44 protein-coding genes (2 of these 44 cut by a window edge) are annotated in these 57,671 nt (G+C 40.8%); 30 read left to right on the top strand and 14 right to left on the bottom strand.

Annotated elements, in window-relative coordinates:
- A protein-coding gene (locus FLL46_RS09535; RefSeq protein ID WP_142893282.1) for an FHA domain-containing protein crosses the window boundary here: on the bottom strand, positions 1 to 293 show its 5' portion. Its footprint begins 607 nt before the window's first position; only the first 293 of its 900 coding nucleotides appear in the window; the start codon lies at positions 291 to 293; its stop codon lies beyond the left edge, outside the window.
- Positions 294 to 651: 358 nt separating this feature from the next.
- Between FLL46_RS09535 and FLL46_RS09530 the strand changes: the two genes are divergently transcribed.
- Positions 652 to 1,806 (top strand): hypothetical protein, encoded by a 1,155-nt coding sequence (locus FLL46_RS09530; protein ID WP_142893281.1) that lies wholly within the window; start codon positions 652 to 654, stop codon positions 1,804 to 1,806.
- 121 nt (positions 1,807 to 1,927) lie between these two features.
- Here FLL46_RS09530 and FLL46_RS09525 read toward each other — a convergent pair whose 3' ends face one another.
- From FLL46_RS09525 to FLL46_RS09515, 3 genes are all read right to left on the bottom strand, one after another.
- Positions 1,928 to 4,450 (bottom strand): serine/threonine-protein kinase, encoded by a 2,523-nt coding sequence (locus FLL46_RS09525; RefSeq protein ID WP_142893280.1) that lies wholly within the window; start codon positions 4,448 to 4,450, stop codon positions 1,928 to 1,930.
- A 331-nt stretch (positions 4,451 to 4,781) separates the two neighbouring features.
- On the bottom strand, positions 4,782 to 5,510 hold the full coding sequence (locus FLL46_RS09520; RefSeq protein ID WP_142893279.1) for a hypothetical protein: 729 nt from the start codon (positions 5,508 to 5,510) through the stop codon (positions 4,782 to 4,784).
- Between the two features lie 16 nt (positions 5,511 to 5,526).
- Positions 5,527 to 6,615, bottom strand: a complete 1,089-nt coding sequence (locus tag FLL46_RS09515; RefSeq protein ID WP_142893278.1) for a beta/gamma crystallin family protein — start codon at positions 6,613 to 6,615, stop codon at positions 5,527 to 5,529.
- A 472-nt stretch (positions 6,616 to 7,087) separates the two neighbouring features.
- On the opposite strand from FLL46_RS09515, the gene FLL46_RS09510 reads away from it, so the two are divergent.
- A complete protein-coding gene (locus FLL46_RS09510; RefSeq protein WP_210418658.1) occupies positions 7,088 to 8,209 on the top strand; it encodes a c-type cytochrome in 1,122 nt (373 codons plus the stop codon).
- 20 nt (positions 8,210 to 8,229) lie between these two features.
- Here FLL46_RS09510 and FLL46_RS09505 read toward each other — a convergent pair whose 3' ends face one another.
- Entirely contained in the window at positions 8,230 to 9,591 is a 1,362-nt protein-coding gene (locus FLL46_RS09505) for a hypothetical protein (RefSeq protein WP_142893277.1), read from the bottom strand.
- Positions 9,592 to 9,841: 250 nt separating this feature from the next.
- Here FLL46_RS09505 and FLL46_RS09500 point away from each other — a divergent pair, with 250 nt between their 5' ends.
- The 4 genes from FLL46_RS09500 to FLL46_RS09485 all read left to right on the top strand — a co-directional run bounded on the left by FLL46_RS09500 (position 9,842) and on the right by FLL46_RS09485 (position 15,371).
- Positions 9,842 to 10,510, top strand: coding sequence for a GntR family transcriptional regulator (locus FLL46_RS09500; protein WP_142893276.1), 669 nt, complete (start codon positions 9,842 to 9,844; stop codon positions 10,508 to 10,510).
- A 60-nt stretch (positions 10,511 to 10,570) separates the two neighbouring features.
- Positions 10,571 to 13,162: a Fe/S-dependent 2-methylisocitrate dehydratase AcnD gene (gene acnD, locus FLL46_RS09495; RefSeq protein WP_142893275.1), complete on the top strand. Its 2,592-nt coding sequence runs from the start codon at positions 10,571 to 10,573 to the stop codon at positions 13,160 to 13,162.
- A gap of 101 nt (positions 13,163 to 13,263) precedes the next feature.
- Positions 13,264 to 14,442, top strand: coding sequence for a 2-methylaconitate cis-trans isomerase PrpF (gene prpF, locus FLL46_RS09490; protein WP_142893274.1), 1,179 nt, complete (start codon positions 13,264 to 13,266; stop codon positions 14,440 to 14,442).
- A gap of 176 nt (positions 14,443 to 14,618) precedes the next feature.
- Positions 14,619 to 15,371, top strand: a complete 753-nt coding sequence (locus FLL46_RS09485; protein ID WP_246119295.1) for a metallophosphoesterase — start codon at positions 14,619 to 14,621, stop codon at positions 15,369 to 15,371.
- Positions 15,372 to 15,374: 3 nt separating this feature from the next.
- Here the strand turns inward: FLL46_RS09485 and FLL46_RS09480 are convergent, their stop codons facing one another.
- Positions 15,375 to 16,124, bottom strand: coding sequence for a MipA/OmpV family protein (locus tag FLL46_RS09480; RefSeq protein ID WP_142893273.1), 750 nt, complete (start codon positions 16,122 to 16,124; stop codon positions 15,375 to 15,377).
- A 641-nt stretch (positions 16,125 to 16,765) separates the two neighbouring features.
- On the opposite strand from FLL46_RS09480, the gene FLL46_RS09475 reads away from it, so the two are divergent.
- Positions 16,766 to 17,764 carry a chromate resistance protein ChrB domain-containing protein gene (locus tag FLL46_RS09475; protein WP_168204109.1) on the top strand — a complete coding sequence of 333 codons (999 nt, stop codon included), beginning with the start codon at positions 16,766 to 16,768 and terminating at the stop codon, positions 17,762 to 17,764.
- A 130-nt stretch (positions 17,765 to 17,894) separates the two neighbouring features.
- On the top strand, positions 17,895 to 19,604 hold the full coding sequence (locus FLL46_RS09470) for a M28 family metallopeptidase (RefSeq protein WP_142893271.1): 1,710 nt from the start codon (positions 17,895 to 17,897) through the stop codon (positions 19,602 to 19,604).
- Between the two features lie 107 nt (positions 19,605 to 19,711).
- On the opposite strand, the gene FLL46_RS09465 is transcribed toward FLL46_RS09470, so the two are convergent.
- The 5 genes from FLL46_RS09465 to FLL46_RS09445 all read right to left on the bottom strand — a co-directional run bounded on the left by FLL46_RS09465 (position 19,712) and on the right by FLL46_RS09445 (position 25,469).
- A complete protein-coding gene (locus FLL46_RS09465; RefSeq protein WP_142893270.1) occupies positions 19,712 to 20,317 on the bottom strand; it encodes a hypothetical protein in 606 nt (201 codons plus the stop codon).
- 94 nt (positions 20,318 to 20,411) lie between these two features.
- On the bottom strand, positions 20,412 to 21,137 hold the full coding sequence (locus FLL46_RS09460) for a response regulator transcription factor (protein ID WP_142893269.1): 726 nt from the start codon (positions 21,135 to 21,137) through the stop codon (positions 20,412 to 20,414).
- On the bottom strand, positions 21,113 to 22,906 hold the full coding sequence (locus FLL46_RS09455) for a sensor histidine kinase (RefSeq protein WP_142893268.1): 1,794 nt from the start codon (positions 22,904 to 22,906) through the stop codon (positions 21,113 to 21,115). The genes FLL46_RS09460 and FLL46_RS09455 overlap by 25 nt, the downstream gene beginning before the upstream one ends.
- Positions 22,899 to 24,680 carry a vWA domain-containing protein gene (locus FLL46_RS09450; protein ID WP_142893267.1) on the bottom strand — a complete coding sequence of 594 codons (1,782 nt, stop codon included), beginning with the start codon at positions 24,678 to 24,680 and terminating at the stop codon, positions 22,899 to 22,901. The genes FLL46_RS09455 and FLL46_RS09450 overlap by 8 nt, the downstream gene beginning before the upstream one ends.
- Before the next feature lie 108 nt (positions 24,681 to 24,788).
- Positions 24,789 to 25,469: an NUDIX hydrolase gene (locus FLL46_RS09445; protein ID WP_142893266.1), complete on the bottom strand. Its 681-nt coding sequence runs from the start codon at positions 25,467 to 25,469 to the stop codon at positions 24,789 to 24,791.
- A gap of 165 nt (positions 25,470 to 25,634) precedes the next feature.
- Here FLL46_RS09445 and FLL46_RS09440 point away from each other — a divergent pair, with 165 nt between their 5' ends.
- The 13 genes from FLL46_RS09440 to FLL46_RS27330 all read left to right on the top strand — a co-directional run bounded on the left by FLL46_RS09440 (position 25,635) and on the right by FLL46_RS27330 (position 40,338).
- Positions 25,635 to 26,657 carry an SPFH domain-containing protein gene (locus FLL46_RS09440; protein ID WP_142893265.1) on the top strand — a complete coding sequence of 341 codons (1,023 nt, stop codon included), beginning with the start codon at positions 25,635 to 25,637 and terminating at the stop codon, positions 26,655 to 26,657.
- Positions 26,654 to 27,658 carry a diacylglycerol kinase catalytic domain-containing protein gene (locus tag FLL46_RS09435; protein ID WP_246119294.1) on the top strand — a complete coding sequence of 335 codons (1,005 nt, stop codon included), beginning with the start codon at positions 26,654 to 26,656 and terminating at the stop codon, positions 27,656 to 27,658. Before FLL46_RS09440 ends, FLL46_RS09435 begins: the two co-directional genes overlap by 4 nt.
- A 34-nt stretch (positions 27,659 to 27,692) precedes the next feature.
- Positions 27,693 to 28,595 carry an ADP-ribosylglycohydrolase family protein gene (locus FLL46_RS09430; RefSeq protein ID WP_210418657.1) on the top strand — a complete coding sequence of 301 codons (903 nt, stop codon included), beginning with the start codon at positions 27,693 to 27,695 and terminating at the stop codon, positions 28,593 to 28,595.
- A gap of 163 nt (positions 28,596 to 28,758) precedes the next feature.
- Positions 28,759 to 29,295, top strand: a complete 537-nt coding sequence (locus FLL46_RS09425) for an O-acetyl-ADP-ribose deacetylase (protein ID WP_142893263.1) — start codon at positions 28,759 to 28,761, stop codon at positions 29,293 to 29,295.
- 181 nt (positions 29,296 to 29,476) lie between these two features.
- Entirely contained in the window at positions 29,477 to 30,391 is a 915-nt protein-coding gene (locus FLL46_RS09420) for an aldo/keto reductase (RefSeq protein ID WP_142893262.1), read from the top strand.
- Positions 30,392 to 30,746: 355 nt separating this feature from the next.
- Positions 30,747 to 33,833, top strand: a complete 3,087-nt coding sequence (locus FLL46_RS09415; protein WP_142893261.1) for a WGR domain-containing protein — start codon at positions 30,747 to 30,749, stop codon at positions 33,831 to 33,833.
- A complete protein-coding gene (locus tag FLL46_RS09410; protein ID WP_142893260.1) occupies positions 33,823 to 35,472 on the top strand; it encodes an SWIM zinc finger family protein in 1,650 nt (549 codons plus the stop codon). Before FLL46_RS09415 ends, FLL46_RS09410 begins: the two co-directional genes overlap by 11 nt.
- A gap of 77 nt (positions 35,473 to 35,549) precedes the next feature.
- Positions 35,550 to 35,993, top strand: coding sequence for a hypothetical protein (locus FLL46_RS09405; RefSeq protein ID WP_142893259.1), 444 nt, complete (start codon positions 35,550 to 35,552; stop codon positions 35,991 to 35,993).
- Positions 35,993 to 37,717 (top strand): reverse transcriptase family protein, encoded by a 1,725-nt coding sequence (locus tag FLL46_RS09400; RefSeq protein WP_142893258.1) that lies wholly within the window; start codon positions 35,993 to 35,995, stop codon positions 37,715 to 37,717. Before FLL46_RS09405 ends, FLL46_RS09400 begins: the two co-directional genes overlap by 1 nt.
- Before the next feature lie 162 nt (positions 37,718 to 37,879).
- A complete protein-coding gene (locus tag FLL46_RS09395; RefSeq protein WP_142893257.1) occupies positions 37,880 to 38,119 on the top strand; it encodes a hypothetical protein in 240 nt (79 codons plus the stop codon).
- A gap of 375 nt (positions 38,120 to 38,494) precedes the next feature.
- Positions 38,495 to 39,715, top strand: a complete 1,221-nt coding sequence (locus tag FLL46_RS09390; protein ID WP_142893256.1) for an RNA ligase RtcB family protein — start codon at positions 38,495 to 38,497, stop codon at positions 39,713 to 39,715.
- Positions 39,715 to 40,008 carry a hypothetical protein gene (locus tag FLL46_RS27335; protein WP_210418656.1) on the top strand — a complete coding sequence of 98 codons (294 nt, stop codon included), beginning with the start codon at positions 39,715 to 39,717 and terminating at the stop codon, positions 40,006 to 40,008. The genes FLL46_RS09390 and FLL46_RS27335 overlap by 1 nt, the downstream gene beginning before the upstream one ends.
- Before the next feature lie 3 nt (positions 40,009 to 40,011).
- The gene (locus FLL46_RS27330; RefSeq protein ID WP_210418670.1) at positions 40,012 to 40,338 is read left to right on the top strand and encodes a peptide chain release factor-like protein; all 327 of its coding nucleotides are present in this window, start codon (positions 40,012 to 40,014) and stop codon (positions 40,336 to 40,338) included.
- Positions 40,339 to 40,346: 8 nt separating this feature from the next.
- Here the strand turns inward: FLL46_RS27330 and dbpA are convergent, their stop codons facing one another.
- The 3 genes from dbpA to FLL46_RS09370 form a co-directional block, all read right to left on the bottom strand.
- A complete protein-coding gene (dbpA, locus tag FLL46_RS09380; protein WP_142893255.1) occupies positions 40,347 to 41,729 on the bottom strand; it encodes an ATP-dependent RNA helicase DbpA in 1,383 nt (460 codons plus the stop codon).
- A 185-nt stretch (positions 41,730 to 41,914) separates the two neighbouring features.
- Positions 41,915 to 42,667, bottom strand: a complete 753-nt coding sequence (locus FLL46_RS09375) for a tRNA(His) guanylyltransferase Thg1 family protein (protein ID WP_142893254.1) — start codon at positions 42,665 to 42,667, stop codon at positions 41,915 to 41,917.
- Complete coding sequence (locus FLL46_RS09370) at positions 42,654 to 43,103, bottom strand: AAA family ATPase (RefSeq protein WP_142893253.1); 450 nt, start codon at positions 43,101 to 43,103, stop codon at positions 42,654 to 42,656. The genes FLL46_RS09375 and FLL46_RS09370 overlap by 14 nt, the downstream gene beginning before the upstream one ends.
- Before the next feature lie 358 nt (positions 43,104 to 43,461).
- Here FLL46_RS09370 and FLL46_RS09365 point away from each other — a divergent pair, with 358 nt between their 5' ends.
- From FLL46_RS09365 to FLL46_RS09330, 9 genes are all read left to right on the top strand, one after another.
- Complete coding sequence (locus tag FLL46_RS09365; RefSeq protein WP_142893252.1) at positions 43,462 to 43,782, top strand: hypothetical protein; 321 nt, start codon at positions 43,462 to 43,464, stop codon at positions 43,780 to 43,782.
- Entirely contained in the window at positions 43,782 to 44,114 is a 333-nt protein-coding gene (locus FLL46_RS09360; protein ID WP_142893251.1) for a low molecular weight protein tyrosine phosphatase family protein, read from the top strand. The genes FLL46_RS09365 and FLL46_RS09360 overlap by 1 nt, the downstream gene beginning before the upstream one ends.
- Before the next feature lie 5 nt (positions 44,115 to 44,119).
- Complete coding sequence (locus FLL46_RS09355) at positions 44,120 to 44,863, top strand: hypothetical protein (protein WP_210418655.1); 744 nt, start codon at positions 44,120 to 44,122, stop codon at positions 44,861 to 44,863.
- A gap of 507 nt (positions 44,864 to 45,370) precedes the next feature.
- Positions 45,371 to 46,828 (top strand): hypothetical protein, encoded by a 1,458-nt coding sequence (locus FLL46_RS09350; protein ID WP_142893250.1) that lies wholly within the window; start codon positions 45,371 to 45,373, stop codon positions 46,826 to 46,828.
- Positions 46,821 to 47,990 (top strand): ARPP-2 domain-containing protein, encoded by a 1,170-nt coding sequence (locus FLL46_RS09345; RefSeq protein WP_142893249.1) that lies wholly within the window; start codon positions 46,821 to 46,823, stop codon positions 47,988 to 47,990. Before FLL46_RS09350 ends, FLL46_RS09345 begins: the two co-directional genes overlap by 8 nt.
- A 35-nt stretch (positions 47,991 to 48,025) precedes the next feature.
- Positions 48,026 to 48,595, top strand: a complete 570-nt coding sequence (locus tag FLL46_RS09340) for a 3'-5' exonuclease (RefSeq protein ID WP_142893248.1) — start codon at positions 48,026 to 48,028, stop codon at positions 48,593 to 48,595.
- A 50-nt stretch (positions 48,596 to 48,645) separates the two neighbouring features.
- Positions 48,646 to 48,810, top strand: a complete 165-nt coding sequence (locus tag FLL46_RS26935; protein ID WP_168204108.1) for a hypothetical protein — start codon at positions 48,646 to 48,648, stop codon at positions 48,808 to 48,810.
- 354 nt (positions 48,811 to 49,164) lie between these two features.
- Positions 49,165 to 54,306: a hypothetical protein gene (locus FLL46_RS09335; protein ID WP_142893247.1), complete on the top strand. Its 5,142-nt coding sequence runs from the start codon at positions 49,165 to 49,167 to the stop codon at positions 54,304 to 54,306.
- Between the two features lie 1,012 nt (positions 54,307 to 55,318).
- On the top strand, positions 55,319 to 57,671 hold the 5' portion of the coding sequence (locus tag FLL46_RS09330) for a PKD domain-containing protein (protein WP_142893246.1). Its footprint extends 1,064 nt past the window's final position; only the first 2,353 of its 3,417 coding nucleotides appear in the window; it begins with the start codon at positions 55,319 to 55,321; its stop codon lies beyond the right edge, outside the window.

Genomic DNA, 57,671 nt, shown 5'->3' with positions numbered 1-57,671 from the left:
GACTCGTCTTCAAAAGTCCAGGCCGCCGAGTTGTTTTTGCAAGTCGAAAATACATCGCCTTTTGCTAAACACAGACTATGGCCTTTTTCGATTCTTTTACCGTTGATAAAGCAGCCATTTTTACTTTCATCGGTTACAAACCAGTGACCGGCTTGCCACCGTAAAACACAGTGCAGGCGGGAGCTTCCCTGATGAGAAATGACTGTATCGGCAGTATTCGAGTCTCGACCGAAAATATGGACTGGTTTTAAGTAAATAGAAGTTTTCGAATGTATTGAGTTAAAAATACCCATAAATTGACTGGCTTTAATATTTACCTGTGAGTTTGTAATGGGATGTTATTGACTTTTCTGCTTTTAATCAAATGGCAGTTTGAGTGAAGGGCATCGACGGGCTGCCGTTAACTTTGGAGTAATTGTAAATGAGATATTTTTTATCTCAGAAAAGAGATTTTTGAGTTTGGTAATAGGATGTAATTGTTTTATTTTCGCGCAATCCTATAATACGCCACCAGGTCAAATCGGCCAGGAACGAAACGATGTGAAACATCAAATATAATGGAGTAATATTATGGACAGCTTAATGACAAAAAAAACTCAATTAAATTTCGTAGCGAGATTAAGGGACCTTAATCAAGCTTTTTGGAGGCTTATGGTTCTTTCTTTGACTACCTGCTCATCAGTATTCGCTCAACCGCCCAAGCCAGACACGGTTGATAAAAAATGGCGTAGTGCAATGCTGATCTCTCATCCATATAGCAAAAATTTGGATCAAGCAATTAATGCTGTGAATTTATCTGTAGACAACAATCAAGCGGTTTTCGAAGTGTTGTCACGGGCGACAAAAGAAAATGTTCAGCCCGATCGCATATTATGGACAATGGAGGTCGAGCCAGAAACAAAGTTCTTTCGACTGAGAAACTTGAAGAACGATCTTTACCTGTCTCGTATTGACGGTTCTAACGAGGTGACACTGATGAATAAGCCACCTAAAGAGCATGTTCTTTCACAATGGTTTGTTCAGTCTCTGACAGTTGAAGGTGATTACGCGATTGTTAATCGAAGTGGTGATCAAGATTATGCTTTGAATCTAGGCGATAGTTTTTCAGCAGGGCAGGTAGGCAATACAACACCGGTCACTCTCGAACAAATTAATGACGAACAATCAACTGCATTGATGTACCGCATGGATAGTCGTTTTCTGAATGCCACTTTATATCCTCTCGATATTGAAAAAGGAACCTGCCTGGTATTTTTACCTACGGGGGTGCCCTTAGAGAGTTTTACCAATCCATCACCGTCACAGTATTTTCCAGGCTCTGTGACTCGTCGATATAAAATAAGTATTAAAGGGTCGGGATCTGATGTTTATCACTTTATCGATGGATTAGGCTTTGACCCACTGGGTAATGACTTAACGTCACAACAACAAACTTTATTGGTAAACCTGAAAAGTCGCACGGCGGATTTAAAAATCGTGGTTGAAAATAATCTCAATGTTGATGAGGTGTTTCAGTCTTTTAAGGAACAATTATCCAAGGCTTATAGAGATAGTCAACCGATTAGTATTCTTTATTTCCCGGATAGCTACTCAGCTATCGAAGCAGATAAAGCTGCAGGTAAGATTGAGAAAGAGCATACGATTATTGAAGAAAAAAGATTGGGCATGAGGGTGACAATCAATCAAAGTCTTAGTGCTTCATACAGCTATGGACTTCTTGCAATGAAAAGCGGCAAGAATGGTGTTGAGGAAGTTGTTATTGTTGACCCAACTGATACTACGAAGCCGACCAAACCAAGATTTTAAGTCGGGTTATTTAGTTGAAAAAAACAAGCCCTGTTCGCAGGGTTTGTTTTTAATGTGTCGCGATTCTTTAACCTGTTACTCTTGAAATATCCTGAATAATTATGATGTAGCTAATCAGAAGTTAAGTTGTTTTTGATGTGATGTTTTCCAGTTTGGCTCTCAACTCAAACAGCCAGGGAAAGTTATACCAGTGCAATCCCACGCCTGACTCAATTGCTTTTTTTCCATTGATTAACGCGGCATCCTGTTGACCGAGTAAAACGTATATTTGCGAAGATAGTAAGTAATAAGCACTACTATCAGATACTTTGTCACTTGAAGCTTTAGCGCTCATGTCCTGTAACGCTAGCAGCGAGTTGGAAGGTTGTCCTAAATGGGCGTACGCGAGAGCCAGATAAGCCATTTCCTTCCATTGAATATTATTGAGCTTTTTTATTTCCTGAATATAGGTTTGATATAATTGGTTTGATGCTTCGATATTTCCTGCGCCTTTTTGAGCTTCCGCAAGATTAATTAGAATTCTTTTATCGTTTGGGGTTGACTCTTTGAGCTTGGTGAATTCCTCAATACTTTTGTTGTAGTCTCCATTCAACAAATAGGCGACGCTGAGGTTGTACCTAATGGCATCGGTAATCTGGTCTTTTTGAAAGCTGTTGCCCAGTTTTGTTGCCTGCTCCATATTTCCCAGGTGAATATAAGCGATGAGCAGGTACTCTTTTGCGATGACGTTATTAGAGTCGATAATAAGCCACTGCTTAACGATGCTTAAAAGTTCTTTGTAATTACCCAATATTTCTAGCATATAGCTTTTCAGGTAAAAATAACTTCCAGTTTTCCTGATATTATCATGGTTGTTAAGATAATTTAGGGCTTTGTCATTTTCCCCCTGTTCGAATAATAACATGGTGTGTCTTAACACCAGGTAGGTATAGTCAATGTTCGGCAATTGCTGGAGTTTTTCTAAAACATTTAATGCATTTTCAAACTGATTTGCTTCCAGGTAATACCAAAATAAAAGCTCTTGTCCGCTGGCTGAATCACTTATCTGTTCTGCGACTTCTTTGGTTTTCTTTAGCCAGGTGTCGTCTTGAGTTCTATCAAACTGCTTCAGATAAACTTTGCCCAGTTGTAAGGTAATTCCTGAAAAGCCAGGGTTTTCCTTTCTTAGTTTTGTTAGTCCTTCAATAATTGTGTCAGCCGGAATTAACTCGATGTTTGCCCTGTAATAGGTATACTTTTGAAGTGACGCTTCATCAATATTTTGTGTGATATGCTCAGCCTTTTTTATACCTATTAATTTATTCGACAAGCTATGAACTAGTTCGGCGAATACCAGCAGATTATCTGCTGGTATAGACAACTCTTCCATTTTCTTTACTTTATTGTCTAGCTTGCTGTAAAGGGCTATTTTAATGTCACATAATTTAGCGCTACCACAATAAACTTCGCTAAATAGGATTTCATCGACTACCAGGTTCTCTGCTACTTTTGACCAGTTTCTATTGCCTTGCCACTCTCTGCGTGGTACGAGAATTCGTTTAGAAGCTGATAATACCGAATCAACTAGCTCATCGTTAATAATGACAGACAGCTTTTTGCTCTTTTCAAGTAATGTCAAATCAAATTGAGCATCGTCCGATAGGGAACCATCGGTCTGGTTCAGGACCAGAGATGGAATCACCAATGTTTTTATTGCCGGTTGTGGAAATAAAAAATAATAACTGGCGAGAAAAATGACAGAAAGTGAAAGTGCGGTTGCCAACAGCCAGGGGAATTTTTTTCGAGGTGTATCGATATCAATGGTTTCTGTAGACCAATCAGCGTTGGTTGAAGACGAGCGTTGTTGAATTTGAAATAAACTATCAATGACTTCATGGATTGAGGGTCTTTTGTTCGCCCTGAATTGCAGCATAGACTGGCAAAGTGATTGAAGAGGAATAAATTGATCATCAACCAATTGATAGTCATTAAAATTGATTGCTTTTCCTAAACGCTCTCTGGCTTCCGCCGGGTCATTGTTTGAAATAAAAGGATGATGGCCATAAATTGTCGAAAACAAAATAATACCCAATGCAAAAACATCGGTTTTATCAGTGATCTCATCCCCTTTAAGCTGCTCAGGCGATAAACACTCCCAGGTTCCTGAAGTTTTTGACGATGTTGTGCTCTCATTTTGTGCTTCATTATTGGGAGATAAATAATTGAGTTGGGCCAAACCAAAGTCGGTCAGCTTTACAACCCTTGACGGATCTATCAGCATATTGCTCAATTTTATATCGCCGTGAATAATGCCTTTTTCATGGATTGCCTGAATGCCTTTCGCAGTGGATATCAGAAAGTTAATAAAATCTTCATAGCTAAAGTGTTTTAAGGTATCAAAGGTGAGCGGTAATGCATTGTTCACATATTCCATCACGATAGCTTGCTGACTGTCCCATTCCAATATGTCATGGATAGTCACCACATTCGGAGAATTTACCTGTGCAAGAATGCGAGCTTCCTGCGTAATTTGTGCCTGATTTTTGTGGAATATTTTTATCGCAACTTCGCGCTCTAGTTGTTTGTCCCATGCCTTATAAACAACACCATATCCACCCCTGCCGAGTATGTTTTGTTGAATATATCGCGATTGTTCTGTTTGCATATACGCACAGTTTTTCCATTCACTAAATTCGCTATTGTATCGATATCATCTCGTTTATTCATCTTGACCTTGAGAAGTCGGATGAATTTAGTATGCTGGCTTCGCTTTTATCTACTTGTTGAGATTTTTTTGCGGAATAAGTTAGCTTTTGAGAAAGTTATGTAAAGTATTTAAGCCGGTAGAGGGAATTCTTTTTTGAGATTTTAAGATGGGGAGAAGTAAAAAGAGTGTGTAAAAAATAAAAATGCTGGTAGCCTTTTATCAAGCTACCAGCGATTAGGATGGTTCAGGTTATAACAAGTCTGAACTTCTACATCTGAGTTACTACAACTTAGTGCTCAAGGTGTTCGTCATGCTGGTGTTGGCTTTTATAATACTCTCGTAAACCTTGTTTCCTGATTTTTTCTCCTTCTTCAAGTGCGACCTCTGCAGCGCGGTTAATCTTGTCACGTCTGCTTTCACTAACTCTTGAGTTGAGTGTTTTTGAAGCGTTATTTGCTTTAAATTGCTTTATCCCTAAAATTGCTTCACTTTCACCAGATAGTGCAAGACCTAACATGGCGTATTTGCTGAAGTCGGCGTTTCTTTCACTTTCCGTTTTATGCAATCTGCCCAAGCCACGAACATCGCGTTTCACCCAGGAGTTCTCCTGCAAACTTTCCACAAGATAGTTTAGTGCTTTCTTGCTCTTGGTGTGATTGATGAAGTAACCCAGCCCGTAAATCGCTGCATTTTTTGCGCGTTCATGAGCGATACTATATTCTCCGGCTGGTTCGCTTTCGATAAAACTAATGATGTCATCCAGATCTTGTTTACTACCAATAATTTCTAACATCACTATGGTATTTGGCCAAAGTTCACTTTGTGAATAATCGTTCAATATGGCTTTTAATTGAGGGACATAAGTGGCGTCATATTGAATCGCTTGCTCATAAGGTAAGCCGTGAAAATAGGTTTTGCCAACAAATTCTTCTACGCTAACGAGTTCCTGTGCCATTGTCGAAATGGAAACCATTAATGCAGATAAAGTAATTAATATTTTCTTCATAGAAATTTTCATTGTCATGTCCTTTTGCTTAGTTGTTTAAAAACGAATTACATTCAGCTTGATTAATTCTTCGTTTCGATGTGCCGACATAATTATCCATTAGGTTGTTACTACCGCTTCGATGACTTAGCCCGGTATTGTGGCCATATTCGTGTGCCCAAAGCATACCCTCCTGGTTGGATGTGTAGCGGATAACAGCCATTTTTGTTCCAGGGGTGCTAGCGCAACCGACAATGTTTGGGGCGAGTTTACTGCAAAAATTGATTGCTTTGACCAGATTAATGCCGTTTTGTAATGCATTCATTTCCGCCTTGCTATCAATGGTCCCGTCACCTGTTGTAAATGTTGTGACAGAGCCTGAACGTTTCATTCGCGTTGGGCAGGCAATATCATCGCTGCCATCTTGCGTTGTTAATAATTCGGTTGCAGCAGCAAGAATTGTATCTGCCTGACTATTTGAGAAACTTGGTGCGTTGGAGTGTCGTTGAATGCTCAGGTATTTGTTTTTCATGGGAGCAATTTGTTTAATGATAACCGAAGATAATTGATCGTTTTTACTTCCCACATGAGAAACGTCGACAACATAGCTTTGCTTCCATCCGCCGAAATTGTCATGTTGATACGTATCAATCTGGAAGCCATCAGGGACTCTGATTGAAGTAATGTCATCATTTTTTATCCCTCTGGCACGCAACACATTCAACCGGTAGGAACCTTTCACCAACCTGACAGCATACCCACCATAACTACCATGTTGATAAAGTGTTGGTCCGTTAAGCGCTATTTGGCTGGCGCTAGAGCCGGTGATGGTATAGAGATGATTTCCGTTCCAATTTTTCCCTGGACTGTAAAAGACTTTTTTTAGCCATAAGTCGAGTCGTAAACTAACATTGCGAGCAGAGTCGTACAAATAGACCGACCAGGCATCTCGGCTGAATTCCTGGAAAACAAATTTATGAGAATCATCTGATCCTCTTTCATACCAGTTGTTGCCAATTTGATAAAAGCTTGAATGATTTGTTTGAACTTGCTTCACGTCATATCCGTTAACCGCATTGGCGGCGACTGAAGCAAAAATAAAGGGCAGCGATAAAACAAACGCCTTAAAAGTTTTCATTTAATTTCTCCTGGTTTAAATGTTTTATTAAAATTGTTTCCAACTAATTTCCGCTTTAGTTGTTAACAACCGGCAGTTAGATTAAGGCGTTTTTAATTTCGGTTCGATTACATTCTATTACAGTCAATCTCGGTAAGAGTTAATTGGGTTGGGCGTATTAATTGAGCTGAGCATCGTTTTATAGGGGATTCATAACGGGATTTTCATTCGATAAAGTAAAGTCGACGAGTGAAAATATGGAAAAGATAAAAGCTAGTTAAGGTGTGCTATGAATGAAAATCAACAATATTGAAAAATATTGAATTGCACAGTCTTTTTAAGAATATGAGGCTATTTTGTTGGTAAAATAACTCAGTTGATAGGGGAAATAAATTATTACGAAATGTTTATCGCTATTGATTCTGTATTTTGTCAGCAGTAAGCTGGCTTTTTATTAAGACTATTATTAAGACCAAAATGGGGTGGTTGTTAAATGGAGAGTATTTTAAAACGAGCGGGCTTATTCGTTATTTTTTCTGCCGTGGCGGCTTTGTCAATTATGGTTTCGCTGGTTTTAACTTCGCCATTTGTAGTAGCGCAAGAATATGAAAAAAGAAGCCCGCCAAGAAAGTTGACTACCGCACAGGCAAAAGTAGCCGAGGCAAATTATAAAAAGTATTGTGTGTTATGCCACGGTGAAGATCGACAAGGCCATGTTAACGATCACGCACCCTCTTTACGCAGTCAGAGTTTATTTGAGTCTGGCGTACCTCACGCGATATTAAGGCCGCTTTCATTCGGTAGAGAAGGGACACCTATGGGTGGGTACCTCGATGAAGTCGGTGGACCTATGACATTGGATGAGGTCTGGAATTTAACTTATTGGTTATTTGAAAAATCAGGCGCAGAGCGAGTTAGACTTTCAACTAAACCGGTTTATGGCGATATCAAACAAGGCGAAAAAATATACCAGAAAGAGTGCGCGGATTGCCACGGTAAAAGTGGAGAAGGTGTTACCGGACCTGCTTTAGGTAACCAATCAGCGCTGGCACACAATACCGATGAATTTATCCGATATGCTATCAGGCATGGCCGCCAAGACACACCAATGCCGGCTTTCGAAGATAAGTTATCATCCGCGGATATTGATAATGTCACCGCATTTTTGCGTAGTCGCGGTAAAAACTGGGAAATGAAAAAAAATATTCTCAAAGCGTTACCAACGCCTGAACAATACGTTATTAATCCTGATGGAAAAAGCCCCAACTTTGAATTATCTGATGGTTTATATGTTTCTTCTCACGATTTAAATAAAGCGCTAGTCGCAAAAAATAAAATGGTATTGCTTGATACTCGGGTCACATCGGTTTGGCAAACCGCACACATTGAAGGGGCAGTCCCATTACCTTACTATGCCGATTTAGAAGCGACCGTGAAGGACATACCTAAAGATGTACAAATTGTCGCTTATTGTTCGTGTCCTCGGGCTGCCGCAGATAGTGTGATTAAGCAATTGAGAGGATTAGGTTACAAAAAAACAGCGACTTTATATGAAGGAATTTTTGGTTGGATGAATATGGGATATCCAGTCATGCATGGTGATGTTCTAGATTAGTTTTTCGCCCGTCAACAAAGTCAGATATGCGCTTTTTTATAGTAGCGCCAGACCGGAACTATGGCGTAGCAGAGTATCAATAATCCTGAAAGAGCGTAGAACAGAAGAAACAGATAAACGAAAGCGGGTAAGCTAGTTTTTTTGGTGGTTGCGCTTTTCAATATCGGCTTTCTGGTCATATTGAAAAGCAAAGCTGATTCGCCAAGATAGGGGGCATCTGATAAATTGGAAAGTGCTCTAGGTATGAGTAAGCTGCCGGATAATAAAGGCCATGATGCCACAATGGCCTCAGCTGCAAGTGGGTAAGCATGCTCGAAACGATTGTTTACCCTGGCAGCGCCAATGCCGAAAGCGCTCGCGGCGACGCCATAACCTTTGATCACTGGTCCTGCATCAATTTCGAAAAACCAGTCACCATAAGAAATTCCTTTCGGGTATTCTCTGAAGCCAGAAAGCAAATTGTTTTGTTGCCAGAAATATTTTTCATAATTGGCGTACCAATCACTCGCTGTATTTGGCCACAGTTCTGGTGCCCAGATAAGCATATAGGAAATCCCAACACCACGGGCAGATCCTATTCCTTCCCCGGTTTTGGAATTAGCGACATACGCGGGTAAGTTTGTTGATGGGTCAACACGACTTTCTGAAAATGCTCTGACCGACTGAGCTAAAAAACTAGCGTGGTCTCGGTTTAGCAATTTACCTGCTCGCTGAATGACTGCGAGTGCAGGAAGAATATCGACAGGGTAGCATTCGCCTGGGTAATCATCCAATAAGCCGAACGGGGAAGCTTCCAGCTCTCTCGATAGCGAGTCAACTTGATTGATTAATAGCGACTCGAATTGTTCATTTCCCGTTAGCTTTTGGTAACTGGTTAGCCCTGCGATCAAAAGCATTCTGTAAAAAATATTTTCTTGATAAAGATAATCATCACCCCAGTGAGTTTTAACCCATGTCGCATTATCGGGATCGGTAATTAATTTGATTGCCGCATTAATGGCGGCTTTTGCGTAGATACTAGGTGCAGTGGATGTTGCATTAGGATTTTTTACCCAATCGTCCTGTAGCGCTTCGGTTGCCCACAGAAAATAAACCGCGCTGAACATGGGCCATTCAGTTCCTGATATATCGCGTGTATTTAATTTCGAAGCCTTTGATGATCTAACTCGCTCGTTCGCCCATGGGGGAATATCTTTTGCGAGTTTTTTATGCCAGTGGTAGGTAAATTTGGGAAGCTGGCCGTTTTTTAAACCTGGGTCTTGTAGGTTGAAAATAGCCACGCCAAAGGGGAGCAGAAAAAAGTAAATGGCGATAACGGCTAGAAAAAGTGAGCGCAGGAAAATAGGAATATTCTTTGTCTTTTTTAAAAATTTATTAATCATGGGTTTGGAGTTATTGATTAGATTGTTGATGTACATTTGGCCTATTTTTTCTAATGTTCATTGAGCATGCGATATTTCTAATCAATTAAACGTGGGGCCTAATAAATGGGGTTGAGAAATGAGATTAGTATGCTGGCCAATCAAAACAAGTACTACTTTTGTCGACAATCTGAGGCTTTATCATTGACGGAAACTCGAAAAATGACTATATTGTCGACAATTAAGCCTTGGCTCACTAACTTCGATTCCCATGACTTTGCTCACTGAACAGCCTGTCACATCTGCTGATAAAACCTTTATTCAATTGAGAAAAGATATTGTTAAAGGCGTTATTTCGGCTGGATCGAAATTAAGTGAGACGGAATTGTCGACAAAATACGCGGTGAGCCGCGCAGTGATTCGAGAGGCTATTAATCGATTGGAGTCATGTCATCTGGTTGAACGAAAAGCCAATGTTGGCGCGAGAGTGGTTGCGTTGACAGGTGAAGGTTTAATGGAGCTATACCAGGTGCGAGAGTCCCTTGAAGGGATGGCGGCGAGACTCGCAGCAATGAATATGAGTGACGAAGAAATTGCTGACTTGAATGACTTACTTAACACCCATTTTCAAACGGTAAAAACTGGGGAAACTTATTATCAGGAAGCCGGCGATGTTGATTTTCATTACCGAATTATTCTGGGTAGTAAAAATAGCCATCTGATTTCGATATTAGTGGATGGTATTTATCATTTAATACGAATGTACCGAGTTCAGTTGGGTATGGCCGGGCCAAGAGTAACCAGAGCTTTCGACGAGCATAAGCATATCGTTCAGGCGATTTCTAATCGAGACCCCGAATTAGCGGAAATACTGATGCGTCGTCATATCCAATATACAAAAAATAGCTTAGAAACCAAATTAGTCACCGACTCTCTTTGACCACAGAATTCAACATAAACCTTAAATAAAGATTTTAAAAACTTAGTTTTGGATGGGCACATGAACACACTAAACCGAAAACCTCTACCTGGAACTCAGCTAGATTACTTTGATACTCGCGCTGCTGTTAATGCGATTTCACCTGATGCTTACGATAAATTGCCCTATACCTCTCGCGTACTGGCCGAAAATCTGGTGCGTCGTTGTGACCCGGCAACACTTGATGATTGCCTTAAACAGATTATCGAGCGTAAACGTGAATTGGATTTTCCCTGGTTTCCGGCGCGAGTCGTTTGCCATGATATTTTGGGGCAAACGGCGTTGGTCGATTTAGCGGGTTTGCGCGACGCAATCGCTGATAAAGGCGGTGACCCGTCGCAAATTAACCCGGTAGTGCCAACACAATTGATTGTCGATCACTCGTTGGCTGTTGAGCATGCTGGATTTGAAAAAGATGCCTTTGAAAAAAACCGTGCGATAGAAGATCGCCGCAACGAAGATCGCTTTCACTTTATCAACTGGACCAAAACGGCGTTTAAAAATATCGATGTGATTCCGCCCGGAAATGGCATTATGCATCAGATTAACCTAGAGCGTATGTCGCCGGTTGTTCAAGCGCGAGACGGTGTCGCATTCCCTGATACACTGGTTGGCACTGACAGCCACACACCGATGGTCGATGCGTTGGGGGTTATCGCGGTTGGCGTTGGTGGACTTGAGGCTGAAAGCGTCATGTTGGGTCGCGCGTCTTATATGCGATTACCGGATATCATTGGCGTTGAGCTTACCGGCAAACCTCAGGCAGGAATCACAAGCACAGACATCGTTTTAGCGCTCACTGAATTTTTGCGAAACGAAAAAGTTGTGTCGAGTTATCTAGAATTTTTTGGTGACGGTGTACCTCATTTAAGTCTTGGCGATCGAGCTACGATATCTAACATGACACCAGAGTTTGGCGCAACGGCGGCAATGTTTTACATTGACCAGCAAACAATTGATTATTTAAAACTGACCGGTCGTGAAGACGAGCAAGTGCGGCTGGTAGAAAACTACGCGAAAGAAGCCGGCCTTTGGGCTGATAGTTTAGAAAACGCAGAATACGAGCGAGTACTTAAGTTTGACCTTTCAACAGTTGTTCGTAATATTGCCGGCCCTTCAAACCCTCATAATCGAGTTGCAACTACTGATTTAGCCGCACGTGGCATTTCCGGTAAAGTTGAAGATGTTCCCGGCCAAATGCCTGATGGTGCTTGTATTATCGCGGCGATTACCAGTTGCACTAACACCAGTAATCCGCGCAATATGATTGCTGCAGGACTGATAGCACGTAATGCTAATCAACTTGGTCTAACGCGAAAGCCATGGGTGAAGTCTTCACTTGCTCCGGGCTCTAAGGCAGTCAAACTTTATCTCGAAGAAGCTAATTTATTACCTGAACTTGAAAAACTGGGTTTTGGTGTTGTTGCGTTTGCTTGCACATCTTGTAATGGAATGAGTGGTGCGCTCGACCCGAAAATTAAGCAAGAAATTGTTGAGCGCGAACTTTACACCACTGCAGTACTTTCCGGTAATCGTAATTTTGATGGACGTATTCACCCTCATGCCGATCAAGCGTTTCTTGCGTCACCACCTTTGGTGGTTGCTTATGCGATTGCCGGGACAATTCGTTTTGATATTGAAAAAGATGTTTTGGGGACGGACAGTAACAGCAACCCGGTTACGCTCAAAGATATCTGGCCTTCAGATGAAGAAATTGATGCGGTTATTGCCGAAAGTGTTAAACCAGAACAGTTCCGCCAGGTTTATAACCCGATGTTTGATATTTCTGTGGATTACGGCGAACAAAACAATCCGCTTTATGACTGGCGACCACAAACGACATATATTCGTCGTCCGCCCTATTGGGAAGGTGCATTAGCCGGAGAAAGAACCATGAAAGGCATGCGTCCATTAGCGGTTTTAGGGGACAACATCACGACCGATCATTTGTCACCATCAAATGCAATTCAGGCATCAAGTGCTGCGGGAGAATACCTGGCTAAAATGGGATTGCCCGAAGAAGACTTTAATTCCTACGCAACTCATCGAGGTGATCACTTAACTGCGCAGCGAGCGACTTTTGCAAACCCTAAATTGCTCAACGAAATGGTGCAGGAGAATGGTCAGGTTAAGCAAGGTTCATTAGCTAGAATTGAGCCGGAAGGTAAAGTGACTCGCATGTGGGAGGCGATTGAAACTTACATGAATCGCAATCAGCCGTTGATTATTGTCGCCGGTGCTGATTATGGTCAGGGATCATCACGAGACTGGGCAGCAAAAGGCGTACGCTTAGCGGGAGTTGAGGTTATTGTTGCAGAAGGTTTTGAGCGCATTCATCGCACTAACTTGATCGGTATGGGCGTGTTACCGCTTGAGTTTAAAGCGGGGGAAACTCGTCAAACTTACCACATTGATGGAACTGAAACTTTTGATGTAATTGGTGAGCGTACACCGGGCGCCACACTGACATTAATCATTAACCGCGCTAATGGCGATAGTGTCGAGGTTCCAGTGACTTGTCGACTTGATACCGCTGAAGAAGTTTCCATCTATGAAGCGGGCGGGGTACTACAGCGATTTGCTCAAGATTTCCTTGAGTCTGCAGCCAGCTAGTTATTGCAGCTTGGTAAAATAACGATATAAAACGAGCATCGGAATTTTCTTCGATGCTCTTCAAATATTCTGGGTTAAATTCTACTGAAGGAAGAAATTCTATGACTCACGTTGCTCAAATCAAGATTCCGGCGACTTATATGCGAGGTGGTACCAGTAAAGGCGTATTTTTCAACTTAGAAGATTTGCCCGAAGTTGCCCAAGTGGCGGGGAATGCTCGTGATGCTTTGTTGTTGAGAGTCATTGGTAGTCCTGATCCTTATGGCAAACAAACTGACGGAATGGGAGGGGCAACTTCCAGCACGAGTAAAACGGTGATTGTTTCCAAAAGTAGTCAGCCGGATCATGACGTCGATTATTTATTTGGTCAGGTATCGATTGATAAACCCTTTGTTGATTGGAGTGGTAACTGCGGTAATTTAACCGCGGCAGTTGGCTCCTTTGCTATTAGTAGTGGTCTGGTTGATGCCGATCGTATTCCCGAAAGTGGCATCGCGACGGTGCGCATTTGGCAAGCTAACATTCGCAAAACTATTATTGCGCGTGTGCCGATTACCAACGGTCAGGTTCAGGAAACCGGCGACTTTGAGCTCGATGGCGTTACCTTTCCTGCTGCTGAAGTACAGGTTGAATTTATGAATCCGGCCGATGGCGAAGGCTCGATGTTTCCTACCGGTAACCTGGTCGATGACTTAGAAGTCCCCGGAGTTGGTACACTGAAAGCGACGATGATTAATGCCGGGATCCCAACGATTTTTCTAAACGCGGATGAAATTGGTTATGTTGGTACAGAATTACAAGGCGCAATTAATGGTGATGCAAAAGCCCTGAGTATGTTTGAGACAATTCGTGCACATGGTGCTTTGCGCATGGGATTAATTCAAAATATTGACGAGGCCGCACAACGGCAGCACACGCCAAAAGTTGCGTTTGTTGCTAAGTCTACAGGGTATGTTTCTTCGAGTGGAAAGCAAATTGCGGCTGATGATATCGATTTACTTGTTCGTGCATTGTCGATGGGATTGTTACATCATGCAATGATGGGGACTGCGGCCGTTGCAATTGCGACTGCAGCTGCTATTCCCGGCACTTTGGTTAATCTGGCGGCCGGCGGCGGTGAGCGTAATGCTGTTCGTTTTGGTCACCCATCAGGGACGCTGCGCGTTGGCGCTGAAGCGAGCCTGAATGATGGGGAGTGGTCTGTTAATAAAGCGATTATGAGTCGTAGTGCTCGAGTGTTGATGGAAGGCTCGGTGAGAGTGCCTGGTGATTGTTTTTAGGATTACCGTTTGAATAAAGTCAGATTGGGTAAAGACTAAATTAAATATGAATTGTGGAGGATGTTTGATTCCTCCTCAATGAATTTTCAAGGTTAGTTGGTTATATAACGAATTATTCGTTATTTTAATTTTCATCTAGATTAGACTTTCAGCGATGTATTTGTGAAAAAAGTTAAATGATGAAAATTCAGTTACTTAGCGATTTACACTTGGAGTTTAAATATTATCCTTATCCACTATCGAACGCCGACGTGGTTGTGTTAGCTGGTGATATTCATACAAAAGAACGCGGTATTAAATGGGCGCTTGAGGAAATAAAAAATAAACCTGTTATTTATGTCCTAGGAAATCATGAGTATTACAAAAAAGCTTACCCAAAACTTACTAAAGAACTAAAAGAATTATCGAAGGGTACGAATGTTCACGTGCTAGAGAATGATATTATCACCATTGATGGTGTTAATTTTTTCGGGTGTACTTTGTGGACTGATTATGAATTGTTTGGGAATGCAAAGTTAACCGGTTATGAATGTCAGCAAGTAATGTCTGATTTTAAAAAGATTCGTCGGCTCCCCAATTTTGCCAAGATTCGCTCTATTGATATTGCAATTATTCACAACCAGTCAAGAAAATGGCTAGAAGATGAGCTTGCTCGCAAATGTGGTGAAACAAATGTTGTGGTTACACATCATGCTCCATCTATCCAATCAATAGCGGAAGAGTATCATGATGATATTACAACTGCGGCTTATGCATCGAACCTTGAGCCATTAATTCGACAGTATCAACCTGCGCTATGGCTACATGGCCATGTGCATAAGTCGAGCGATTATCAGATTGAAAACTGTCGAATATTGTGCAACCCGAGAGGATATCCTGACGCGATTAATCCACAATATAATCCACAAATTATAATCGACGTAAATTGAGTATCAAAAACGATGAATATAAATCGATCCAAATGTCGTAGAACCAGACTTATCGACAATAGAACTATCTTTAATTTGATCAGAGTAAGACTCAGTTGTTAGATTAAGCATTAAGCTATTGTTCTTATCGAAAGAATAGATCGTTGAGATACCCGCGTTATAATTTACGCCGGAATCAGGCGAGTAAAAAGGGCGATTGGCTCTCGCGTCGACCAGACTCACACCATAATAGTAGTTTGAGACATCTTCACTAAACCAGTTTGCGCCGACACTTGGAATGACTTCCCAGTTACCAAGTTCTACGACATAACTATAAGATAAGCTTGCTGACGAACCATCATGATTATCGCTAATATCTTTCGATAGCGACAACTCTATTGCTCCCCAGTTTTGATGGTAGAACATTTTTATTGAACCGTTAATGACGTCATCGAGCTCTTGCATATCTGCTAGTTGATTGCTGTCGCCTCGATCAGTGTCTCCAAGAAAATCTCCATCAATTGCCGCGGCGATTCCCCAGTTGTCACCTCCGAAGATATGGGACCCTAAGGTTCCGCCCTCAATAAATAATGGCCCCCAAGAATATTCAATGTAAGGAAACGCCATCGTTTGTGTTTTTCCACCGATGTAGGGAGACTCAATCGAGAAAACACCAGGCCCTAGAATAAAACTTTCCTCTTTATTGTTCTCGCCACTGAAAGCAAAAGCACTAAAACTGTAAAGAGCAAATAACGAGATAAATAGAATTTTCATATTGTTACCCAATTTTAAATGATTGAGATCATACCCTTGTCAAAGTTACATCTCGGTTAACGTAAGTCACTAAATTATCTTACTAATGCATAACTCAAGTTTTGAAAGTTAATTTTTTGATTCGTGAAAAATAATGGTGTTTTAGCCCGCGTAAAAATTCGTGTTAAAAATATTGTTTTGCTAGTCAAAGTTATGTGATTAAGTGCTATTTTTTACAAGAATTTTGAGATGTTGAAAGAACAAATTATTCTATTAATCGTTAATCAAAAAAATTAGATCAATCCAGAGATATTTTTGTGTTGTATGTATTGCACCCAGAGTTTTTTTGCGCCTATTAAGAAAAACAAAGAGAGCATTATTGTGCAGAAAATTTTATTGGAGCAGAATTATTCATGAATCTTGACGAATCTTTGTATTGCCAAATAGTAATTTTTTTGAAGTTCGAATAACGTTACAGCAGTTGCATCTATTCTACTGTTAATCTCGAAAATTGTACTAATCCGCTAAAAATGGTTTTCTTTTTTTATCCCGATTGAATTACAAGCCTTTTATCTCATTGGTTAAATTTTGCTCGCAAATTAGCAGCGTGTATGTTACAGTTGTTACATTATTATAGTTATTGCTGTTACAGATGTAACTTTATGGGATCGAAAGAAAACGAAGAAATGCTCAGGTCTTGGTTGGTTTTGATACACCATTTTCCCCAAGAACCAGGGTCTTTACGCGTTAAGATTTGGCGACGTTTACAGAGTATTGGTGCGGTTGCGATTAAAAATTCAATGTATGTTTTACCGCTTAATGAAGAATGCCGGGAGGATTTCGAGTGGATTTTGAGAGAGCTCACCTCAAGTAATGCCGAGGGTGCAATACTCGAGTCCAGATTTGTGGATGGATTAAATGATCAGCAGATTATCGCAATTTTTGACGAAGCTCGTAACCAGGATTACAGCAAAATCTCAGAGGAAATGGCCGAATTCAAGAAGAGTTTACCAAGCGAGTTATTGGATGACGGAGCACAGTTAAAAGACGCCAAAAACCGACTGGCGCGCTTTCGCAAGCGCTTGATTGAAATTGAAAAGATAGATTTTTTTGGCGCGGACAAACGAGAACCGGTGAAAAAACTTTATCGGGAACTTACGAATTACGTCAATAAAGTGTCCGAGAAACCAGAGGCAGGAACCGAAATTATGCAAGCATTCAATATTGAAGATTACCAATCAAAGATTTGGGTGACGAGAACTAATGTTCATGTCGATCGAATTGCTAGCGCCTGGTTAATAAGACGTTGGATCGATGCTGATGCGACTTTCAAATTTACCAGCGACAAAAAATACTCGCCCAAAGCTCAAGAAATCCGTTTTGATATGTACGAAGCTGAGTTTACCCACGAAGGGGATAAATGTACTTTCGAGGTATTGATTGAGCGTCTTAAACTTCACGATTCTGCGCTTCAGCGTATCGGAGAAATCGTCCACGACATTGACTTAAAAGAAGATAAATACGGTCATGAAGAAACCACCGGAATCGCCTATTTGTTGTCGGGTATTGCCGCTGGCATTGACGACGACGAACTGCGGATAAAAAGAGGTGAAGCTATGTTTGATGATTTGTATCAGTTTTCACAAAAACAAGCTGAGTGACGAGGTCGTAATCCTTTAGTAAAAAAGAAAATAAAAACAACACTAGTCCAGTGGCAAAATCAATTGCAGTCGAGGTAGCAATGTGGCTGCTGGGATGAAGATGATTGGTTTAGGTAATAGGAGAAAATGAATGAAAAGTTTAATCCTGATGCTGTTGTTTTTATCAGTACTCCATTTTTCACTGTCTAAGAGTTTTAATGAAGACAAAATTAATCGAGCGGTGGCACATTCAGAAGCTGTTCTTTCGATTAAAAGCGAATCTGTTCGTACCCATATGGAAGTTCTAGCCGATAATGAAATGAAAGGCAGAGAAGCGGGCACATCCGAGTACAGATTAGCGGCGTCCTATATTGCTAAAGAGTTTGAAGCAATGGGATTAAAGAAGTTTGCAAACAAAAGAAATTACTTTCAAGACGTTAATTTTTTTGAAACTCGATTAATTCCAGATAGCGCTTCCTTAACATTTTTGCGCGGCAATAACGAAGTTAGTTTTACATACGGGAGCGATTACGCGGTCTCGGGAAGTTTTGGTCAAACTGAAGAAGTTGTTGTTGCGCCTTTGGTATTTGTAGGGCACGGAATAAAAGCGCCTGAGTATCAACACGATGACTTTTCTGGTGTTGACGTTAAGGGCAAAATATTGGTTGTATTATCGGGTGCTCCCCCGCACTTCGATACTGATCAGCGCGCTTACTATTCTTCAAGTACATTAAAAAAAGAAATTGCGAGTCACCTGGGGGCGGTGGGTATGTTGCATGTTCGTACGCCGGTTGATAATAAAAGAAGGCCCTGGGAGAAAATTCTGCCGCAATTTAAGAAGTCTGGAATGCGTTGGCTCGATAAAAATGGGTCAGCATTTCAAGGGTTTGCTGAGTTAAAAGGTAATGCGGTGCTTAGTCCTTCTGGCGCCAAAAAATTCTTTCAGTTTGCCGATCATAATTTGGAAAAAATTTTCGGTAAGCATGCGTCCGGAAAAACAGGCAGTTTTGACTTAGGCGTGTCGGCTAAAATAGAAAAACGCTCGGCACAAAAAAAAGTAAAGTCTGCTAATGTCATTGGATTGTTGGAAGGTAGTGATCCCAAACTAAAAGACGAGTACATTATTTACACCGCTCATTTAGATCATCTCGGTGTTCAAGTTGACGAAGAGAAAATTAAGATTTTTAATGGTGCTTACGACAATGCTGCCGGTGTTGCAACGGTACTAGAAGTCGCCTCCGCTATGTCATCAATGAAAGTCCCACCAAAGCGTTCCGTTATATTTGCGATGGTTACCGCCGAAGAGAAAGGGCTTCAGGGATCGAGTTATTTAGCGAAAAATTTTCCGGTTTCTTTACAGCAGTTAGTTGCAAATATAAATATCGATATGCCTTACCTGGGTTTTCCCGTAAATGACATTGAGCCATTCGGGGCAGAGCATTCTTCACTTCATGGCTCGGTTGCTAAAGCCTTGACCCGAATGAAGATGGAACTAACGCCCGACCCAATGCCAGAAAAAGTTCGTTTCATTCGCTCTGATCAATTTTCTTTTGTTAAAGAAGGGATCCCTGCGCTAGCATTCAAAGCTGGTGCGAAGTCTTCCAATCCTGAGATCTCAGGGACAAAGGAGCTAGCGACCTTTCTTAATCAACACTACCATAGCCCCAGTGATGACTTAACGCTTCCTTTCAGTCATGAAGGCGCAAAACGCTATGTTCAGGCGGCGTTACTGTTAGGGTTAATTATCTCTGAGGAAGAAGAGCGTCCACGCTGGAATAAGGGGGATTTTTTTGGTGATAAATTCGCCAGGAAAAATGATGAAAGTAAAGCAATCTCCGCTAGTCAGTTTACAGTTAATTAACCAGTTATTATTAGAATCATATTCTTGTTTTGCCTGATTTTTAGACCATTGCTTTTTTAGCATTACTCGCTAATTGAATACAATGATGTTAGATACTTCATCGGACTTTATTGAATGCTATCAAGCTGATTAAAATTGACACTTTCATAAGCCTTGCAGCTTGTCACTGATTTAGCACGCGTATTTTGACTAGTGGTAACCCAACACTCTTTATACAGAGAGCAATAACATATAGACACAGTCGTATCTTGATCTATCTTTCTTAACCGGGTTGCGACTTTTGCATCGCTATCCAGCTTTATTGCTAAAATAGTACTGTCAGCAGGCACAAGCATGCCCTTATTAATGGTTGACTCGGTAATACCTGGAACATTACGTTTTTCGCCTCTTAGATGCACCGCCCCGTCAGTCGCAATAGCAACCAGCTCTGACCAATTGTTTGCTCTTGTGCCTTTATAAGCTACTGAAAAACCTTCAACCACTGCCGGTCCAAGTCCCTCGTTTCTGATGCCAAAAGCGAATTCTCCAGTGGTGTCATTGATACTACTACGAGAATAAATTGATAATACCGGTTGAACCGAAAGGCGAGAGTGCTCTCGCTCAAGTTCTGCTTCTTCCCGCATTAACTGTGTTTGTATAATTGCAACAACGACTGCTGCTACCGCTGTAATCATCGCGGTTATTGATACCAATACTTCCAATTTTATTTTCATTTCTTTTTACTTTAATCTAGCTGCTTAGCTCTCAATGAGCTGGCTTGTTGGAATTCATTTTAGTCGAAACCAAAGATAATAATCCAGAACTTCGTTAAACTGAATTCATCAAACTATAACCAACGCCTCGAATCGTTTTTATCTGATACTCTTTTTCACTAGTGAGCTTTAATTGCTTTTTCAAATTAGATACGAAATTGTCAACAGTACGATTGTCTATATACACATTACTACCCCAAACGGCATTTAGTATCTGGTCGCGGCTGCTGGTTTGATTAAGGTTTTGATACAGAAAGGCGAGGATATCGAAGGCCGTTTTAGTCAGGTGGATTGGTTGATCATCTTTTCTAACTTCTCGTAGGCTCCAATTGACAATGAAGCCATTAATATCAGCCTGGTTAATTGTTAATGTTCGACTTTTTCTTTTTAGCAGAGCTTTGATACGTAAAAGCAACTCCGAGGCCCGATAAGGTTTGCTCACATAATCATCGGCGCCAGAAATGAAACCTTCAACGACATCTTTTTCCAGGTTGCGCGCGGTCAACATTAGGATCAATACGTCGGACTTCTGCCTCACCCATCGGCACAGCTCGAAACCGTCGCCATCAGGTAGCATGAGATCTAAAATAATCAAATCTACTTGATGGCTTGATAGGAATTGCCTGGCCTCTTCGAGTAGCGCATATGAAGAAACCTGGTAATCTTCCATTTCCAGGTTATCGTGTAATGTCGTTCTAAGATTATAATCATCTTCGACAATTAAAATTCTATTTTTCACCTGTTCTCCAGACTTGATTATGCCGGTATTGTTATTAGCCATTTAGTTCCAAGACTATTCGAGTGCAATATCGTAATCTCCCCTTTGTGAAGTTCAGCTATTTTACGGCAAACGGCGAGGCCTATGCCAGAACCTTTGATTGCACTTTGACCGGGCTCTCTAAAGAAATTATCAAATACTCTTTTCCAATTTTTTTTATTGATACCAGTACCATTATCGACAACTGTAATGCCATTAGAGTCAGGCGATAGACTGACTTCAAGTTGGGCTTGTTCTTTGTTGCAATATTTAATGGCGTTTGAAAATAAATTGACAAATATCAATTCGATAAGAACTGGATCGGCGACTATTTCAAATTCTTTTGGGATCTTATTGGATACGTTTAATGGTAAGGTGGTTTGTTCTTGGAACTGTTGAGAAAGTCGTTGAACAAAATCGCGTACCTTGATTGGTTCGAGATTAAGTTTGGCTTCCCCAGAGTTAATATGGTTTAACGACAACAGGTTTTCTACCATCAACCACAAACGATCGACATCTGACACTATTCTGCTCGGGTAGTCCTTTAACGGCATATTTTTTTGCGCACGTTTTTCTAGTGTTTCAGTCATCAAACGAATAGATGCTAAAGGTGTTTTTAATTCATGGCTCACCAGGTTTACGAAGTTCTCGCGTAGTTGGATAAATTCATTTCTTTTTTTATTTCGGTATAACAGATAGCTAACAGAAATTAATAATGAGATAACCAACAATAACAGTAACGATAACTTGACGACAAAGAATTGGAACTGAGTTTTACTTTGTTCCTGCCACAGTTTGCGGTTGATTTTCAATGAAATATCTTTCAGTGCGAACACTTTATTTTGAGGGGCAGGGGAGATTGCATCGACACTGTCACCATGGTTTAGAATTCCTAACTCAATCAATGAAACAACCACGCTGTTCAATTCATCTTCTATCGAAAATGGCAATAGCAGAGTGATATCTTGCGCCGCTTTCAGTGAAATGAAACGGTTATCAATTATGGCAAAGTCTTGCAGTGAATCTGGGCTGATTTTGGGCGGCTGTTGCCAAAAATGGGTCATTGACTGGTTTATCCAACTAGTGTCAAGGTTGGTTAATTCTGCAATGTTTTTGATTCGTTTGAAAATCAAATCCATGTCTCCCCTTGAAAAAACACTGTTTTCTTGAAAAGCGAGTTTGACGATGGGGGTTAATTGTTCACTACCCTTGAACAGGTAGAGTTTGGTTAATTGATAACTCCAACTCTTGTTCTTATCTATTTGCAAAAATGTTAGTCCACTAATGACTTCTTCCAGCGGTGAGAGTTGAAAGTTTTCAACTAACGAAAAGTAGTTATCAACCTTATCCTTAAGTTCTTTTGAACTATTTTTTGATAGCGCTACTTTCAACTCTCTCAGTGAATTTACTCTCGTAATACTAGCTGGCGAGGTTTCTGTTGAGTTGTTATCCAGATCATAGGCTTGCCACAGCGAAGACAAAGAATTCGAATCCGATCCGGTATACTTGAACGGAAAGATCCATCTGTTCTGATAACCGATTGTTATGTCAGGCGATAAAGACTGCCACTGTGATTCTATTTTTTCAACAGAGAGTATTCTGCCATTTAACCTCGAACTAATGTTGTTCGTTAATGTTTTAATCACCGTGTTTTGAGTCAGTTTTTTGTTTTCAGCCAGCACTCGTTGGTTTTGGTGATATTCAAGAAGCAGCATAAACCCAAGGCTGATCCCGCCGATAATAATCACAAGGAATATCAGCAGGTTAACAGGGCTTTTAATTAATTTAGTCAAGTAAAGGTACCCTATCGAAATCGATGGTCGACTTTGGGTAGCGAGCTTCAAATGGATCGTCGCGATGGTCGAGTCTGCTTGCTACCTGGATGAGTTCTTTCAGTTTTTTGACCTGGTTACTTCTGCGGTAAGAAGGCGGTAAATTCGCTATTAATCGTTCGACATCATAGTATGAATAAAGTCTCGCCCAATAAGATTGGCGCAGTTTCTCCGCAAAGGCCGCAACGCCGAATGATAATCGACTGTCAGCAGACGCACTACCAACTGAAGATGAAATGATGGAGCCTGGGAGTGGCTTAGTTATGTAATGGACTTTTTGGCCTTGTGGTTTTTTGTAAGCGATCGAAAGTTGCCCCAGCGTCTGATTAACTGGTGTGTTGGCACTCGACTCGTCATTGATTTTTATTTCGTATAAAGCTGTTACTTTATGACCAGCACCAATCTCACCACCATCCTTATTCGGATCGGTAAAATCTTGTTCGTTCAGGTGGCGGTTTTCGTAGCCGAGTAGTCGGTAACTGGAAACCTGGGCAGGGTCAAATTTGACCTGTATCTTGGCATCCTTAGCGACTGTTTGAAGTTGGCTATTCAACTGGTCTACAAAAGCGTCTTGAATATCACTTTGATTGGCGACATAAAGATAATTTCCATTGCCTTTATTAGCAAGTTGTTCCAGCAAATGATCATTATATATACCGACACCTACACCGAGTGTCGTCAGAAAAATTCCTTTGTTCTTATACTCACTAATTTTATTGAGAATCGCTTCCGGGGACGTGGAGCCGACGTTAGCCATTCCGTCGGATGTGAGAATGACTCGGTTATTAAACCCGGGGGCAAACATCTCGTTGGCTAATTGATAACCTTTTAACAACCCTTTCTCGGCATTGGTACTACCACCAGCTTTAAGTTTGTTGATAGCCCTGAAAATTTTCCGCTTATTGGACGCTCGTGTCGGGCTTAGAACCAATTGTGCATCATCGTTATAAGTAACTAATGCGATTTTATCATCTCGATTGAGTTGCGAGACTAAAGTTGTCATTGAATCTTTAAGTAACGTTAGCTTGTTATCTGAATTCATCGAACCGGAAATGTCTGCAACTATCACCAGGTTGCTCGGATTTCGTTCACTGTCGCTTAGCGCTTTTGTCTGTAACCCCAGATGTAAAATATGATAGCCATTTCGAAAAGGTGAGGGCATTGCTTCGGCGCTCACTGCGAATAAATCTTCGCTCGGTTGGTATTGATAATCCATAGCGTTAACGAATTCTTCAATTCTGATCCCATCGGCATTCGGTAGCTGGCCAATACTCAACATGGTTTTTGCCAGTTTGAATGACCCATTATCAACGTCCATTGAAAATGTTGAGGTCGGTTTATTGATTGTATTGATTGTTGGGTTAACGCGATAGCGCTTAAATATCTGGTGTGAAGCTCTTGGATCGACATCAATAACCCGATAAAAATCTTGTCTTTCCTTGTAAGTTAATTGCGTTTTTTCTCGATAGATACTGAGTATGTCTTGATTGTCTGATAGGACTACTCCTTTACCATGGCGGTCTAATCGTTCGATAAAGTTTTCTACAATCTGTGCTGCTTCTGAATCACTTCTTTTGATTCGTGAACCGGTGATTATAATGGTTTGTTCTTCGGCTGCTATTTCTGGAGCGGGAACCGTTTCAACGACACTTGACTGTTGGGATGCACAGTTAGCTAACGCCAACACCACTGCGGCGGTAACAATTGATTTTATTAGATTGGTTAATTTGTTCATCTTCTAATTTTCCTTAGCTTAGTACATGTAAGGATTGTAAATTGTTTAAGTTTGTCGATTGTCATGGTTTTATCATGATTTAAAATGATTGAATTAATTTCAGCCAGCTTATCCAATCATTCTTGGAAAAAAGTGGACGCCGACTCCTGGCTTGATTTGATAAAGTGACGCTTTTCTCCGGCCTGTTTTTGAGAGTTCGCCTGTATCCTCAACTATTTCCGCATCGAGTAGCCGACGTCTGAACGATTTTTTTTCTAACCCAGACAAGGTGGTAATTTCAAAAAACTGTTGAGCTTCGCTCAAACTAAATTTATTCGGTAAAAGAAAAAGTGGAATTGATGTATAGCGCGACTTGGCGATGAGACGTTCTTTGACTTTTTCGAGTAACACCGCATGGTCAAAGCAAAGCTCATTTGATTGAATAGAATCGAGTTTATGCCATTGGCATCCGCTTCCTAAACTTTCTTCATTGTCGCGTTTGGATTGGCTGACCAGGGCCATAAATAGTACCGTGGCAGTCCAGCCTCTTGGGTCACGGGTGTTCGAGGCAACGGTTTCAACCTGTTCGATATAGTCAGGCTCAAGTTGAGTTTTTTCAGCAATAACCCGTCTTGCGGTGTCTCGAAGATCTGTGTCTTGGTCACAATGGACGTAACCTCCAGGAAGCGCGAGCTGCCCTTTAAAAGGCTCGTTTTGCCGCCTGATGGTTAAGATTTCGAGTTGAGCATTGTGGATTGATAGATAAGCGACGTCGACGGTAAGTATCGGTTTTTCAAAAGATTTTATCATAGGATTAAATTTTTCCTAATCAATATTTGACTTATAAGTGGCATTGTGCCACTATCTATTCAAATTAACAAGTGGCATAAGGCCACTTATTGTTGTTCAAGCAGATGTCGCAGTATTCGTTCGAGTAAAGCGAAGCGATAGAGAAAATTAAAAAGGAGAAATCCAATGACAATGTTTCGATACTTTAAGTCACAACCAACTGATTACGTATTTCATTTCAAAGGCAGCAGGGTCAAAAAGCAAGGCCCTGGTTTGAGCTTTTTATATTACGTGCCTACGAGTAATATCGTCAGTGTTCCGCTAAGTAATCAGGACCAACCCTTTATTTTCCGGGAAGTCACCTCGGACTTTCAGGAAGTGACGGTACAAGGCAATCTGACTTACCGAATTACCGATCCCGTTGCGATTTCCAAAGCTTTGAACTTCTCATTGAATGAGGCGGCGAAAGCCTATGCGTCAGATGATCCAGAAAAGCTGGCAACGCGAACCATTAATCGTTTACAGGTCATTATGCGTTCTTATACCCAATCGCTTTCGTTGACAGAAGTTCTGGAATTAGATGCTGACACCTTGGCGACCATTCATGTACGCCTGGCGGAATCTGATTACCTGAGTAATTTAGGTATCGAAGTTTTGGATCTTAGTATTACTGCGATAAAGCCGACACCAGAGACAGCGGAGGCGCTGCAAACTCGTGAAAGAGAACGGTTACTGCAAGAGGCCGATGATGCAATTTACATTCGCCGCAACGCCGCGGTAGAAGCGGAAAGAAAAATTCGTGAAAACGAACTGGAAACTGAGCAGGCGGTAGAAGAGAAAAAGCGTGAAATTCAAGAAGTGAAACTGGAAGGTAAAAAAGCCGAGCAAAAGAAGCGTCAGGAAATGGCAACTGCACAAATGAATGCAAATATTGAATTGGAAAAACAGCGGGATGAATTGGTTAAGTTGAATGCTGAGAACGAAAAAGTTGAAGCTGAGTCTGCTTCCTATAAATTAGCGAAGCAACTAGAACCCATTAATCAGTTGAGTCCTGAGGTTGTTCAAGCGCTGTCTGCAATGAGAATGGAACCTTCCCAGTTAATTGCACGTTCTTTTGTTGATTTTGCCGCCAATGCTGAAAAGATTGGTTCTCTGAATATTTCTCAAGATGTGATTAGCGAATTGCTAAATCGAGAGCAAGTATCATGAGTACTCAACTTGGCAGTATTGAGTCTAAGGGCTCCAACATTGTGCCTAATATGAGAACAAAAGAAATCAAACGCAACAGTTTGGAGCCAAAGGTCATCATCGTTCATCGTGAAACACGACTTGATGAACTTAAGCGCCGATACAACACGGTAGAGCAAGCTCGTTTTTACGTGGAGCATTTAGGTGCCGATTTTAACGACTATGTCGCTGACGATAAGCAATACAAATCTGCGCTTGGAAATGTGAGGCAGACTTATCAGAAAATTGCGAAAGTACAATTGGTCGACAGAAGTTTCCTCAGCAATTTCATTTTCGCAGGTGATGAGACCGTTGTGGTTGTCGGTCAGGATGGCTTGGTGGCCAATACTTTGAAATACGTTAAAGATATACCATTAGTTGGGGTTAATCCTGAACCTGAACGATACGATGGCGTGCTGTTACCGTTTAATGCTGATGAGATCGGTAAGCTTGCCCCGGAGACAATAAAAGGAAAACGTCAGCAAAAAGCGGTGACTTTAGCGAAAGCTGAGCTATCAAACGGCCAATCGATTGTCGGCGTGAATGATATTTTTATCGGCCCGAAGCAACATAGTTCAGCGCGTTACGAATTAAATTGGAAAAACTCGACTGAACTACAATCTAGCTCAGGGATTGTTATCAGCACTGGTCTCGGCTCAACAGGCTGGTTCCAGAGTTTGCTCGCAGGAGCAAGGCAGATAGCCGGGGCTGTCAATCACGATAGGAAAGGACTACAAAAGGGGTTTCCATGGAATTCAAATCATCTTTACTTTTGTGTTAGAGAGCCATTCCCCAGTCAGATTACCGGCACTGATTTAGTCTTTGGCAAAGTCACACAAAATCAGCCGTTGAGAATTAGTTCTCACATGCCTGAAAATGGGGTCATTTTTAGCGACGGCATTCTTGATGACACCATTGATTTTCATTCTGGGTTGACCGCGACGGTGGGAATGGCTGATTGGAAAGGTCGGCTGGTTGTATAGCGTGAAATGTTAAAAATAAAAAGGAGAAATGAATTTGAAAACAAACCGTATCACAGGAGCGGTTCTTGGATTAGCACTTGGAGACGCTTTTGGTGCGCCTCATGAAGGCGGAACTTTGGAGCGAGCATTTTGGAGTCTTATTGGAAATAGCTTTGGAAAACATCGTTGGACCGATGACACGCAAATGAGCATAGACGTTTTGGAGTCGCTGATAGAACGGAGATCTATCGATCAAGGTGATTTGGCTCGAAGGTTTGCCTCATCTTACCGATGGTATCGAGGGTATGGAGCCGGTGCGACAAAGCTGCTTAAACGAATTGGTGCCGGTCAAACTTGGCAGCAGGCAAATCGATCGGTATTTCCTGATGGTTCATTTGGTAACGGTGGTGCGATGCGCTCTCCCGTTGTTGGCCTGTATTACGCTGAAGAAACTCATGAAAAAGTGGTTGGTGCTGCACGGCTTTGTGCCGAAATTACTCATGCGCATCCGCTTGGTATTGAAGGAGCGATATTGGTGGCTCTGACCACGGCGCTAGTTTATAAAGATCTTGATACGAGTGAAATTATTCGACATCTTTTACTGACAGCTGAGACATCTCCGTTTCGAAAGAAATTAGAAAAAATTGAAGCCTGGCTGCTACACGATAGTGTTAAATCCCCCGAGACTGTGGCTTTGGAATTGGGTAATGGTGTTGCGGCACTCGACTCTTGTGTTTCGGCGATCTATATTGTGTTAACTCATCGAGAGAAATCGTTTGATGAGTTGCTCCAGTATACAATTAAGGTGGGCGGAGATGTGGACACAATCGCAGCTATGGTTGGTGCTATCTGGGGGGCTGGTCGAGGCGTTGATGCTTTACCGGAACAGAAGTTAAATAAACTTGAGCAGTGTGATCGATTAAAGAAGCTGGCGATTTCATTGGCTAGCTCAAACTAAAAATGTCGTTGTAGGTGGAGTGTAACGATAACGCTAAGATTTATTGGCTATAGCGAAGGGATAGCTAACTCGAAGGTGGCCTATTGCCGGTTTCTTGCTGTTGTCAGCGAGAGTGTATTCCTTGTTATATTTTTTGAACTTTAAAGTTGTGAAGAGCACCACGATGGAAAACATATCATTAATGCAGGCGGATATTACAACACTTAAAGTCGATGCCATTGTGAACGCGGCTAACGCCAGTTTGTGTGGTGGTGGCGGTGTTGATGGCGCAATTCATCGCGCGGCAGGCAAAGAGTTGTTGGCGGAATGTCGAACGCTCAATGGATGTAATACCGGGTTTGCGAAAATTACTGCAGGTTATAATTTACCTGCGCGACATATTATACATACGGTGGGACCGGTCTGGTACGGTGGTCACAGAAATGAGCCTCAATTGCTGGCTTCCTGTTACCGAGAGTGTCTTAAGATTGCCGTCGCTAATCAAATATCTTCAATCGCTTTTCCTGCAATCAGTTGTGGTGCTTATCGATTTCCTGTTGATAAGGCTTGTGATATTGCGGTTGGTGAGGTAAGTCGTTTTCTTAGTCAAAATAGTACTGATTTGGATGTTATTTTCGTCGCGTTTGGTGAACATTTACAACAGGTATTAAGTCGAGCTTTCTCAACCTATGGAATAAGTGCAGAAAATAAGTCAACCTGATAGATAAATGGGTCGAAAGCAGAGGTCGTTTAAAACTAGATGTCGTTTAAAACTAGATGTCGTTTAAAATTAAAGTTCTTAAGATGAAAGCTAGATATCGAACTCTATTTCCATTTTAGTTTGTTGGTGCTTATCAGGTTACAATCACCAGCAATTTATATTTTACTGATAGGTCGTTTAGATGAGTTTAGTTCCCAAAATTCCAATGTGTCCTGAGGGGCCGCATTTTTCGAAGTTAGCTCAGGGCTATTGGCGAATGGAAGAATGGAACATGAGTCCACAACAGCGATTATCGTTCATTCAACAACATTTGGAACTGGGAATTACGACTGTAGACCACGCCCATGTTTATGGTGAAACACCCTGTGAGCAATTATTTGGTGAAGCCTTGAAATTGGAACCAGCTTTGCGAAGTCAGATTGAAATTGTTTCTAAATTTGGTATTCAACTAAATAGATCGAGTGATACCAATGGAAAAGTTTCATACTATGATTGCAGCAAGGAGAGTATCGTTAAATCCGTTGAAACGTCACTCTCTCGTCTTAATACCGATTATCTGGATGTGTTGTTAATTCATCGCTTTGATTATTTGATGGATGCTGATGAAATTGCGGAAGCTTTTTATCAAATTAAAAAAAGCGGCAAGGTTAAATATTTAGGCGTTTCTAATTTTACCGCACAGCAATTCTCGTTACTACAATCACGCCTTGACTGCCCGCTGGTGACTAATCAGGTGGAATTAAACCCACTTAACTTTGAAGTGGTTGAAGATGGAGTTCTTGACCAATTGCAACAAGTGAATACGCACCCTATGGCATGGTCATGTTTAGCTGGAGGTCAAATTTTTAACGAGCAATCGGAACAAGCTAATCGATTGCGCAATACTTTAATGGCGTTGAAAGAGGAATTGAATGCACAATCGATTGATCAGGTGATTTATGCCTGGGTAATGCGGGTGCCGTCGGCGCCAGTGGCGATATTGGGCAGTGGCAATATTAACAGGATCAATACTGCTGTTGAAGCGCTTAAACTTTGTATGAGTCGTGAGCAATGGTATCGCATCTGGGTGGCATCAAAAGGACATCCGGTACCATAACACTGGTAGAGAATAAATTAACCTAGCAAATAGTTTTAGCCTGTCGAACATTACCAAATAACATCTTCCGACAGGCAACTCAATAGCAGAGTTTGTTGGTTAAAATAGGATGTATTTCTGTTAATTGCAGTACGAGGAAATTTTAGTTACTATGGATTTGAAAGAATAATTAAATTTGTGAGATAAAAACACGCCAAAAAGCAAAAGAGCTTAAAATAAGAAACATAAGCGAATTAAAGGACATCGAATTAAAGGGCGTCGAATTAAAGGGCATAAAGGATGTGAACGACAAAAGTAAAATAACTGACATGGACAAAATCATCATTAACTTTTCTTTATTAAAATTAAATACTCAATGAAACTTATTCGACAAGCGCGTCTGCGATTTACCGAAGGAAAATCGGATAAAGTATATGAAGTGGACTTGTGTGAAACACGAGCTTCTGGCGATGAAAGATACGTCGTTAATTTTCGCTATGGTCGCTTCGGTAGTAACCTTCGAGAAGGCAGCAAAACCACCGATCCGGTTTCCTTAGACAAAGCACAAAAGATATATGACAGTCTAGTAGTGTCTAAAACGAATAAAGGCTATCGAGAAGCTGGCGCACCGGTGGAATCCGCTGAAGAGTTGCATAGTTTGAATAACAATAGTGCAAATAACGATAGCGCATCTGACGAAAGTATAACAAAGACTATTTTGAAGTATTTAGATACTCCTCCTGAACACTGGCCGCTCTCGCGAATTATCTGGCGGGCTGGCGAATTAAAAATGAGCGCGGCGGCAGATAAGATTGCAGGGTTAGTTTCTGGTAGAGACACCCTTAGAAATTATTCTATCGCCTGGTCTTTAGGGCGTTGCGGTAATCATTCACACCTGCCAGTTATTGAAAAATTGCAAAAAAGTAAAGACGACACTGTCCGTCGAATGGCAAACGAAGCTTATCTCCATCTCGCCACTGAGCAACAAAAAGAGCAGGCGCTCGGCGAAGTTAAGAACCGATTGTCTAATGAACTCCAGCAATGTATCGACACCGAGAATGAGCAGGAGTTAATTGAAAGGTTAATGGCGAGTCTGACGAACAGAAACAAACATAATATTGAATTGCTGGTTGATATTTATACTTTGGCAATCAAATATCCAAGCTGCCATGTTGCACTAAGTCATGTGTTAAAAACGGTCCCATTTAGTAAGAAAAATTACTTCAAAGCCTTTCGCCATATTTTCAAACTGGCGGAATTTAGATCTGATGCGAAAGTATTTGGCATCATTACCTTGCGAATTGAACTTACTCCACATGGGTATTGGGGCAAACCTTTTACCCAAGGCTCAAGGGTGTACTTGAGAAGACGAAGTTGGAGAACTTTGCGTAAATTAGGGGAAGCGGATGATAACCAATATGTCGAAATGGCTGCGGGCGTTTTATTGTCTATTACCGATGAACATAGCAAAGAACCTCAGGAAATAGTTCGCAGCGAATGGAATTGGGATACACGTCAGACAGAGGTTATCTCCACAACTTACTATGATAAATTTTCTCATTTTCTAACCTTAAATCACATTATCTTCCAACGCAGTGCCCAGTATTCATTAACGGCAAGTAGAAAACTTTGGTGTCGAGTTAATGAAACGCCTGATACCGGGAGAGTTGAGGCGTTTCCTGAGCTTTGGGACAAGCACCCAGAGCAGTTGTTGAGTTTACTGTTAGAAAGTCGCTGTAGCCTAGTCCACCAGTTTGCCGCCAGGGCGTTACGGGATAATGACAATTTTTGCAAAACGATTGGTGCTGAATCCATTGGCAGGTTGCTTGGTTCTGTTTATCAAGAAACGGCTGCGTTTAGTCTGGAATTGGCGAAAAGCATTTTTGACCCTGCACACCCTGACTTAGCACTTGTTATCGCTTGCTTATCATCAAGCTATGAACCTGCTAGAGAGCAAGGCTTACAGTGGGTAAAACAACTACCCTCAACACAGTTAGAAAAGTCACTCGATTTGTTGGCTCACATGATTACTAGTGGTTATGAAGATGTGCGAGCTTGGTGTTTTCAGCACTTAAAGAATATTAATCTTCTATCTCATGAACAAAAGCGGCTCATTGGTAAAGTGATCGATGCTGTCCAAACAATGAATCAGTCTATTCTTGCTGCCAGTATTAAAGATATTGCTCAAATTTTACTTGATAATTTTGAGACAGAAATCAAACGAATTGATTTTGCGGTGATAGAAATGCTGCTTGTTCATACTAATACAGATGTTCAGTTATTAGGCGCCAAGTTCCTGTTAAATCACAGTACACCGATTGAGTCTATCCCTGATTCAGTCCTGAAAATTATTAACCAGTCTTCTAGTGATGAACTGCAAGGGATTGGCGTGAGTTTGTTAGGAAAATATAGCGACTCACATTTATTAAATAAGCAATCGTTACTACTGTCTTATTGTTTGTCAGAAAAAGCACCGGTCAGGCTCGCGGTTCGTCCAATTATTGAAAGGCTCGCCAATCGAAATCAGGATTTTGGCGATGCGATGTTTGAAGCCCTTATCCCTCAACTATTTCTAACTGAACCTAGCGAAGGGTTTGGTGATGAGCTCGTTGAACTAATTGAAAAATCACTGGGTGAGTCGGTTAAAAGGATGGACAAAAATCTACGTTGGCGATTGATTCACGCACAGTCGAAGACTGCGCAAAAGCTCGGTGCTATCAGTCTTCAAGACGCTTCTCATAGTGACTATACGATTAAACAATGGGCCGCGTTGGCAAAGAATCCTACGTTACTCGTTCGACAGTGGGCGATGGCTGCGTATCAAGAAAATACGGCCCTGATTAAATCATCCGCGGTAGATGGGCTAAGGATATTAAATAGTAGTTGGGATGACAGTCGGGATTTTGCAATTCGCTATTTTCGTGAAACATTCGATAAAGATGATTGGAGTCCCGCCACGATTATTGGTATTTGTGACAATACACGAGATGATGTGCAGCGTTTTGGTCGTGAACTTATCACCACTTTTTTTGAAGAGGGTGATGGCGTAGAATATTTAAGCAAACTAAGTCAACATCCCAGTCGAAATGTCCAACTTTTCACCACTAATTTTTTAGCAAACTATGCAGCGGATAATTTCGAAAGGCTGCAACAGTTACAACCATACCTTATTACCGTGTTATCCAATGTTTGCCAGGGGCGAGTGGCGAAAGATAGAGTCACACTTTTTATGCTGGCCGAGGCTCTTAAATCTGAAGCGGCAGCAAGTTTAGTAGCCAGTATTTTTGAACGACAATCGGTGACTTACTCGCTAACCGATAAAGCCGCATACATTCAGGGAATGTGCGCAATTCGCGACAAATATCCGCAAGTATCATTGCCAATACAAGTTAAGAAATTACCTCTGAAAGGTCAGGAACATAACCGCCGTCATAGTTCACGGGAGGTGAGTCATGGAGTTTGATTATCGCTATTTAGGAACTTCAACCGTTGACGGAAGTGCTATCTCAACGGAAATGAGTTTTACTCCGGACACGCTTCGAGAACCAACTTTTTTTGTCGCTGACTTAGCGCAACATATAGCCTTCAGGGAAGGTATGTCCGCCTTGCATAATGTTGTGGTTGCTGATTTGCGTTTTCAGCCGAGAAATCGTGACGAATATTTTGCATGGTTGGCGCAAGAAGAGGAATCCTTATTGGCCGAATTTATGTCCGGGCAAGCAGAGATTGAAGCTAAATTAAAATTGGTAAGAAGTGAGTTATCTGAGCTGCGTAGTCAACAGTCGAAAATCTTATCACCTTACTATAAAGCTCAAAATCAATATTTTAAATATTTATACAAGCACGATTACAACGCGTGGTTTGTTCTCGACCCAGTGATAACTGTTCATCCAGATGAAATATTTTTTGAATGTTTTAGTCAGGATGAATCTAGTTACGGCAAGTTGAGTTGTAATTTTGATGTGTTTAAAAATATCAGCGATTTTCAATGTGGAACCACCAATATTGATTATTCTGCAGAACTTTACGCTGAATTTCAGAAAATTCGCGACTATAAAAAGACTCAGTTTAAGGTCGATCCAACGGGCTTTGCCGTTGAAACAACCAACGAAGACAAATATATCGAACAAAAAATCGATTTACCGGATAGTTGGGTGCGCGGTTTTTTACAAGTAAGCTCAGCGATGACACTGCCTCTCACAACTTTTGATCTACACCCGATGGACATCCACAACTTTTGCTTTGTGTTGCGCCGGCAAAAAGAGCGGGTTGGTCCGCGGTCGATTAAGTTTCAGTTAAAACCAGGAGAGCCGGTAAAGGCTATATTTGAACCCTGGAATCACGAAGTAGTTTGTCGCCGTTCGATATATCAGGGAACTGAGCCACAAGAAATTCGTATCTGGGGCAGAAGGCGCTTGTTAGTATTGGAGCGTCTTATTCCGATAGCGAAAAAATTTACTGTGAGTTTACTCGGCTCTGGATTGCCATCTTTTTTCGAAGCAGATCTGGGCGATATGACTTTTACTTTAGGCTTATCCGGATGGACTGCTAATGATTGGTCAAAAGTCAGTAACTTTGACTTAATGGCACCGAGAAAAAGTGTTGATGAACATACCGTTAATTTAGTTCTTGGTATGTTAAAAAAAGAATGGTTTTGTGCGGCTAATGATATTGCTCGTCAATTACAACTTGATCGTAGCCTGGTTTTAGCCGCGCTGAGCATTTTAACCCAGGCAGGTAGAGTTATTTACGATCTCAAGAAAGGTGTATACCGATTGCGAGAACTAGCTAAAGAACCACTACCGTTAGAGAAATTGCGTTTCAGCAATGAACGAGAAGAAAAAGCCAATAATTTCGTGGCTGCTAATCTGGTCGAATTGAATAATTATTCAGAATCTAACGGCAAGGTTCAGTTGTCTGGAACGGTGATGGATAACGCGACCGAATATTCAACTGAAATGGTATTAGACTCGGATCAGCGTTTGGTAAAAGGTAGCTGCCAATGTCACTTTTATGTGAGTAATAAATTGTACAAGGGACCCTGTGAACATATGTTGGCTCTGCGCCGTTTTCAAGGCGCTAACAATAACGAAATAAAATAAAAATTGAATGGCCATGGTAAACCTGGTTAACCGAGGTTTAAGCAGACCGCTAAAATCGATTTTAAATAGACTTCAATATGCTGAATAGACTTTTGATTAACAACTTATTTTTAATTAAACAGCAGTTTTTAATTAATAAAAAATTCTCAATCGGGGAAAGCCCTGATATACTCAGTTTTGATGGTAACGCTGACCAACGACCTTGCAATCTGAATGGTGGATCGCCATTCTTGCTTAAAGCCTGCTCACGCGTCACTGGTCCGCTCTTTACTGGGCGAGGAATGCACTACCACGTGCGTTTCTGTTTGGCTCCCCTGGAGCAAACAGCACGTGGTAGTGCATCCTCGCGTCGAGTTGAGCGGCCCAGTCCTGAGAATACTTCGAAGGGAAATTCGGTCGCGTTACCATCATCATATTCTTACTCTGGCATTCGTCGTTTTTTCTCTAAGCTTTTTACAAAAAATACTGCCCCTGACTTTTACTCTATCTTTGGTTTTGTTAGCTACAGGAGTGCGCTGTAATGTCTGCAAGTTCGCCAGGAAAGCTAACTCGTCAACAGCTTTATGATCTGATCCGTGAGTCAAGCAAAGATGAATATATTCTCAGCGAAATGATTCGCCTGGGCTACTGGAACGAAGACAGCGGAAAACCTAGTTTGCCTGCCGAGCTAATAGCTCGAAAAGGGGAGTTAGAACGAGAGTTTCAGGCGTTGCTGAAGAAGCAACAACAGTATCAAGATCCTCAAAAAGCACTTAAAGAATTACACAAGCAACGTAAAGCCGAAGCATTAAAACGCAGAGAAGAAACTAAGCAAAATAATAATGAAGCACGTTATCAAAGAGCTGTTAACTGGCATAATAAAAATCAAGCTGAAATAACTTATTTGGGCGAAGACTTTTCTGCTGGTTTACAAGGAAGTTTCACTGATAGAGAGCGACTGACTAATCAAGAGCTGCCCGTTATTGATAGTAGCCTCGCGCTAGCGAAAGCAATGGGAATCAGTATCAATGAATTAAGATTTTTATCCTTTGGCCGTAAAACATCAAAAACTACCCATTATCAGCAGTTTTTAATTGAGAAAAAAACAGGCGGAACTCGACGTATTTCCGCCCCCATGCCTCGGTTAAAAAGGTTACAGTATTGGATACTCGGAAACATTCTCGAAAAGCTGCCTTTACATGATACTGCTCACGGGTTTGTTGCTCAACGTTCAATTGTTACTAATGCTAAACCTCACGTTGGTGCTGATGTTGTTGTCAATATGGACCTCAAGGATTTCTTTCCGACGGTCACCTACAAACGAATTAAAGGCTTGTTTTGCAAACTGGGTTATAGTGAACAAGTCGCGACGGTGTTGGCATTGTTATGTTCAGAGCCGGAAATTGACGAAGTTGAGCTGGATGGTGAAACTTTTTACGTTGCTCGCGGTGAAAGATATTTGCCACAGGGTGCGCCTACCAGTCCTGCAATCAGCAACTTATTATGTCGCAATTTAGATCGCCGAGTTTTTGGGGCATCGAAAAAATTAGACTTTACCTATACTCGTTATGCTGATGACTTAACATTTTCCGGTACACGAAAGTCGGCTCACCAGTTACGCAAACTTTTGTGGCGTGTTGAGCAAATTGTGATAGATGAAGGTTTTGTTGTTCACCCTGATAAAACGCGAATCATGCGAAAAAATGCTCGTCAGGAAGTAACGGGGCTTGTTGTTAACCAAAAGTTGTCGGTTGACAGGAAAACTTTAAAGCAATTTCGAGCATTGCTATTTCAAATTGAAAAAGATGGTATTGAAGGCAAGGTTTGGGGTAAGGGTCAACTGATCCCTTCCATTGAAGGTTACGCTAACTTTGTCGCTATGGTTAATCCTGAGAAAGGTTTAGCATTACAAAAACGAGTTACGCAGATTAAAAAGCAGTATGGTTTTGAAGTTAAGCCCGGCAAACTCGCTGCGCTTAATAAGAAAATAATGCGTGTAAAAGCGACTCGTGGAGAAGCTCCTCGAGAGGATTGGTGGCAAGCAGAGCCAAAGCCTTCACCAGTGAAAGAAAATACAGCTGAACAACTGAAAGCACAAAAAAAGGCTAAGGCAATAGAGAAAAAGGAAGCAGAGCAGTCTCTCCCTGAACATAGTACCAACGAACAGCGAGAGATCGAAAATACAGAAGACACAAATAACATTGGAACTTTGATGATCTACATTGCAATAGGTTTATTACTCATTGTCATTTTCCTGGGGAGTTAATTTATCGAACAAATTTTTTGTTTTATGTCTTTTGGTGTTATGAAAGCCGGGCTCAATAGAGTCTTTAGTGCTATCTTCTATTCGGCTTCACTCTGTTATTCCGGCAAGAACACTGAATTAAGTACTTGAATAATTGTAGAGATATATCTAGTATGTCCGTCTATGAAGTACGAAATAATAACAAAGTCTTGGTCTAAGAGACGTAAATTAGACACCGCAAAAGAAATTACCAATATTCAATTCCTGGATTTTATCAAGCAACATAATCACTTTTGTAAAATGCAAATCACTTACTCTGATGGCAGTGAGGAAACACTTTTGTCCAGAGTTGTCTTCAACGAAGTTAAACAGCACTGGACAGTAGATGGGATGAAAGTTGCTGTTAGGTTGTTGAATGTGTGAGTGATAGCTTGATAAAGCAGAGCTAAATTCAGTGCTGTAATTCGCCATTTGGTTTATTCTGATAAATTTTTTTTCGTTTAGCATTGCGTTTTTCTATATTCCCATTTAGACTACGCGCCATCTGTACATCAAATAACCGCAAAGGAGAATATCAATGAATAGATATAACATCTTTTGCAGGTCATTCTTCGAGTAACACCGCTTTACTTTTAGCTTTGTATTCTCTTCCTAAGTTCGGCCTGCCAATACAGTTGGTTTTTAAAACGATTTATAAACCAATTTTAATAGATTAATTTTCAACAAAACTACCTGATAGATAAACTGAATTTTCGGTTACTGTCTGAAGGTTATTTGTTTATGGTATGGAATTGAATCATGGGCAATCCTATTCAAAAATTGTCTGATAATGTCAGTTTAGTGGCGAATGCAGACACCTGGATCGAAGGAAAAGCGATCCAACAATTAGAAAAAACAGCACAACTTGATAGCATTGTTAAGGCCGTCGGTATGCCAGATCTTCATCCGGGAAGAGGGTATCCTATCGGTGCAGCATTTTTATCACGATCAAAAATTTACCCGGCACTTGTTGGTAACGATATTGGCTGTGGTATGTCGCTATGGAAAACTGATATCAAGTTAAGAAAAGTCAATCTCGACAAATTTGAAAAACACCTTTCAACGATTGATGCACCATTGCATGAAGATTGGAAGGAATATATTGATAGTCGACTCGTTGAAAAAGGGTTGATGAAAACGAACTTTGATCAAGCATTAGGAACCATTGGCGGTGGTAACCATTTCGCTGAGTTGCAGCAAGTTTCTGATATCTATGATGAAGCGGTTTTCAACGCGCTAGATATCAGCAAAAATAATTTGGTGCTGCTTGTCCACAGTGGCTCTAGAGGTTTGGGCGAGAGTATTTTACGAAATCATGTTGAAGAGTTTGGTCATCAAGGGCTAGATGAAAAGTCAGAGGCATTTTCACACTACATGAAACGGCATGACGATGCGCTTAAATTTGCTGAATTAAACAGAGAGTTAATCGCGAAGCGAATACTCAAGAGACTTCGTGGAAATGGTGAGTTGGTGATTGATGTAAATCACAATCTGGTTTCTCAATTTCGGGTTTCTCAAATTCAGGTTTCTCAAAATCAGGTTTCTCAAAATCAGGTTTTCGAAAGCCTGGATTCGGAAAATGGTAAGGGATGGATTCATCGAAAAGGTGCCACACCTTCGGATTGCGGTATTGTTATGATCCCTGGCTCGCGAGGGGACTATAGTTACCTGGTTAAACCTGAACTTAATTCGAATTCGAGTGCCGAATGCTTGTATTCATTGGCTCACGGTGCTGGGCGTAAATGGAGGCGTTCGGATTGTAAATCTCGATTGTCAAAACGTTATAAAAAATCTGATTTGGAACGAACCGGGTTTGGAAGTCGAGTCATTTGTAAAAATAAAGCATTGATTTATGAAGAAGCGCCTGAAGCGTACAAATCGATTAGCTCGGTCATTGAGTCGATGAAGGCTGCGAATTTGGTTACGCCTATTGCTCGTTTTAAACCAGTGCTTACCTATAAAACACAAGGAGGTTGTTAGTGATTTTATTGCAGTTATCGGCCGGACAAGGTCCTGCCGAGTGTTGTTTGGCTGTTTCAAAAGTGTTGAAGGTTTTGTTAAAAGAAGCTGAGAGTTTACAGCTCGAAGTTAAAATTATTGATCGAGAAGCGGGACCCGAAGCCGACACCTTAAAGTCGGTGTTACTGAATGTTAAAGGAAGTGATGCGCTTAGCTTTGCAGAGAGCTGGCATGGAACAATTAAATGGCTATGTAAAAGTCCTTATCGTCCTAGCCATAAACGGAAAAACTGGTTTATTGGTGGTGTTTTTTAACAAATATCAGAGACTTTATACCCTTCTGATATTCAGTTTGAGACCTGTCGAGCGTCAGGCCCTGGCGGCCAACATGTTAATAAAACCAACTCTGCAGTGAGAGCTACTCACGGCGCGACTGGCATTAGTGTGAAAGTACAATCGCAAAGAAGTCAGCATGCGAATAAGCGGTTAGCCAGAACACTTATCCAACATAAACTAGATTGTCAGGAAAGGGAAAAGTTGAGTGCCCAACGAAATAGTCAAAACCAATCTCACTGGCGAGTTGAACGTGGTAATCCTATCAAAGTGTTTAAGGGAGAGAAATTTCTTGATATTACCGTGCGTTAAATAGTCGTTTATTTAACTCTACGCACCTTAAACTTTCGTCCCTTAATTTTTCCATTAGACAGAAGTTGCAACGCATGGCTGGCATTTGCCTTATCGATTGCCACATAAGCTAGAAAGTCGAATCGATCGATTTTGCCGATACTATCACTTTTTATTGATTTATCGGCAGTCAAGGCACCAAGAATATCTCCAGCCCTTAATTTATTTTTCCTTCCCCCGTTAATGCACAAAGTTACCATCGGAGGCTTCACTTGATAGGCGCGTGAGGTATTGAGCTCAGACAGATTACCTATTGGCATCGAATTTTTCAGATAATCTTCAATCCCGATAACTTTTCGTGCTTCAGAAGGTTGGAATAAACTCAGTGCTGCGCCCTGATTACCGGCACGACCGGTTCTGCCGATACGATGCACATGAACTTCTGGATCGTTAGATAGCTCGTAGTTAATTACCATTGGAAGATCTTTAATATCCAGCCCTCGCGCGGCGACATCTGTGGCGACTAAAATTGAGCAACTTTTGTTGGCAAATTGAGTTAGGATTTGATCGCGATCTCGTTGCTCGAGATCACCATGTATCGCCTTTGCAGAAATGCGATGACTCAACAGTAAATTGGCGACATCTTGGCACTGTTGTTTTCGGTTACAGAAAATCACACAAGCTTCAGGTTGATAATGTTGCAATAATGAAATTAGCGCTGATTCTCTTTGTTCTCGATCGACTTCAAAAAATCGCTGTTCAATTTGAGTTTCCTGATGTTTAGTTTCAACATAAATGTCTACTGGATTATTCTGAACAGATTGACTGATTGCTTTGATTTCTTTGGGGTAGGTGGCTGAGAATAACAAAGTTTGCCGTTGATTTGGTGTGCATTGAATGACTTTACGAATATCATCTGAAAATCCCATGTCTAACATACGATCCGCTTCATCAAGCACCAGAGTTTTCAGTCGTCTTAATGTTAAGGAGCCTTTATCCAGATGCTTCAACACTCTGCCTGGTGTGCCAACAACAATATGTGGATTATGCTCCAGTGAAGCTAATTGTGGTCCCATCGGTTTTCCGCCACAAAGTGTTGTGACCTTAGTATTAGGAATGGCTCGTGCCAACCGACGTAATTCATTACTCACTTGCTCGGCCAGTTCTCTTGTTGGGCAAAGAACTAGCGCTTCGGTTTCATAATGAGCGATCGTTAAGCTGTGTAGCAAAGCAATACCAAACGCAGCGGTTTTTCCACTGCCGGTTTTAGCCTGGGCGAGTAGATCTTTTCCTTGCAAAATCACAGGCAGGCTTTTTGCCTGAATTGGTGTCATCGTTTGATAACCCAGTTCTTTTAGATTATTCAGCTCAGCAGGGGTAAGTGGTAATGATGAAAATTCGGTCTGAGTCACGAGTCGAGATCCTATGAGCTTAGAAAGTTTTGTCGTTACTAGCTCAGTAAATATACAGTATTTTGCGCGCGATTATACGCTTATACGAAGATAATGCGAGATAAATAGCGGACTTTGTTGGTTGTGTGGACAAAAAAGCCGCGTAGTAGAAACACGGCTTTTGAGCTCAGAGAAAATAAAGCCAATTATAAAAATTGTTTAATAAACAAATTGTAGTCCTCCTTCATCGGAAGATTTAAGTCAACTTTCAATCGATTCCTTGTTGTCGACACCGGTATTTGAGTGATGGGGTTGAGCGTTTGTTTTTGATATGTTTCCCAATAAACACCTGTGCCTCGTTTTTGCCAAGCTGGAACATCATTAAAGTTAATTCCCTTGCGGTAAAGCAACTCATTTTTTTCAGCGACGGTCAATCTTATCAATCGGTTGGAAGCTTCTTGTGGAGACTTACCTTCTTTTCTCAGGTTCCAATAACAATATGAGTTTAGAGCATTTCTGTTGGCGTCTTCGTTACGCCAACGAAAATAGTCTATGACCAACTGAGAGTTTGGTAGCTGGCATATTCGACAATCGAACACTCCTTTGTCGCCGAGCAGCAAACTAAACTTGGCACTGGTTTCTCCAGCAAGAATAGAATTGAGCTTTCGCAACTTTCTTTTGAAGCCATTGTCACTTAAGTCGAAGAGCAAAGATATTTCATCACTTTGAGTATATCCAAAAATAACTTTAAACCCACACTGCATCAAAGACTTAACAGTCTCGATCATTAAGTCCCTGAAACGCGCATCGTATGGTGCTTCAAATTGGTGTACTTCTTTGGTTAGATGGGTAAAGCCCCTTCCATCAATTCTCGCAACAATATAGATTTCAGGAAGTACACAAGTGTCATCTGCCATCTCAAACATACGCATTTTTTTATCTAATTCACTGAATTTCATTTTTCCATTCTTCCACATCAAATCCACCTGAAGTGATGGATACGTAATACAAATTGTCAAATCCTTCCGAATATTTGGGAATTTCTAGTTTGCTGCGAGTACTTTTTAACGCGATTGTTGGTAACTTTTCGCGACCTTTACGTTTCAGGTTTCTCTTCAGGCAATCACTAATTTTTGATTGAAAAAAGTATCCATCCACAGAAAACTTGTTAACCTTAAAAGCCTCAATGTATCTTTTTCTGTCTTCCATTGTTGGGTTGGTGTTGTCAATAACACAAGGCTGTTTTCCTTTTAAACAAGCGTCAAAAATAATCTTTTCTCTATGTCTGGTTTTAAGCATGTCGAGATTTATTCTCAAGTATTCCTTATAAAATCTATCGAGAAAAAAGGAGGACTTTCCGCTTGCTTGAAGTCCCACGAATATTATTCCCTTCATTGACGCACCTATTTTTTAATGCACTAAAAAAGCCCTCGCAGCATGCTGGGAGGGCTTTCTTCGTGAACGGACTAGTTATTTCACTTAAGCAATAGCTCCTCCCAGCCAAATATGGTTTGACTGATGTGAGCTATGCATTTGAATGGTATTTGAATATTTCATGGCTCGATACTATTTCTGGATGGTTAATAATGTCAACTAATTATTTTTTACTAAGACAGTTAATTTTTTGGTGCCATTCAATATGTGTTTGTTGCTTTTGCTTGGCTAGATTGGCAGAATATGCATTGTTCTATTTAGGACAAACCTCTCCGTGTTATCGCGGCTGCTGAACCCGATAAATCGAAGAGGAAAAAACATGAAGATTAGAAATAGAGCGTGGAGAAGATATCAACGAGACGTGAAAGTTAACGTCCGGGATAGCAGGGTCCACGAAAACGTATACACAGATCAACCTTTGGTTTCAGGAAAGCTTTCAAAAACTAAAGACGTTCCCGAATATCGTCTAAGCGAGTTTAAGTGCTCAGAGAAAAACTGGAAGCTTGTTTATTCACGAAGGTATAAGTTAATTCGTGCCAAGCAATTGGGCAGGGAATATCCACCTAAAACAATTCGTCAGGTTCTGGATATTGAAATCCCAATAGATGATGACGAGTCATGTATTGAGGAGTGTCAATAGTGCAAAATTTACTTTTTATCTGTAGCCGTAATCAGTGGCGTAGTCCTACGGCAGAGGAAGTATGGCGAAAGCATCCTGAATTCAATGTTCGATCTGCGGGAACAAGCCCTAAAGCAAGAAAGACTGTCAGTTCATCGGATATCCGATGGGCTGATGTTGTTTTCGTTATGGAGCAGAAACACAAAAACAGGTTAAGAGCTGAATTCACTCGAATGCTGGATCACAAACCAGTTTATGTATCGGATATTCCAGATGAATACAAGTTTATGGATGAAGAACTCATTGATGAATTGAAAGATTCAGTTAACGGGATTTTGGATAGTTTGTCGTGAAGAAAATGAAAATATCTAAAATAGAAAATGATGTTCAAGATAAGAATTGCGAAGCTTGGAAAAAGCTCTGTGAGTATGTCGATGAACTAGCTGCTAGCGGAGGAAAGGAGTTCTCACCGCTTGAAGCTTTAGGTCCAGAGTTGTTTGCGCAAATTCATACTCTTCCAGAGTCGATTGCTAAGTTAAAGAAAGTAAAGAAGATGTGGTTGTATGGGAGTAAACTTAAGCGAATTCCTCCAGAAATTGGAGAAATGACGGAACTTAAATATTTTGACCCATATACATCATACGAATTGCATTGGTTTCCCTATGAAATCACAAATTGTAAAAAGCTGGTAGATAGCCGAGTGAGCACCAGAGCCCTATTTGGCAATGTAACTAATAGAATGGGGTTTCCTTATCTAGGAGAAAATCCAGTTAGATATTCTGGCGATATTGTCCACTGTAGTCTGTGCAGAAAGGAAATGTCATATGACGAGACTTATCAGCTCTGGATCACGCTAAGAGTAGGTACCGATGATTTACCAATGTTGGTTAATTCCTGCTCTGAAGAATGCACAAGTCAACTACTTAAACCTCCTGCTTATTTTGTTTCTAGACCCCATAAGGGTGGTTCTCGACTTCAACAACCGAATCTAGATGAAGACGATGTCTGGGATATGAAAGCTGAAGCAAGAAAAGAACCGAAAGTTGAAGGCGGTCCTAAGTTATTTAGTGTAGTAAGAAAGATTTGGGAAAAAGATGAATAAAGATTTAATTAAACTAACTAATATTAAATCAAAAATTGCCTGAGAGTCCTGAGGTATGTCTCGAATATCTAAGTGATGAAAAGGTTAAGATGCAGATTAGAGAGCAGCAAATGGTTTTTCAGGCTGCGACCGGTAGTTTGGATGTTATGTAGGTGGGGGGGGATCTATCTGTATAGATATTAATATATTTAATGAGATATTTTAAGGGCTGTTGGTCTTTTGATGAAATTTGTAGTAAACCGCTTTGGAAGAATAATAAAGTCTTTAAAAACAAGCAGGTAGAGTGTATTCTGTGATGTAACGGAATCAAGAACTTAAACTTGGCATATCGGTTGCTGTTGTACTGTCAAAGAACATATATCAATTGTGATGATAAGTTTGAGGATACACTGCGGGACTTAAGAGCAATTTCCGAATTTGCCTCTAACGCAGAAAAACGTCTTGTTCTTTACTATCCCCAGTGTATCCGCTTATTTCATGATGAAGACCAGAATGAGCGGGACAAGAATGTCGCAACTATCAAAAATAAAAACTCAAAAACAAGAAATAAACATTTCGCAGATTGAGGGTGAAGATCTCGTGTTATTCATTAACGCTTGCTTTACCTGTACGGGGCAGCGCGAGTTTTATGAAGATGCTCATCAACAAGACTTATCTATCGAATTTTTACATCAATACATTTTGGGGAACTATCGTCGTCTCTACGCTTTGACTTTAGCGACTGGAATTAACCATTACAATCAAGCGCTAATCATATTTAATCTTTTATCAGCAGGAGTGCCTAAGCATTCTTCCCATAAATTGGAAGAGTCAAATCTAATTCGTATTTGTTTAAGCGAAATGCCTGTTAACCGAGTTTTAAAATTATTTGCTCTTTTGAAAAAGGAGCGCGTCAATAATCGAAGAACTCGAGCGGTTGTTAAGTCTTATCTAAATGCTAGGAAAGATCCTGGGTTTGACGCAGTTAAGTACCGAACAAAAATAAAACAGGCACTGACTCATGTACACGAAAAAGTAGAAGGAGAGCGTGCGCGATTTTTATTTGATAGCACCGAAGCTAAATCTATACCATTTGAAACATCGATATTTGACAGTTTTCAACGTGCAAAATATAGCAAACAAGCGGTATATGAATTGCCGTTTACGGTAGCGGAAAGTTTTGCTGAGCGTCATTCGATCCCACGCGATGTATTTTTAAAAGGTATTGAAGGACAACTAACAAAAAACGAGAAGCTTCGACTACAAAAGGCTGCAGCTAGAGAGAAGCAAGTAAAGATAGATGTGGATTTTGGAAAGTTAGATTTAACTCGACTTGTACTTTATTGGTTATCTCTTGGTTATGAAAAGCAGGTCGAAATGAAAGATAAATTCGAAATGGCTTTAGAGACGCAGGCTGAAAGTTTGTTGAAAGGTACTCAAGTCACTAAAGATAAAATTGCATTAGTCGTTGATCGAAGTTTTTCAATGTGGGGAAGCAAAGAAAAGAAACGACGCCCTTTAGCAATTGGCTTTGCAGTTCATCAGATTCTGAAAAGAGCTGCGAAAATGTATAACGTGTTTTGGTCTTCGCCTTTAAAGCAAGACCTACATCTTCAACCCAAAGGTCAGTCCAATATCGCTGAGCCTTTTATTGAAGCTTTAAAAAAAGAACCGGATATGGTGTTGATTATTTCAGACGGATTTGAAAACGATCCGGTAGGACTTACATCTCACATTTATCAATCATGGTTAAAGATACAAAAGGGGAAGGCGAATACAAGCATCGTACACTTAAATCCTGTTTATGATGCAAATAGTTTCAATGTAAAAGGATTAGGTGGAGGAATTACTTCTGTCGGGATCCGAAATGCAGAGGATATTGCGATTACTTTGGAATATTGTCGATTTGCAGATGGAAGAGCAACTATCGATTTTCTAGAGAACTATGTTTATCAGAAATATATGGAAAAACTAGCAAATGGCTAACAACATACTCGAACAAATTAACTTGGAGCAGTTCGAACTAGCACCTTCACAAATGTGGGGTAATGTTCGTCTTGTTCCAGTTATAAAGAAAAAGCCATCTGAAGATTTGCGATTGGGTTTAAGGAAGTACGATGACGATGCGACCTTTGTTGCTCTCGATGGAAAGCAGGGACCAGAGATCCCCAATAGCATTTATTACAGTTACATCCCACACGGTATGGTAGCGAGATGGTCAACGGATAATCGACCTGTGGTTCCTTATGGTTGTGAACTGAATAAGGTTAGGAAAAAGACCAACAAAGAGGATTGTCGAGTTCGAATTGAGCACCGTATGGCTAAAAGGGAAGAAGCTCGTCAACTTCGCTTCTTACCACTACATTTGGCAATGGAAGGTTTTCTGAGCCTATGTTTTGGTGGACCTAATGTAGCTTGGGAGGAATACTCTGAGTCGCTCTTAAGAAAAGGATTAGGAGTGCGCTCGGAAAGTTCGTATCGCGGTCGTTGGATTAGCGATTTGGAAGATGCGCTTCGAGTATTTGAAATCCATGAAAACCAGGTAGGCGTAGTGATATTTGTTGCTGACGCTCCCGCATCAATTTTCATCGTGCCACATCGGACGGATTACCGTTTGATGCATGCGAGCTTGATAGAAGACTTTTATGGCGAGCTAGTCTTTTACAACGGGCAGTATATGTACGATGTTCCTGCATTAGACTTGGGGTTAGATAGAGTAAGAGTCGACAGTGTAGAGGACTTGAGTAAATTGGTTGACGCAGCAAGAAATAGTTATGAGTCACAACAGACTGAATTATTGCAGGACATGGTGCAACCTAAAGTTGACTCTAAGTTAATAAATAAGTTGGGCCCGTTTTCTCTACAGAGATTTGTCACTGACTTAAGTAACGACAAAGATAACTTTATTGGTGAAGCGCTTGTAAGAAATGACGGGCAGATTGAATATCTGAAAACATATCAATTATCTAAAGCGCAAGCTAAGAGAGGGTACTTGTTAAAAACTCTAGCAAAACATGATTGGAGTTTAGAAGAGGTTTCTGAGACATTAGAGTGCAGCAAAAACGAATTGATACTGAGATTAAAGAATGCTGGTTTTGGGTATTTTATAAAGCCTCATATATTAGAAGCTGCTAAGAAAAATCATTAAGTATGGAAACAAATTAAATATAAGAAGTAAATAAAATGGAAAGAGAATTAGAAGAATATGATTACTATTTAATCATCGATTTAGAAGCGACCTGCTGCGATCAGAATAGTTTCCCTAGGCACGAAATGGAAACGATAGAAATTGGCGCCGTTATGGTCGAAGCAGAGAATCTAAATGTAGTAGATGAATTCGAGTGCTTTATTAAGCCAGTTAGAAATAAACAGCTAACTAATTTATGCACTGAGCTGACTAGCATTACACAGTCTCAGGTTGATATGGCTGAAGAATATCCTCAAGCAGTGAAGGTATTTCAAAAATGGTTGTATCAATACTCAGGATATATCTTTTGTTCTTGGGGAGATTACGATAGGAAACAACTCATTCAAGATAGTCAGTATCATCGTATCGGTTATCCTATCGACGCTGAACACATAAATATCAAGAAATTGTTTTCGAGCAGTCAGGGGCTAAAAAAGAAGTTTGGAATGGCCCGAGCGTTGAACAAGGCAGGCTTGGAGTTAATAGGCACCCATCACAGAGGTATAGATGATGCGCGAAATATGGCTCGATTAATGCCCTATATTACTGGTAGAAAAAAGCTATAGTTCAGACGCATTAATTAACAAAAATAAATATCGAAGAAAGAAATATTAGTATGGATAAGTTACAAGAAAACGAACAGGAAGTCTTGGCAGCGGTACGTCGGTTTGCTCGATCAATTTCAGGAAGTATTGAAGTTGACAAGCCAGCAGATCTAGTTGTGTTAAGTCGGGATATCAGGGCGCTTACACCAGCACAAATAAAGCAAACTACGATTTAACTAACTATGTTAAAGGGCGAAGTTGTGTTCTCGGATTTAGGCACAAAGTACTCTATTGATAGTTTGCTCTATGCCATGGAAGGCTTTTACTATTTCCTCCTTACTCTATGATTTAAATTAAATGCTGGATACTCTGTAAATGTCGGTATTTTTTACTTTTTCGCGTCGAAGATTCTTGTCGATAAATCTGTTAAGATAGGCGCCGAAAAGCCTCATTAGAAGGCTTGTTTACTGTTCATGTCTTATTAGGGATCTTCTTAAGTTTTTCTATTCGATATTAATCAGTTAGGGGATGCAGCTCACTGAATAGTGACTGATAGTTATTTATTACAATAAAATAATAGGGTAGTAGCAATGAAAAGGCTTTCATTTCAATTAGTTGCCGCGCTTTTTCTTTCTTTTATAGTCGCTTGTGGTGGCGGTGGTGGAGGCTCCGAGCCTCCACCACCAGTTGATTCTCTGGATACGACACCTTCCGTATTCTCTTTTGACGTCGTAGATGGTACTGAGGTTTCGACGGAAATCGAATCTAATCCTATTACCGTTTCAGGCATTGATGCGGCAGCGACGATTAGCGTTTCGAATGGTGAGTATTCAATTGATGGTGCTTCTTACCAATCTTCAGTTGGTACTGTAAACAATGGTCAAAGAGTTAGTGTCAGGCTGACATCTTCTTCAGATTACTCTTCAACCTCAGAAGCTCAACTAACAATTGGCGGAGTGTCTGCGACATTTAGCGTGACGACTCGAGCTAAAGATACTTCCCCAGATGCATTTAGCTTTACTAGCCAGAATGCAACAGAACTGTCTGCAGAAATTCTTTCTGAGCAAGTACTAGTTGAGGGGATAGATAACGAAACAACTATCAGTATTACCAATGGAGAATATTCCATTGATGGTAGTGAATTTCAAAATGGAAGCAGTACGATTAATCCGGGGCAGAGAATTCAACTTAAACAAGTTTCCGCGAGCAGCTATGTCACTCTAACTGAAAGCGAGTTAACCGTCGGTGATTTTTCAGCTACTTTTTCCAGTACTACGCGCGAAAAAGACGAGACTCCAGATTCTTTTGTATTTAACAGCCAGATAGACGTTGAACTTTCTACTGTCGTTGAATCAGAACAAGTGGTCATCGGTGGAATCGATAATGACACGCCTATCAGTATTTCCAACGGTGAATTCTCTGTCGATGACGGCCCGTACCAGTCTTCTGCTGATACGATAAACTCAGGCCAGACTATAAAAGTTAGATTAACTTCTGCATCTGAGTTTTCGACCCAGTCAGACGCTGAATTAACAATTGGTAGTGCCAACGAAACATTCAGTGTTGTCACTCGTGAAAGGGATAACACACCTGATGAAGTAATTTTTTCTGAAGTGACTCAAGCTCCGGTTTCAACAGAAATATTTTCGGAAGTTGTCACAATCAATGGGATTGATAGTGATACAGCCATAAGTATTGAGGATGGTGAATATTCGATAGATGGTGGCTCTTACATTTCTACGCCATCGGTTATTTCAGCCGGGCAAACAGTGCAAATCAAAGTGGTCTCCGCTGAAACCAATGGGAGCAGATCGGAAGCAATTCTGACAATTGGTAGTTCTTCTTTTTCTTTCCGCGTTATTACCTTGATCGATAATTATCTTGCGGACTACATAACTTACGATGGTACTGACATTATATTTTTGTTGGATAAAACTAATCGAGTCGTATATCAGTGGTCCATAGCGGATGGAGCTTACACGAAATCTTTAAGCGTTGGTCTTGAACATGAAGGAGCAATCATTACTCCTAATTTGATGGTCTACTCCGGTCAACATAATCGATTGTACCTGGGCTACGAATCTGGAGCCATTCAATATATTGATTTGAACTCCGAAGGGGCTGAGGTCGCTTTTGCCAACACGCCTGTTGCGGTAACAGGGTTGGCTGCCGTTGGAAATTATCTACTCGCTGAAGATAGAGACACTCACTATATTTTTGACACAAATGGAGTGATTTCTGACAGTCGAAACAACAGTTATTACTCTAGAGCATATGCGTGGAGTGAGAGTAATTCTCGAGTCTATTACTTCAGAGATAACCTAAGACCAAATGATTTACATTACCAGGTGATTGACCAAGAGACCGGATTGATCACTGATTTCGGAGAGACTAACTACCACGGAGATTATGATATTGAGCCACCATTAAAAGTCTCGCAGTCTGGAGAGTTTGTTATATTGGGAAGTGGCGATGTCTACCGTAATGACGACTTAACTTGGTTTGGCTCGATCGGTAGCAATTTTTCTGCTGTGGGTTGGTTAAGTGATAATTCGGTAGTAACGGTTTCTAATGCTGAAGGTGCTGCAACTTTACAAAGAAAAAATGCTGTATTAAAGAAAACAATCGATCAGAAAAACTTTCAAGCGGAAGCTAAAGCTATTTATGGCACCCTGTCAAAAATGACTTTAGTTATGGTCGAAAATGGTTTTACCACTTTCCACATATATTCTCCAAGCGATGATAGTGATAATGATGGCGTATCAAATGATGACGACGCATTTCCTCTAGATCCTGCGGCTTCAATTGATAGTGACTTTGATGGGTATCCGGATAGCTGGAATCAAGGGTATGACGAATCCGAGAGTACGACAGGTTTGGTGCTAGATGCCTATCCGGAAGATTTTGAATGCTACCTTCTCGAACACGGTGACGGTGTCTTTTGTGATTACTCTGCGACGATGCCGGATTATTCTCCAGATAGAGTCGTAACTGATGGGACTAATTTATATCTATTAAGCGAAGAAAATAATCGCATTTATCGCTGGTCAATTGCAGATAACAGATATATCAAGCCAATGGTGGTGGGTTATGAATCGGGTTTATCTATCGTTTCTCCAACAACTATTGTTTACTCAGAACCGCATAATCGACTTTATATGGGGTATGATACAGGTGATGTGAAGTACTTTGATTTAATCGCTGATGATTTGCTGGAAGTCGACTTTGTTACTATGGAGCAAGCGGCAGAAGGATTAGCGGCTGCCGGTAATTTCTTGATGGTTCAAAGTAGAAGTGGTTTTTCAGATCAACACGTGTTTTATGATGCTGATGCAAATCAGACCGGGTTAAGGGGAATGGGAAGGTTCTCGAAAGATTACGCGTGGAGTGAAACAAATTCTCGACTCTATTACTTTAGAGATGGGTCACATCCTAACGATGTCCATTACGACGAGATAAATCCCGACACCGGTGAAGTCGTTGGATGGGGAGAATCACCGTATCATGGTGTGTACAGTTTTATGTATCCTCTTAAAGTCTCATTTGATGGAGAAAAAGTTTTAACAGGTACCGGTAATTATTTCAATGGTGATGATCTAAATTATGCCGGTTCAATCGGTACTCGGATAGCCGCCGCTCAATGGATGGAAGACGGGTCTCTAGTGACCATGACCAATAATGTTGATACATCAACGTTACAAAGACGCGATACTTCCCTTCTCAATCTAGTGGAGCAACTTACATTTGACGGTGAGGCTGTTGCAATGTTCGGCGATCAATCAGGAATGGTATTGGTCATGATTGAAAATGGCACTGTTGCTATTCGGCATTACCTACCAAATTATGATACTGATGGTGACGGTGTTTTAAATACTGAAGATGATTTTCCAGATGACCCTGCCGCGTCAGTAGATAGTGATCATGATGGATATCCCGATGAATGGAATGCAGGATATGATGCCAACGATAGTACCACTGGATTAGTTTTAGATTCCTATCCAAATGATTCCGCTTGTTATTTGATAGAGCATGGAGATGGGGTGACTTGTGATTATAATTCTATGGTCCCTAATTTTGTTCCCGATCAAATCGTCTCTGACAGCAATTTCATTTATTTATTGAGTGAAGAAAACAACAGGGTCTATCGTTGGGAACTGTCTGAGTCGAGATATACCAATCCATTTATCGTAGAGATCGACAATGGTGTAGAGAAGATTGCGCCAACCCATATGACAGTTTCTTCTGTTCAGAGTCGTTTGTATCTGGGTTACAACACAGGTGCCATTCGTTACATCGACTTGACCGGAACTGGAGAGCAGACTCCATTTACCAGTATTGCTCGCGCAGTCAGTGGTTTATCTATGATGTCGAATTACCTGAGGGCTCAAAATAAAAGTGGTTATTCAGATTTTCATTATGTGTTTGACCAAAATGGCGTTCAAACGGATAACGAAGAATACTATCCATATACGATTTATGGACATGTTTGGAGTGAGGTTTTCGATAAACAGTTTCATGTTAAGAATGCCGTAAATGGTGTTAAGGATTTGATTGCAAATGACTTTGATCCTGCTACCGGATTAATCGGTGCTGCGCGACGCCAGGGTAACGATTATGAAGGAACGATAAGAGCCCCTCTGATTCTCTCGGAAGACGAATCAACACTGCTTGTTGGAAATGGTGATCTGTTTAGCACACAGGATTTAAGCCATACCGATTCTTTGGGGATTCAAATAGTTGACGCACTTTGGTATGACACAACGATTGTTACAATTCAAAATGAAGACTCAAACACTGTTTTCAAAGTATGGGATAAAGATCGACTAACTGAGCAATTGAGCTCTAACTACACTGGAGAATCCTTAAGACTTGTCAGAAACAACAAAGATCTTGTTTTGGTTCAGTCCACGGCCTCTGGTGTCGAGTTTGTTAATATCGTATTTGGTGATCATGATGAAGACGGTATGCCTGCCTGGTGGGAGACACTGTATTCGCTAAATGATGGTGACGCTTCGGACTCAACGATAGATTCAGATTTAGATGGACTTGATAACTCAACTGAGTTTGGTTTATTTACACTTCCCAATCAAGAGGATACCGACTCGGATAATTTAACTGATGGAGATGAAGTAAACGTTTATTCGACTCAGCCATTAGTGAGCGATTCCGACAAAGATAGTTTATCAGATGGAGATGAAGTTTTAATACATCTCACAGATCCTAATAAGCAGGATACTGACGAGGACACGTTTAGTGATTCTTATGAAGTGATTGTTGGTTTGAGTGATCCTAGAGATATCGCTTCTGTACCTCCATTGATTACTAGTTTAAGTCAGTCATTTGAAGGAGCTAATATTCCACTTCTTTGGGAGCCAACGGAATCAAGTGACGTTGACTGGGAATTAGACTCAACCGAAGCATTTGATGGAACAAATAGCTTGCGAACAGGGAATCTTGTTCAAGGTCAGGAAAGCAGGATTGCTACTAGCTATTATTTTGCTGCCGGTACTTTGAGTTTCCAGGCTAAGGTCGATATTAATAGTGGGGACTATTTATACTTTTACATTGATGGGGAGTATAAGGGCACGATATTCGGCAATAGCTGGAAACTTTATTCGTATGAGTTAACCGAAGGTATGCATCAGATTGAATGGCGGTATATCAAAAATAATTATGAAGTAAGTGATGCTTTTGTCGCTAGAGTCGATTTAGTGACATTTACTGCGCAGTGAGCGCGAAATTTATTTCTGCTAATAAGGGCTAATTTTAAAAAGACGGGAATATTTCCCGTCTTTTTAATTCGAGCTTATATCCATTAATTGACTATAAGCATCGATAAACTCCTCAGTGTTTTGACTTTTATCTTTCGATTTTCGCTGATAGTGTGAAATTAAATTAGTCAAATAATCTCTGTGAACAGGATTTTTAAAGTCCCACATAATTGATCCTACGGAAGAGATAGGAATGTTTTTTTAGTAGAAATTAAAACTGCTTCGTAATAACGCTCGTTTTCCAGAATGATTTGCTCATTGATTAAACCTAGATTCAACTCGATTAGAGCCTGTCGAACTTTGTATTGATTTAACACAGGACACAATAGAAATTCGAGAGGTGAAAGCAGCAATAGGGCATGAGTCTGATTATTTCGCGTCAAGCTCACATTAGTACAAAATAATTCGATAGCCGGGGTAAAATGTATCAGATATATTTTATCTGTGAACATTTTATTTAACAGCTATCTGAATAACATTATTTATTATTTTTAAACAAGCCATTACTACTCAATTTTGTAATTTAAATTAATTAACCGCGGAATAATAAACCACAGAAAGATACTTTGTGATTAACCTACGAATGCGCATGAATTATTAAACTCATGCAGTCTCAAATAAATTTTCAGCCTAGCCTTACTTTCCAACCAAGCTATTTATCCAAATTTAAAATTGAACGCGGTAAGTTAAATTTTAATTCAATAAATCTTATTTATATTATAATATATTGTATACAATGCATGCTGCCTGATGTATTGTTCATGCTTACACATAATCAATTCGATAACTAAAAATTTTAATAAAAGGGGAGTGATTGTTCCCCGACATTACCAATAAAAAATAACTAGGACCGATGAATCCAGCAGCTAATTTTTACTGGCTAATGTAAAGCCAGGTTGAAATGCTGGATGCAAAAAATAAAAAAGGGAGCCTCGACTCTCATGACAAACAAAAACAATTGGAGGAAATTTTAATGCTTTACAAATCCAAAGTAGTTCGCCCCATATTATTGCTATTTTCAGCAATAAGTTGTGTTGCATCTGCAGGAGTTTCTCAGGAAAAAAATAACGTCAATGAATCACACTTCAGTTTTAGTAGTGTTAAGTTTGCTGATCTGAAATTAAAAAGCGCTACGGTGGGAAATGTCTGTGGCACTGATTTTAATGGCCAAAGTTGGTCACAGGTTCAGAAAGAAAACAAATCAGATCTAAAAAATAAATCAAGCTTATCAAGAAAAATTTTAAACCAGCTATCTTTGAAAAAAAACAAGGCAGCTGCTGTCGGCGATGGTGCCCCAGGACGATATTATATTCCGGTGGTTGTTCATGTATATGGGTCTCGCTTCAATTGTGATAACGGCGGTAACTGCTTAACCGATGAAAAAATTATTGATGCTTTAAATAAGACGAACGAGGATTTTCGCGGACTGAATACTCAAGACGGACCCATTGCTGAAGAGTTTCAGGCAATAAGAGAAAATCTTGATATTGAATTTGTTTTGGCGAAAAAAGACCCTGACGGTAATTCAACAAATGGTATCGTTCGCTACGATCGTGAGCAGGCTGGTTATGGAGATGGTTCAAAATTTAATGCACAAATTGCGGCCGACTCCTGGGATAATTATAAATATATGAATATCTACTTCATGCATGATTTGTATGATGACGGTAAAACGAATAATTCCGGCGTTGCCTGGTATCCACAAGTGAGCATGTCAGAAGCGGGAACTGCTCGAGTTGTTTACAACGGCGATTACGTTGGAACTAATACCAGCGAAAACTTCCGCTCAGTATTAACTCACGAGTTTGGACACTGGTTAAACTTGCCTCATGTTTTTGACGGAGATAGTTGCTCCGTTCACCAAGAAGCATTTTGTGCGTCAACGGGTGATAGAGTGTGTGACACACCACAAATGAGTAGCAGTATTCTTCAGGGCAACGCGACTAACTGTTTGGGACAACCAACCAACACCGAAAATTTCATGCATTATTCCAATAATTATGCGATGTACACCGGTGACCAGGTTAAACGTATGACTGCGGCGCTTCATGGTGCAGCACGAGCAACTTTATGGTCAAACGAAAACTTGATCGCGGTTGGATTAGAAGACTTAACCAGTAATGCAGAGCATCCTTGGGATGGTTCTGGAGTGGACACGAAACCTCAGGGTGAACTGATTAAAGAAGTAGAAAATATTTCTGCACAAAAAGGCGAGACAGATACTGTGACCGTCGATATTCCTGTTGGTACAGAGGCGGTTGCTTTTTATCTGGATGGCTACACCGAAGATCCTGATTTATATGTTTCAAAAGGCGTCGCGCCTGAAAAAAATGGCGATACCTGGACCGCTGATTTTATTTCTTTCCGCTCAAGTGGTACGCCGGAACTAATCACGATAACCGGGCCTTCAAATAGCGAAACTTATTATACAACCATCGATGCGTTTTCAGATTACAGCAACGCGCATTTACAAATTATCGGCGCAGAAGATCCGACTTTGTGTGATGGCTGTGAGAGGATTTTCTTGCTAGAGGAGAAAGATCTAGGCGCGACCAAAGGTGATGAACCAAAGACCTACAAAGTGACAGTACCTGCTGACGCGGTGCGAACGATAGTGGTTATTGCGGGTGGATACGAGGGTGATCCTGATCTTTATGTTGGTGTGAATTCGGTTCCTACTACGGAAACTTTTGATTGTGGCCCTTTTAGTGCCCCCAGACTGAGTGAGTATTGTGAAATAAATTCCGGTGGAGAGTTAAATCTTTTGCTTGTGCCTTTCCTTGATTATAGTGGCGCGACTTTAACCGTTTATTATGAGCGACAAGTTGCATCAGAGTTACCTGTCGCAGAAGCAAACGGTCCCTATACTGGAAACGTCGGTAACAGTATTCATTTCAGTAGTGCTGGTTCCGTCGACAATGATGGAAGCATCACCGGTTATCAGTGGGATTTCGGTGACGGAAATACGAGCAACCTGGCAAATCCGGAACATGCGTATAGCTCTAGCGGCGAGTTCACTGCAACATTAACTGTGACTGATAACGATGGAAATATTGCTAGTGATTCTGCGCTAGTGACTGTCAATCAAGAAAACCAGACGCCAACTGCTGAAGCGAACGGACCATACGCAGCTAACACCAACCAGGTCATACAGTTTAGTAGTGAAGGATCGATTGATACTGATGGAACAATCTTGAATTACCATTGGACATTCGGCGACGGTGAAACGAGTAATCAGGCTAATCCTCAACACGCTTATACTTCGGCAGGGATCCATATCGCCGTGTTGACTGTCACCGATAATAATGGTGCGAGTCATAGCGATA

Origin of the sequence: Aliikangiella coralliicola (assembly GCF_007004725.1) — a bacterium.
Classification (GTDB): domain Bacteria; phylum Pseudomonadota; class Gammaproteobacteria; order Enterobacterales; family Kangiellaceae; genus Aliikangiella; species Aliikangiella coralliicola.
Note: the sequence above shows the minus strand (reverse complement) of the source record. Positions and strands in the feature narration are given on the sequence as shown.

What these genes read in the sequence shown, in the direction of transcription:
- FLL46_RS09530 (WP_142893281.1), top strand. Translation starts at nt 652, where the DNA reads ATGGTTCTTTCTTTGACTACCTGCTCATCAGTATTCGCTCAACCGCCC.
- FLL46_RS09525 (WP_142893280.1), bottom strand. Translation starts at nt 4,450, where the DNA reads ATGCAAACAGAACAATCGCGATATATTCAACAAAACATACTCGGCAGG.
- FLL46_RS09520 (WP_142893279.1), bottom strand. Translation starts at nt 5,510, where the DNA reads ATGAAAATTTCTATGAAGAAAATATTAATTACTTTATCTGCATTAATG.
- FLL46_RS09515 (WP_142893278.1), bottom strand. Translation starts at nt 6,615, where the DNA reads ATGAAAACTTTTAAGGCGTTTGTTTTATCGCTGCCCTTTATTTTTGCT.
- FLL46_RS09510 (WP_210418658.1), top strand. Translation starts at nt 7,088, where the DNA reads ATGGAGAGTATTTTAAAACGAGCGGGCTTATTCGTTATTTTTTCTGCC.
- FLL46_RS09505 (WP_142893277.1), bottom strand. Translation starts at nt 9,591, where the DNA reads ATGATTAATAAATTTTTAAAAAAGACAAAGAATATTCCTATTTTCCTG.
- FLL46_RS09500 (WP_142893276.1), top strand. Translation starts at nt 9,842, where the DNA reads ATGACTTTGCTCACTGAACAGCCTGTCACATCTGCTGATAAAACCTTT.
- acnD (WP_142893275.1), top strand. Translation starts at nt 10,571, where the DNA reads ATGAACACACTAAACCGAAAACCTCTACCTGGAACTCAGCTAGATTAC.
- prpF (WP_142893274.1), top strand. Translation starts at nt 13,264, where the DNA reads ATGACTCACGTTGCTCAAATCAAGATTCCGGCGACTTATATGCGAGGT.
- FLL46_RS09485 (WP_246119295.1), top strand. Translation starts at nt 14,619, where the DNA reads ATGATGAAAATTCAGTTACTTAGCGATTTACACTTGGAGTTTAAATAT.
- FLL46_RS09480 (WP_142893273.1), bottom strand. Translation starts at nt 16,124, where the DNA reads ATGAAAATTCTATTTATCTCGTTATTTGCTCTTTACAGTTTTAGTGCT.
- FLL46_RS09475 (WP_168204109.1), top strand. Translation starts at nt 16,766, where the DNA reads ATGGGATCGAAAGAAAACGAAGAAATGCTCAGGTCTTGGTTGGTTTTG.
- FLL46_RS09470 (WP_142893271.1), top strand. Translation starts at nt 17,895, where the DNA reads ATGAAAAGTTTAATCCTGATGCTGTTGTTTTTATCAGTACTCCATTTT.
- FLL46_RS09465 (WP_142893270.1), bottom strand. Translation starts at nt 20,317, where the DNA reads ATGAAAATAAAATTGGAAGTATTGGTATCAATAACCGCGATGATTACA.
- FLL46_RS09460 (WP_142893269.1), bottom strand. Translation starts at nt 21,137, where the DNA reads ATGGCTAATAACAATACCGGCATAATCAAGTCTGGAGAACAGGTGAAA.
- FLL46_RS09450 (WP_142893267.1), bottom strand. Translation starts at nt 24,680, where the DNA reads ATGAACAAATTAACCAATCTAATAAAATCAATTGTTACCGCCGCAGTG.
- FLL46_RS09445 (WP_142893266.1), bottom strand. Translation starts at nt 25,469, where the DNA reads ATGATAAAATCTTTTGAAAAACCGATACTTACCGTCGACGTCGCTTAT.
- FLL46_RS09440 (WP_142893265.1), top strand. Translation starts at nt 25,635, where the DNA reads ATGACAATGTTTCGATACTTTAAGTCACAACCAACTGATTACGTATTT.
- FLL46_RS09435 (WP_246119294.1), top strand. Translation starts at nt 26,654, where the DNA reads ATGAGTACTCAACTTGGCAGTATTGAGTCTAAGGGCTCCAACATTGTG.
- FLL46_RS09425 (WP_142893263.1), top strand. Translation starts at nt 28,759, where the DNA reads ATGGAAAACATATCATTAATGCAGGCGGATATTACAACACTTAAAGTC.
- FLL46_RS09420 (WP_142893262.1), top strand. Translation starts at nt 29,477, where the DNA reads ATGAGTTTAGTTCCCAAAATTCCAATGTGTCCTGAGGGGCCGCATTTT.
- FLL46_RS09415 (WP_142893261.1), top strand. Translation starts at nt 30,747, where the DNA reads ATGAAACTTATTCGACAAGCGCGTCTGCGATTTACCGAAGGAAAATCG.
- FLL46_RS09410 (WP_142893260.1), top strand. Translation starts at nt 33,823, where the DNA reads ATGGAGTTTGATTATCGCTATTTAGGAACTTCAACCGTTGACGGAAGT.
- FLL46_RS09405 (WP_142893259.1), top strand. Translation starts at nt 35,550, where the DNA reads ATGCTGAATAGACTTTTGATTAACAACTTATTTTTAATTAAACAGCAG.
- FLL46_RS09400 (WP_142893258.1), top strand. Translation starts at nt 35,993, where the DNA reads ATGTCTGCAAGTTCGCCAGGAAAGCTAACTCGTCAACAGCTTTATGAT.
- FLL46_RS09395 (WP_142893257.1), top strand. Translation starts at nt 37,880, where the DNA reads ATGAAGTACGAAATAATAACAAAGTCTTGGTCTAAGAGACGTAAATTA.
- FLL46_RS09390 (WP_142893256.1), top strand. Translation starts at nt 38,495, where the DNA reads ATGGGCAATCCTATTCAAAAATTGTCTGATAATGTCAGTTTAGTGGCG.
- FLL46_RS09375 (WP_142893254.1), bottom strand. Translation starts at nt 42,667, where the DNA reads ATGAAATTCAGTGAATTAGATAAAAAAATGCGTATGTTTGAGATGGCA.
- FLL46_RS09370 (WP_142893253.1), bottom strand. Translation starts at nt 43,103, where the DNA reads ATGAAGGGAATAATATTCGTGGGACTTCAAGCAAGCGGAAAGTCCTCC.
- FLL46_RS09365 (WP_142893252.1), top strand. Translation starts at nt 43,462, where the DNA reads ATGAAGATTAGAAATAGAGCGTGGAGAAGATATCAACGAGACGTGAAA.
- FLL46_RS09355 (WP_210418655.1), top strand. Translation starts at nt 44,120, where the DNA reads ATGAAAATATCTAAAATAGAAAATGATGTTCAAGATAAGAATTGCGAA.
- FLL46_RS09350 (WP_142893250.1), top strand. Translation starts at nt 45,371, where the DNA reads ATGTCGCAACTATCAAAAATAAAAACTCAAAAACAAGAAATAAACATT.
- FLL46_RS09345 (WP_142893249.1), top strand. Translation starts at nt 46,821, where the DNA reads ATGGCTAACAACATACTCGAACAAATTAACTTGGAGCAGTTCGAACTA.
- FLL46_RS09340 (WP_142893248.1), top strand. Translation starts at nt 48,026, where the DNA reads ATGGAAAGAGAATTAGAAGAATATGATTACTATTTAATCATCGATTTA.
- FLL46_RS26935 (WP_168204108.1), top strand. Translation starts at nt 48,646, where the DNA reads ATGGATAAGTTACAAGAAAACGAACAGGAAGTCTTGGCAGCGGTACGT.
- FLL46_RS09335 (WP_142893247.1), top strand. Translation starts at nt 49,165, where the DNA reads ATGAAAAGGCTTTCATTTCAATTAGTTGCCGCGCTTTTTCTTTCTTTT.